Below are 54,068 nucleotides of genomic sequence, written 5' to 3' on the forward strand. Positions count from 1 at the left end.
TGTGAGGTATAAGTACCTCTCATTTCTCCCCAAACTGACCAATCGGGCAATTGTGAGGTATAAGTACCTCTCATTTCTCTCCAAACTGGCCAATCGGACAAATCTGAGGTATAAGTACCTCTCATTTCGCCGCAAGTAGATTTCCGGCTGAAATGAAAGGAAATATTGTTAGGTCACCGAAACCCCATTCTCTCTACCGTAGTTTCTCCCCGCTGCCTTCGCCGACGCTCCAACAACGGCGTTTCTGCCGTTGTTTCATCCCGTTGCCTCCGCCGGCGCTCCAACAACGGCGTTTTTGCCGTTGTTTCTCCCCGCTGCCTCCGCCGGCGCTCCAACAACGGCGTTTCTGCCGTAGTTTCTCACTTCTGCCTTCGCCGGCGCTCCAACAACGGCATTTCTGCCGTTGTTTCTCCCCGCTGCCTTCGCCGACGCTCCAACAACGGCGTTTCTGCCGTTGTTTCATCCCGTTGCCTTCGCCGGCGCTCCAACAACGGCATTTCTGCCGTTGTTTCTCCCCACTACCTTCGCCGACGCTCTAACAACGGCGTTTCTGCCGTAGTTTCTACCGCTGCCTCCGCCGGCGCTCCAACAACGGCATTTCTGCCGTAGTTTCTACCGCTGCCTCCGCCGGCGCTCCAACAACGGCATTTCTGCCGTTGTTTCTCCCCGCTGCCTCCGCCGGCGCTCCAACAACGGCATTTCTGCCGTTGTTTCATCCCGCTGCCTCCAGCGGCACTCTAACAACGGTATTTCTACCGTTGTTTACCCCGCACGGCGCACGCAGGCTTACTCCGCCGCCCAGGGCTGGCGCTGCGAAACTACGGTTTCGCCGCTCTCGGCAGCCTGCTCCAGCAGCAGCGCCAAATACTGGTCCTGGCTGCCTTCGGCCAGGCTGTAGAAGGATGGCCCGCCCTCAATATGCCGCTGCATCCGGACCAGGCTCTCCGCGACCGCGATTTCATCCTCCGAGAGCCGGGCTGGTGCGAAGGGATTTCTGTACAACCATTCTCCGTCCATCATGATCCCCTTGAGGTAAAAACCCTCCAGATTTCCTCCATGGCCGGCGTCGATCCGCCGCAGTTGGCCATATAGCGGTGTATCATAGGCCTGCAGCCAGGAGACATCATTGTTCATTAGTTCTCCCCGGTCCCCGCGCACGAGCACCCGGCTGCCGCGAATCCAGGAAAAATACTGGTCGCCGGTGAAATCGAACACACCCAGCCTGTCTCCAAAGTCCAGCGCAGCCAGTGTCTGGACACTCTGCACTCTCGCTTCAGCGGAAGGGAGGCCGCTGCGCTGCGGTCCTTCAATAATCGCTGAACGAAATTGCTGCGCACGGATGCTGACGTTCTCGAAGCGGATGCCGAGCAGCCGGCGGATCAGACTGATGCCGTGGTACCCGTGCGCAGCCGATACCTGCGCCTGGCTGACAGTTCCAAGCCTGCCCGAGGCAGCAAGCGCAATCCTTGCCGCATGCATCGGCTGCAACATATACTGCTCGGCAATCTGGATCGCCGCCGAATGGCCCACACGGTTCCACAGCTCCTTCAGCCGGACCAGATCCGGAGCGGGAGGTGTTTCGGCCAGCACCGGAATTCCGGCTTCCGCCAGTCTGATCACATACGCCGTGCTGATATCCTTTTTCAAGCTTACTACTGCAAAAGAATAGGAGGCTGCCGATATAAAATCCTCGATAGTGGTGTACACCCGCACCCCCCAGGTTCTGCTCAACGCTTCCGCCTTTTCCTTATTGCGGACGAACATAGCGCCAACGGCAAATTGCTCCGGCAGCTCTCTCGCAATCCGCAGATAAAACTCTGCCCGCCAGCCTCCGCCCACCAGTCCAAATACAACCTTCTCCATACCGATAACCCCTCCTCTATAAGACTTGCTCTTCCGGCACCCCTTTTTCCTGACTCTTGGCCTTCCGGCCCCCTCTCCCAAGCTCGTGCCTGGAGCTGAATCAGTCTTCCCTCCTGGCTCTCCGAATCTCGAGCTCATTCCAGCGCTGCTCTTCATATTGATTCATCAGCATTTCACGTTCCTTCTGCTCATGAATACCCCGGCCACGGCTTTCTTTCAGGCTCGCTTCATCCTCGTAGATCCGCCAAATATCGGAGAAGAGATAATCTTTAATTTGCACATAGTCACCGTCCTGCCTGCCCCCTTGCCAGAGTAATCCGGCAGAGGTGCGCAGCACTGTGCGCCCGTCAGGTGTGGCAGCTTTTTGGCCTAGACGGATATGTATCAGCATTTGCCCGAATGTATACCACTCCATACCGAATCCCCCTCGAATTAAGATTGAAATCAACGGCCAGGAAGATTATAATCATCACAAATAACCATTTTTTACCTAATACATATACATAACTCTTTGCATCAAAAAAATTGAAGACAGGAGGCAAAACGATGGATTGGCTGCACGATTACGACAAGGAGCTCCGTTTGGTATTTCAGGATTGCAGCAGTGTGATTTCCGGATTCCCTGATTCGCTTCGCATTCAAGGATTGTCCTATCTCGAACAGTTTAACGTTTTTAGCACAGGCAGCCACAAAAATTATATCAGTTATCTGCTTCCCTTCTGGCTCAGGGACGGTTACGGCCTTACAGAAGCCGAAGCCCGCGGGCTGTCGGCCGGCAATATTTTTTGCATGCTGTATTTCTTCATTCAGGATGATCTGATGGACAGTGATAGCAGCGCATCCCGGATGCTGCCGCTGGCCAATCTGCTGTATGTTGAGTTCCTGAACAGATACAGGCCGCTGTTTCCGCCGGAATCTCTTTTCTGGCTCTGCTTCAACCGCTATATTCTGGAATGGGCGGAGAGTGTGGCCGGTGAGGCGCATGGGGATTATTTTTGGAATGACCGGTTGAAAATATCCCATAAAGCCAGTCCGCTGAAACTTACCAGCACAGCTATTCTGCTGCACACCGGCAATGCTTCTCTGATTTCGGAAGCGGAAGATATTCTCCACACCGTACTGCTTACCCTGCAAATGCTGGACGACTACGAGGATTGGGAGCAGGATCTCGCTGAAGGAAGCTACAATTGCCTGCTGTCCCAGGCCGGACATTTAACGGGCATAGATCAGGCTGCGCTTACCAAGACACAGGTCAAGGATTATATCTTTACCAAAGGAGGGCTTGCTGCGTATGCCGGGGCGGCCTCTGATCATCACAGAAAGCTTGAAGACTGCCGTCTGGACGCTCCTCACCTTGTTGCTTTCCATCAGTTTATGGTCGAGAATCTGCAGCATATGGCAGCAGCGGTTGAAGCAGAAAAACAGCTTTTGCAAGGCGGGGGTCTGAGTTACTGGTTATCCAAACATATGAATCTGTAAATAGGAAAGAGGATGTGGATTAATAGAGTGGGTTATGCTATACTAATCAGGAAAATATAACCATTTTGGGAAGGGTGATTATTATGTCAGAAGCAATTCTCCGAAATCAGGTCATTCAAAAGGCATGGGAAGATCCGGGATTCAAGCAAAGATTACTCACAGATCCGAAGGCAGCCCTCCAAGAAGCACTAGGCATTGAACTTCCCGACAATATTACCCTCAAAACCGTTGAAGAAGCGTCCAACGAGTTCTACCTGGTTATCCCGCCCAGTCCGGCATCAGGCGTAATGAAAACAGACTTAACCACACTTAGTACCTGGTAAGATCAATAAGACTTTGTCCCGTTAGGAGCCAGAACCCTCCGGAGCTTCTGCCAAAGGCAGAATGGTAATGGACTCGGTTCCGGCTCCTTTGCTGCTCATGAAGCGGACCTCTCCCCCCATCGCCTCTATGATCCTGAACGTTACCATCAGCCCAAGGCCTGTCCCTTTTGTTTTGTTGGAAGAGAAATAAGGCTCACCCAGCCTGCTCAGAACTCCCGGGTCCATGCCCGCCCCGTTATCCTTGATACGAATGAACACTTTATCCCCTTTGGCATAGGCCTTAATATGAATGCTGCCATCCTCCCCGAGCGACTCAATGCTGTTCTTGATCATATTGATAAAAGCCTGCTTGAATTTGGAGGAATTGCCCTTTACCCATAAATCCCCGGTGACCTCAAGCACCATTTTGCCTCCGTTCAAGTGGCACAACGGCAGCATGATGCTCTCGATATGCTTGCATTCTTCCAGGACGCTCAGCAGGGAAATCTTCTCGAATTCAGGTTTGGCGAACGTAAGAAAATCCGTAATGATATTGGATGCGCGGTCCAGCTCGCTTAAGGCCATGGACAAATATTTTCGCTCATCGCCGCCCGACTTCTCGCTTAACAGCTGCAGAAACCCTCTTGTCACCTGAAGCGGATTGCGCACCTCATGCGCAACAGATGCAGCCAGCTCGCTGATAATCTCCATTTTTTCGGAACGCTGCAGTTCATTATTGAAGAGTTCCAGTTCCCGTGAATACTTGACAACCTGCTGATGATTCAGGGCAAGACGGCGTCCCAGAATGATGATCAAGGATAGAATGAACACCACCAGCGCCCACTTCCAGTAGATGAGATCATAATTGCCCTTACGGTAATAGTACCAGGCCAGTTCAGCCGCTCCGGTCAAAGCTGCCGTTCCGAAACCGATGGCAAAGGTGATTGCATCCTTGTTCCCCCGCAGCGAGAACAGGACCACACAGGCAATCAGCAGGATGAATTGCAGAATCATAATGACTCCGACAATGGTGGCGGACACGAAATAATAAAATTCCACCAGCCGGTTGCCCGAGAGGATGTTCACAACAAGACAGGCTATGCAGAACAGTGAATAGGCTACCTGGAATTTACGGAAACGCCGGATGATGGCGAACTTGCCGCTGCCGAATATTTTCTCAAACAAAAAGGTTAATGCAGGGAGCAGCGACAGCAGCGACAGATCGAAAAAAACGACGCTAAGCGGACCCCAAGAACTGAAGAAGGTGTACGTAAAAGGAGAATAGGTAATGGACAAAACTCCCGTGGAGGCAATCACCAGGGACAGTGCAGCCGCAATGGAAAAATACTCCTTGCTCAGGTAAAAGGCGCATACGAACAAAACGAGAGCCACGAACAGAAAAGCTCCGCCCAAAACGATATCGGCAAGCCCATTTTTAGAATAATCCTTAAGCAGATTACTGTGCTCGCCCACTACTACTCTGTCTTTAATTCCGATCCGGTCCTGCAGGGTTGCCGTCCATATATATAGGGTCTTCCCATGACTTTCTGCACTAAGCGGAATGAGCATTGAATAATTGTCATGGATATAGCTGCGGCTGTCTTCAAAGATGATACGTTTGCCCTCGTATACTTTAACATGCAGGGCATATAACGTCTTAATATAAACCGCGGGCGAAGTGTATTGACTATCCGGCAGCGTTATCCGAGTCCACGCAGAGGATATCCCCGTGGGAAGCTCAGGTGTCCCCTGGCGGGCATTAACCTCTATCCAGCCCTGAGTCACTCCAAGCGGTACCTCTTGACCCGTATCTCCATCCGGACTTCCCCATTTCATCTGCCAGCTTGTTAATTCCTGCGGGGCGTGCTGCCCTGCTGCCGAAGCCTCGAACGTGCCACAGGCTGTATAAAGTACGAATAGAACTATGGTTAGATGTAGAATTTTAGCGAACAAGCGCATGCAAGCACCTCAGCAGAAAATTTCAGAAGCTTAGTTCTGTTGTTAGTAGTACTTCGCTCCATTCACAGTGCATCCCTTCAAAAAAACGGTATTTAACAAAATAATTCCTATTTATTTGCGGCTGATGGCAATTTCACAATAACCTCGGTGCCTTCCCCCTTCTTGCTCTGAAACTGAATGGAGCCGTTCATTGCTTCAATAATCCGGAAGGTGACCATCAGTCCAAGGCCTGTTCCCTTCTTTTTATTCGAATAGTATGGTTCGCCCAGATGCGCCAGCTCGCTCATCTTCATACCTTCCCCGTTATCCCGGACACTGATGATAATGTGTTCTCCCGATCTCCAGGCGGCAACCGTTATTCGTCCCTCTTCCTCCAGGGATTCAATAGCGTTCTTGATCAGATTGATAAAAGCCTGTTTGAACTTGGAGGTGCTGCCGAGCACCTGAAGCCCGTTCTGCAGGTTAAGCTCAATGGTTCCCCCTTGCAGATGGGCCAGCGGCACCAGAACGCCGGAGACATGCCGAAGCTCCTCCGCCACCTCAAATCTGTCCAGCGTATCCATCCCCGGCTTGGCAAAGGTCAAAAAATCCGTGATGATGAGCGACGCTCTGTCAAGCTCCTCCATAGCCATTTGCAGGTATTCCTTCTCCTTCTGGTCAGAGCGTTCCCCCAGTATCTGCAGGAATCCGCGGGTCACCTGCAGGGGATTGCGAACCTCATGGGCCACCGAAGCAGCGAGCTCGCTGATGATCTCCATTTTCTCAGACCGCTGGAGATCGTCATTGAATTTCTCCAGATCACGGGAATATTCGAGCACCTGCTCATGATTGCCCGCAAATCGCCTGCCCAAAATAAGAATAAGCGAGGCCACGAACACAATCACACCCCACTTCCACCATTGCAAGTGGTAGCTGTTATTGGCGTAGTAGAGAATAAGCTCCGTTAATGATAATAAGGCAAAAATAGAGAAGCCGGTTGAAAAGATGACGGCATCCCGATTGCCTTTGAACGCAGCATAGAGAGTCACGTACAGTAAATAGATGAACTGCGCCATCATCATGAGGCCCAGAAAATCAACGGTAGCGATTCTATACAACTCGTCCAGACGGTATGACAGCAGAGTGTTGACAATAAGAAATACCAGACAGAATAACGAATAGCCCAGTTGGAAATTACGCAGCTTCGTGATTAGTCTGTACTTGCCTGCGCCAAAAATCTGCTCAAAATAAATCGTAAACGAAGGCAGCAATGTAAATAAAGCCAGATCAAAGCAGGTCTGGGTCCAGTGGTCCGGGATGCGCAGAATAACCGGCAGAAACGGTGAATAGCTGATGAACAGCACCCCGAAGGAAACGATGACCAGGACAAGAAAAAAACCGCCTTTGAAAAAGTCCAGCTTGAGAAACAGCAGGCAGCCCATAAGTGCCGCACCTACAAACAGAAATGCCGCACCAATCACCATATCCGGCAGATTCTGCTTCACATAGAATGCCAGCAGCTTCCCGTAGTTCCCTGCCGTGATTTCCCCGTCAATCCCAAAGCTCCGGCCGCCTCCACTGTTCCATAGATATAACCAGGAATGCCCCTCTGTGCCGGACAAGGGGATCAGCACTTTTCTTTCATCATCATTCATCAAATTCTGCGACTCATAGATAAGCTTATGATCTACATAGGCCTTAAGGCTATGTCCGGTGACTTTGTTAATCAATAGGGCCGGGTTGCGCTCTCCCGTTACCGGGAGGGGAAAACGGAGCCAGGCCGCCGAAGCCTCTGCCGGAGCCGCAGGCCTCCCGGAATGCATGTCTACTTGTACCCATTCGCTGTCAGGGGCTTCGGCGGCTGCGGCAGGATCGCATATACCTGAAGTCTCCCATTTCAACTCCCAGTCCGGTATAGAAAATCCTGCCCCGCCGCCCCATTGCGCTGCGATACCGATAGGCACTATGGCAATCAGCAGAAGCAGCATGAGTATAGCTGCGGCTGCCTTCATTGATGGCAACTTCATTATGGCACCTCAGTAAGTCTATAGTTGGATTTATGTAGTACATCTAAACTCTTAATTTTCGACAACGTTCGCACTTTACCTGCCCATATTTTGCAAATTACCTCGAAAAAAGACGTTATACCGCAGATCTTGGTTAATCCTCCTGCAGAATGATTATATTAAGAATAAGCCTCCTAAAGGTTACAGATTCGCCATCTGGGATTAGGGTATAGAATTACTATAAGCAAACAAGAAGCAATCAAGCCAAAAGGAGTTGAACGGCTATGGGTAATGAATTCAACAAAACTGAAGCCGATTTTGTATATGAGCGATACAACAAACTGGGAGATGTCTCCCCGGAGCAGGATATTCCGCTGGAGGAATTGCGGCCGCTGGGGACGATCACGCATCAAAGCCCCAGTGATGGAACTGCCGGAACGGACTTAAGGCCCATGGAATCCGCACTCGCCAGCCATGATCCGGCCCACGAAAAGCCTGTCGATTGGGATGGCGTTGTAGATGACGGCTCTGATCCGGCTTTGGTCGGCGATCCTATTCTCGCTGCCGATATTGACCTTAATGCTCCTGAACCGGCTCTTGGACGCCGGGCCGACAGAGTGCGGAGCATGACATCCCCACCGCCACCGGAACGGGATGAAGTGGCCGAGTCCGATGCGATATTTGCTGCCGGTGCTGCCGGACTGACCGGCGGTGCCATTGATTATGCCGGAGATGAAGAGCTTGTGGATGAAGAAGAGCTTCCGCTGGAGGATATTCCCGATGCCGACGACCTCCAGCCCGGGACTGCCATCGATCCGGCCGCACCGCCCATTGATGCCATGCCGGGTACGGACGTGCTGAATGGCTCAACCGGTGAGGAAGAATAACATTGTTAATTTCCGCATTGACTTTTTAGCACGATATCCTTAGTATTGGTTGTAATTCAATACGGCGATGGAGTTCGCCATTAACCGTCCCTAGAGACTAATGACTCCTACCAGCGGTCACTTCGCTGGTAGGAGTCTGTTTGATTTTAGGGATCCAATATTTGCAGCATTAATCTAATGGGGGCTGGCAGGATGAGAGCAATACATACACATTGGCTGAAGCTTATGGAAAGGAGCCATTTTCTGGCGCTGTGGAGCACCTTCATCAAATGGATCGTGCTGGGGGGCATCGTCGGCATTCTATCCGGTTCGGCCTCGGCTATTTTTCTGAAAAGCCTGGATGCTGTGACGGAGGTTCGGCTGAATCATGCCTGGCTGCTGTACTTGCTGCCGCTGGGAGGAGCGTTGGTGAGCTGCCTGTACATGCGTTACGGCAAGAACAGTGCCAAAGGGAATAATCTGATCCTGGAACAGATTCAGCAGGGGAATGAGACCATTCCGCTGCGGATGGCTCCTCTGGTGCTGTTCGGCACCCTCGTTACCCATTTATTCGGAGGCTCCGCAGGACGGGAAGGAACGGCTGTGCAAATGGGAGGCAGCCTGGCGGAAGGATTCGGCAAGCTGATCCGCATCAGTCCGCTTGACCGGCAAATATTGCTCATGTGCGGGATCAGCGGCGGCTTTGGCTCGATTTTTGGAACACCTTTGGCTGGAACCCTGTTCGGACTGGAGGTTATTGCAATCGGCCTGATCAGCCACAAGGCCCTGCTTCCCTGCTTTACAGCCAGCTTCATCGGGGATATTGTGGCTACCCGTTTGTGGAAGGTCCACCACATCCATTATCAGGTGGATCTGTTTCCTCCGCTTACTGCCGCCATACTGCTGAAGGTGGTCCTGGCCTCTGTTCTGTTCGGGCTTGCCAGTATCCTCTTCAGTGAGCTCACCCATTATCTGAAAAAAACCTTTACTTTGCTAGTAAAGAATCCGATGCTCAAAAGTGCGCTGGGCGGCTTCATTATTATCGCGCTGGTCTATGTGGCCGGCACCCGGGACTATCTGGGTCTGGGCATCCCTCTGATTCAGGATTCTTTTCAGACCGATGTGGCACCCCTCGCGTTCTTATGGAAGCTGATTTTCACCTCACTCACCCTGGGCACCGGATTTCAGGGGGGAGAAGTGACTCCGCTCTTTGCCATCGGAGCAACCCTGGGCAACAGCCTGGCCGGTTTTCTTCATCTCCATGCGCCTTTTCTGGCTTCACTGGGTTTCATTGCCGTCTTCTGCGGTGCCACCAATACGCCAGTTGCCTGCTTCCTTATGGGCATTGAACTGTTCGGGTCGGGCGGAACCGTCTATATGTTCATCGCTTGCCTTGTAAGCTACCTGTTCTCCGGCCATTCGGGCATCTACACCTCCCAACGGATCGGAATCTCCAAGAGCGAGTGGGTCCGGATTCCCGAAGGTACCACGCTGGGAACCGTCAAACAGCTCCGCACAACAAAAAAAACGTCCGCTGAAGAGTAGCCTTCAAGCGGACAGTCTTTTATGTCTTCTTTTATGAGTTTTCCAGGGTTACCGTCTGCCCTGAGGCATGGGTAGCTTCCACAGCTTCCACTTTTGCCTCCAGCTTGCGGGTTTTTACCAGTACGGCCGCCACAAGGAGCATCACTCCGTTAATGACAAATACCCAGCGGATCGGAATGAACGCCCCGAGCAGCCCGCCGATAATCGGCCCGGCCATGGTTGCCAGCTGGGTCGCCGCCTGATTCAGGCCGAAAGCCCGCCCGCGGAAGCCGGGGTCAATCACCTGCACAATCATGGCATTTACCGATGGAAGCACACCGGCATAGAACAGGCCGTAAGCAAAACGCAGGATGGCGAATTCTACATAACCCGATACAAAATACTGCAGAATATTACCGATCCCCCCGCCGACCAGGCCGATGAACAAAATAAAACCGAACCCCTTGCGGCTGCCGAGCCTCCCCCACTGTGGAGCCATAATTACCGTGGCGATACCCACAGCGGAGAAAACGATGCCCGAGCTTAGGGAGGCGCTGTTCCGCGATATCCCCATGTCCAGCAGATAAATCGGCAGCAGCGGCTCCAATATCATTACAGAAAAGGTGGCCAGCCCCGCCAGCATCAGCAGCGTCATAAACGCCGGATTTGCTGCCGCCTCCCGGATATCATCACGCACATGCGATCTCGGCGCCGAACGGTCATAATTCTCTTCCTTGGCAAAAAAAGTGGCGATCAGTGCAGATACCAGCACAATCACCGCCGAGAACAGGAACGCGCTGCGGTTGCTCGAATAAAAGCTGACCACACCGCCGATCAGCGGGCCGATGATGCTCCCGGTGGCCCCGGCCGTAGACATAATGCTGAGCGCATAACCGGTCTTATCCTCCGGTGTGTTAGTGGCGACCATAGCAATGGCAGCGGGCACAAACCCCGCCAGAAGCCCCTGAAAAATACGCACAATAATAAAAACATATGGATCATGTACGAAAAAATTGATCAAATACAGCGCCGCAAGGCTGAACCCCGACCGAATCAGCATAGGCTTGCGCCCGTATTTGTCGGCGAGCGACCCCCAGTAAGGCGATATCAGCGCACTGGCAAGGAAGGTAATGCCAAAGCTGACCCCTGACCAGATTTCCAAATGACTCGTAACACCAAGCTGGTCGCTCAGGAAAATCGAGAGAAACGGAATCGAGATCGAATATGCCGTACTGCAAAAAAACACCCCTACCCAAAGCACGATCAGGTTCCGCTTCCATGAAAATTGCATGCTGCGCACGTCCCTTCTGTGTATTCTTGGAAGCATCATCCTTTCATTCTAACCCTCTTTCGGGGTTGTGCCAATCCCAAGGCGGCTTGCCGGACTTTGCAACAGTCGGGACAAACAGGGTATGATTAAGCGTGTAGGATCCGATATTCAAAGATCAAAGGAGCGATTGAGAACGTGAAGCGTACAAGAAAAAAACCTGTCATCCTGCTGCTGGTGACTCTCCTGCTGGTGATCGCCGCAGGCTGCGGCAGCAAGCCCGCGAGCAACAATGCGGCAAATAGCGGAACCAGCAATGCGGCGGGGAATGCTGCGGGCAATGCAAAGGACAATGCAGCAAGTCCTGCTCCCCAGGAGAGCGCTGCCGCAGCAACTGAAGGGGTGCCTTCGGCAACAGCCAGCCATCCGGTGGTTACCATAGAGATGGACAACGGCGGCATCATCAAGGCCGAGCTGTACCCAGAGGTCGCTCCCAATACCGTCAATAATTTCATCTCACTCATTCACAAAGGTTTCTATGACGGAACGATCTTCCACCGCGTCATTCCCGGCTTCATGATTCAGGGCGGCGATCCCGATGGCACAGGCACGGGCGGACCGGGCTACAGCATCGCAGGGGAGTTCACCGCGAACGGCTTCACCAATAACCTGCAGCACACACAAGGTGTACTGTCCATGGCCAGAAGCCAGGATATGAACTCCGGCGGCTCGCAGTTCTTCATTATGGCTGCAGCTTATCCGAGCCTGGACGGCCAATATGCCGCTTTCGGCAAGGTTACTGAAGGGCAGGATGTAGTAGATACCATCGTCAACCTGCCGCGCGACAGCTCAGACCGCCCGGAGCAGCCGCCGGTTATGAAGAAGATTACCGTCGATACGCTCGGTGTCACTTACCCGGAACCGGAGAAGGTTCAATAGACGTTAAGTTACTTCTTGCTGTCACTTTTAAGCGCAGCAATCAACGCAAAGGGCCTCTTTTCCCGGGTGGAAAAGAGGCCCTTTGATGTATCCGGCAATACGGCAAACCTAAGCTTCATCTTCTGCTGAGAACATGATGTCCGTCGCGCAGGAAGGTGCTGCGGCTGTTCTTCAGCAGGGAAATCCGCTCCTGGGCAAGATGATCCGCAGCGGCATAAGCGGGAATTCCGCTGGTAGCGGAAATTTCCAGGATGCGGGTGATGCTGTCATAGATTTTGGCGATCTGCTTGTATGCCCGATCCTTATTGTAGCCGTTCAATTCGTCCGCCACATTGATTACTCCGCCCGAATTAATCACATAATCCGGGGCATATACAATCCCCATCTTATGCAGAGCATCGCCATGGCGCGGTTCTTTCAGCTGGTTGTTGGCTGCGCCGGCGATCACCTTTGCCTGAAGGAGCGGCAGTGAGTCATCATTGATTGTGGCGCCGAGCGCGCAGGGCGCATAAATATCGCTTTTGACAGTGATAATGTCGGCAGGATCAACCGCTGTAGCTCCATAGGCTTCCACCGCCCGCTTTACGGCATCCTTATTGATGTCGGTCACGATCAGCCGCGCACCTTCCTCATGCAAATACTTGCACAGTGTGAAGGATACATTGCCGACACCTTGTACTGCCACTGTTCTGCCTTCCAGTGAATCGCTGCCAAACGCTGCCTTCGCCGCCGCTTTCATGCCTTGGTATACGCCGAAGGCCGTGGCCGGAGACGGGTTGCCCGAAGAACCGTAAGTCGCCGAGATCCCGGTTACATAGTCCGTTTCCTGATGAATGATATCCATGTCCGCTTCAGTGGTGCCCACATCCTCGGCTGTAATGTAGCGGCCGTTCAAGCCTTGTATGTATCTGCCGAAGGCCCGGAACATCGCCTCGTTTTTGTCTTTTTTGGGATCGCCGATAATCACGGTTTTGCCGCCGCCCAGATTGAGCCCGGCTACTGCATTTTTGTAGGTCATACCTTTAGACAGCCGGAGAGCGTCTACAATCGCGTCCTCCTCTGAAGCATAGGTCCACATTCTTGTTCCACCCAGTGCGGGACCCAGTGTTGTGTCATGAATGGCGATGATGGCCTTTAGCCCTGATGCCTTGTCCTGACAAAACAAAAGTTCCTCGTAATCGTCCCGCTCCATTGCAGCAAACAATTCCATTGGTCTCATTTCTCCTGTCTCTACTTTTTTACATGTTACGTTTCATAACAAAGCTAGTCCTTTTAGTGAATGTTGTCAATATATTTTATCGGTTTTAGATAAAAAGACCTTTATATCCCCCTCATATCCGACATTCATTTCACTTTGAATGTCAGGGTGAGGGGATGTCCGCCAAAAGTCGTTTCTGCCACGTTGCTAGGGTTGTCTTCACGCCGGAGGTTAATCCAGCTAATCCTAGTGTAGCAGAAAGCGCCGGAAACCAGAAATTAGCGATGCCGCCCTTATCTCCCTGACAACATGAAACAGGTACCTTCCATAATTAAGGAAGGTACCTGTTAGCAATGAACAGCCGGCATCGCCGTCCTCTTCAGGACAGGGATACCGGCAGGTTAAAGTCTTGTATAGTATAAGTGCACGGATGTCCGGCTTACGCCTGGAATCCGTTCCAATGCACAACGTCCTCCAGCGGCAAGCGGTTTGTCGGCCGTCCTTCGACCGCAGCTTTGCCAAGCGCGATCAGCATCACCGGGATGTAACGGTCTGAGATCTGGAACAGCTCCTTCAGTGCGGCAGCATCATAACCGCCCATAGGTACGGTGTCATAACCTCTCGCTTTGGCTGCCAGCATCAGCTGCATGGACACCAATCCGCCGTCAACCAGGGCAATGTCTTCCAGCTTCTCCTTCGGCATGCTGGAGTATCCTTCGCGGCTGCGTTTAGCCATGGCTGCAGCAACATCCTCAGGCATAAGTCCCATAGCGCTGGCTTCACCATAGATCGTCTCCGCGTTGCTGTAAGCTTCGGTATCTCCAAGAACAGCAATCATTGCCGAGGACTCGGTGGTCTGTGCCTGGTTGTGCGCGATAGGCAAAAGCTTGGCCTTGATTTCCTGATCGGTGATGACGATGAACCGCCAAGGCTGAAGATTGGAGGAAGACGGTGCAAGGATAGCCTCTGCAAGAATCTCCTTGATCTCCTCATCGGGAATTTTCCAGGAAGAATCATATTTCCGTACCGAACGCCGTTCACGGATCACCTTGCTGAATTCCTGTTCTACTTTTAATTCTGACGCCATAACTTAATCCTCCTCTTCCCTATCCAAATTGAGTGTCTGGTTTAACTGTGTCTTAATAGGCACAGTATAATTCATAAAAAAGCCCGCTGTCAACATCCCGTTCGCCGCACCAGATCCCCCAGCGTATACTTTTGCAGAATACCTAATGCACTTTGGTTCATTTCTTCGAGAATGTCTCCGCATGCAGACTTCATCTGCGCCCCAAAAGTGTTCCCGTACATGGTCTCAATCACCGCATTGCTCTGCAGCCCGTCGACCTCCATCGCGCGGTATATTTCCGCCAGCGTCAGCTCTTCCGGGGACCGGTTCAGCATATAGCCGCCATCCCGCCCTTCACGGGTCACCAGGATTTGCTCCTTGGTCAGCTTGGCCAGCGCTTTTCTCAGAACCGTGGGTTCTGTCGACAAATACCCGGCGATTTCACAGCTGGAACAGGTATTGCCCTCTTTACGGACCATAATGATAAGCGCCTGCAGCACCAGTACAAACGATTTATATGGAGGCGCTCCGCTGTTTCGTGTTCTGGTCATGTTTCCCCGCTCCTTTTGCACCATGTATGTAAGGTTTAGTATAGGGCGTCCGCCCGTTTTTGGCAAAAGAATTCAACATGCCTCTACCGATTAAATGGTGGAAATCTGCATTTCGGAAACGATGAACCAGCTTTTGGAGGAGCTGTCTTTTATGTAGACCTGAATCATATAATTCCCTTTCTCATTAAACGTGTAGCTGTAATTCGCCGATTTGAACCAGAAGCTGTCCTTCTTCTCTTTAATTTGCTGATTATCCACGACATCTGTTTTGTTCAGAGGATCAGTGATGGTGATCTTCAGATCGGAAATATCAGTTTTGAGATGATCCACCTGTACGAGAACGGAAAAAGTATTGCTCGCCGCGCTTCTCACCTTGCCAAAGATTTTCCCCTGGTCGTCCAGCAGCACCATGTTCACATTGGGCTTGTAAATCCGCACCTCTTGGGCAGACTCATCCCAGGATACTACCGCGTGCAGGCTCTCGGGCAGCTGCTCGGCGGGCAGGTAAGGCACTCCTTCCGACAGCAGGCCGGAATTCTTCAACAGCACATTATTCAGATATACAGCAATGTCCGATTTGCCCGTTGCGGCATACAGCAGGCTCCCCCCTGAGATGATCATCAGGCACATTGTAGCGAAGATCAGCTTTTTCAACGTCCTCATTCGTTATCCCCCTCTGAATAGTCCATGCTTATTTATACCGCCCGAATGGAAATAAGTTGCACTAATGTAAGCTGTAAAACGATGGCTGCCAAAAAACCGGCTGCGCGCCTCCCGTGAGGACGGCGCACAGCCGGTTGGAACTGTCTTATTTAATTAATAACAGATGACTGCCACATGCTGAAGCTGGTTTTTACAGCTTGGCAATGGTTTCGGTCAGCACCGGCACAATTTGCGATTTGCGGGAAACGACGCCTTTCAGGACCGCTTTGTTGTCGTCCAGCTTCACATTGTAGGCCTGCTCGACAGCCCCTGCCACGCGGCCCAGAGCCAAACCTACGGAGTCATTGTTCAAGATATCCGTAACGACGAACAGAAAGAGATCCAGGCCTTTGTCATCGATGATGGCTGTCAGGGCCGTTTCCAGTTCGGCTTGCTTGGAGAGCACATCATTAACATCCACCGCATTTACCTGGGCAATCTCCACTTTGTATTCACCCATTTTGAATTCCTTGGCATCCAGGGAAATCAGCTGAGCGATCGTTTTGTCGCTCAGGTCGGCACCGGCCTTCAGCATAGCAAGCCCGTAGCTGTCTGCGTCCACACCGGCGATTCCAGCCAGTTCGCGCGCAGCCGCCACATCCTGCTCGGTGCAGGTCGGCGATTTGAACAGCAGGGAGTCGGAAATAATTGCGGACAGCATCAGGCCGGCAATGTCCTTCGGAATAGCCACTCCGTTTTCTTTGTACAGCTTATTCAGGATTGTCGCTGTGCAGCCTACCGGTTCTGCACGGTAGTAGAGCGGATGAGCCGTTTCAAAATTAGCGATCCGGTGGTGGTCGATAACCTCAACGACTCGGACCTGATCGATATCATTGGCACTCTGCTGGCGTTCATTATGGTCAACCAGAATCACTTGGCTGGCTTCGCCTGCAACGTTCTCTACCAGGCGCGGAGCCTTCACGCCGAAGTGGTCTAGCGCATATTGGGTTTCTCCGCTGACTTCTCCGAGACGAACCGGCTCAGCATCCCAGCCCAATTCCTTCTTAAGCGCCGCATAGGCGATGGCGGAGCAGATGGTATCCGTATCCGGATTTTTGTGTCCAAAGATCAAAGTTTTTTCCATTTCCAATCTCCTTACTTTGTTTTTTGTGAGAATAATATACCATACATTGATAGGAGCCCGCCAGATTGCGGACAAGAACCCATGATTCATTAACCCCTATACCCGATAAAAGAACAGCCTGCCTGCGGAAATAAACTTGAGATTTTTCGAATTTGGGGATTGGCCGTGACTCCAGAGAATGTAGAAACTTATTAATTCTTCTCCGGTATTCCCCGCTTCGTCTTGGGCAACGGCTCAGGCACCGTTACGCCGTCCAGCGGCTCGTTATCCGAGAACAGCTCCGGATCGGCGATCAGCATCCGGCTCAGGATATCCGTCATCTGCACAGTCCCGCAGATCATCACAGGCGCATCTCCAAAGCTGGCTCTGCGGAGCGCTCCTCCCGTCTCCAGCGCCTGCTCCACCTTCCAGAAATGCTGGGACCAGGAGAGCCCGCAGTGCCTGCGCGAAGGCACTGAAACTACTTCTCCGCCGGGAGTTACCGTATACAGCTGCTCATGGCTATCCGTCATTCTGCCGGGAATATCCAGCCACTCTTCAATCCCGTGGATGAAGGTATTCCGCCGCAAATCTACGCCGAGCAGAAGAATGTCGGCCTTGCGGTCCAGCAGCTTGCCGTAGACCGATCCCCGGGCACAGGGCGTGTCCCACTGCTCGTCACCGGAGGTGAATTCCGCTGCATCCTTGCCCAGCGCAGCTACGGAATGGGTGGGATGCCACGAGCGGATCACCCCCGGCCGCTTACGGAACAGCTCCGGCAGTATTCCGACACAGGAGGGAGACTGCTGAACGGAGAACCGCGGATTATCCGCATGGATGTAAGACCAGGTATGTGTCGGCAGGACCAGCAGCCCTGGTCCCATATATTCAGACAGAGCATCCAGCACCGTGTCTGCACCTCCATGGACTCCGCCGATACTCTTCAGCGAAGAATGGACCAGCAGTGTTCCCTGAGGATCAATCCCCATTCCCTTAAGCTGCTCCATTAAGCTTGCTTGTGTATGTATCATATCAATCTCCTTTGCGGATAATGAAATTCATGCTTGCCAATTCTATCAATTACTATTAAAATGTAAGTAACTTAATATTATTCATTAACTTGATATCATGCTAACTATAATTTGCGGTCTATTGAAGCAATGTACATCAAACTTCAGGAGGAATTACTATGAGTTTAACATTAAAAGGCCTACACCATGTATCGGCTCTTACAGCCAGAGCCCCGGAAAACTTCAGGTTCTATACCGAGGTGCTCGGACTGCGGCTGATCAAAAAAACAGTGAACCAGGATGATGTCTCCGTCTACCATCTGTTCTATGGGGACGAGGCAGGCAATCCCGGCACTGAGGTTACCTTCTTCGAGATTCCGAACGCAGGGCGCAACCGCGACGGCAACAACAGTATTTCCGCGCTGTCGCTCCGCGTACCTGACGACAAAGCGCTGGAGTACTGGACGCAGCGGCTGGCGGAATTCCAGGTGGAGCATGATGAGATTCAGGACCGCGGCGGCCGCAAGACGCTGGCCTTCCGGGATCATGAGGGACAGCGCCTGATCCTTGTATCGGATGAGCACAACCAGGGTGTTGCAGGCGGCAAGCCCTGGGACAAAAGCCCGGTCCCGGCGGCATACGGCATCCTCGGACTGGGTCCGGTCCATTTGACCGCCGCGGCTGCAGATTCTTCCGCAAAGGTACTTGTGGAGCTGCTTGGATTCCGCCGCAAAGGCACCTATCCTTCCCCGGTTGCAGGACAGCCGGATGTCATCGTGTTCGAAACCGGCGAAGGCGGCTCCGGTGCGGAGATCCATCTGGAAGAACGCAACGATCTGCCGCAGGAACGGCTTGGACGCGGCGGTGTACATCATGTCGCCTTCCGCGTAGACAACGAAGAAGAGCTGAAGCAGTGGATCGGGCGAATCAGCAGCTATTCACTGCCGAACTCCGGTTTTGTGGACCGTTTCTATTTCCGCTCTCTATACTTCCGCGAGCCTAGCGGAATCCTGTTTGAGCTGGCTACGGACGGTCCGGGCTTCGCCACCGATGAGGATATCGAGCATCTGGGCGAATCCCTGGCCCTGCCGCCCTTCCTCGAAGATAAACGCCCGCAGATCGAGGCGCACCTGAAGCCGTTGGATACCCGGCAGCAGGGATAACAGCTTCCGTTTATATTTGCTTTGGGGTCGGCGAAGACCCTGGTGCAAGCGGAAGCGGCTCCGCTGTCCTCTGCAAGAGGCAGTTTCCGTTATAGCGCTCAGTAAATACAGCGTAAATTTAAAACAGCTGCGGCCTTCAGGAGGCGCAGCTGTTTTTTGCCGAAAGCAGATAAATCAGCTCTCCGAGAATGTGACGGTGAAGATATTGAAGCCCGGACGGGCGGTTGAGGCCTTGCCGGTGATGGACAGCGGGCTTGTCCCGCCAAGCCGGCCGGAGATTTTGACTGTGCTGGCAGTAACCGTCTGAGCTGCATTGTCCAATCTCTTAATCCGCACATATTCACTGTACACAAAGCCCATTGTTTCCAGGGTCTCCTGTGTGGAGTAGGTAAAGGCCGCCTTCTTCACTCCATCTGCATCCGTATCCAGTGTAGTTGCTATAACGGCATCCGCCGGAATTGGAAAATCCTTCGGCAGATTAACCGGCCGTTCCGTGCTCTCCACCGGAGGGGCAGCAGTCCCGGCACCCGTTCCCGGGGTTCCTCCGGCTTCGGCACCTTTGCCGATTCTCACTTTATAGTTCGCGGCATCGTAAGTTATCGGCACCTTCAGAGCACCGGCGACCGAACGGATCGGCAGATAGGTGATGCCTTCGTAGGTGATAGGCGTTAAAGTTTTCCCGTTGCCGTCCTTCAGCCAATAAGGGGTGCCGTCCACGACCACACCGATGCTGTGGTTCAGATAGGCTTTGATCTGCTCCAGCTTCGCTCCCGCATATACACCTGCCGTACCGGTTATCGTCATGCCCGCGGCAACCGCGGCGATCAGCCATTTTTTCTTCAATAGAATCCTCTCCCTGTCTATATTTGATGATAGAGAATGATTAAGTCATCTTAATATATTTAATCACCAGAGAAAGTTTTTAACCTGCCATACTGTTAAAACAGTGCATTAGCGGGTAATTTCCAGAAGCTCGGACAGCTCCCGGATCTCATAAGTCGGATGAATGCCCGGAGCGCCTTCCTTGCCCAGCGGGTTGAACCAGCACGTATCGATTCCGTAATTAATCCCGCCCTGGATATCAGAGGTCAGCGAATCGCCGACGATCAGCACTTTGCCCCGGTCAGAGATCCCCAGCTTGGCAAAAGCATAATCAAAAATCCCCCTCTCCGGCTTCTGACACCCGGCCTCCTCGGAAATAATGATCTGCTCAAAGGTGCTGCTCAGCGGAGAGCCCTGAATTCTGGACAGCTGCACATCCTTGATTCCATTGGTAATAACCGCAAGTCTGCACCCGGCCAGCTCCCGGCATAGCTCTACCGCTCCCTGAATAAGGAACGTCCCTTCTCCCAGAAACTTCAGATATGCTTCACTGAATGCCTCAGGGCTCAGGTCCAGCTTGTGCGCGGCAAACAGCCGGTTGAACCGCTCGACCCGCAGCACGGCAGAGGTGGTCCGGCCCTGTTCCAGATCCTTCCACAGTGCCGCGTTGATTTCCTTGTAGCTCGCAGCATAATCCTCAGCACCCGCCGGCAGTCCAAAATGGGCAAAAGCATTGTACAGCGCCCTGCTCTCTGCCAGCCCATAGTCAAACAAGGTATCATCGGCATCAAATAAAATGACCTCATATTTCATCTTTCGTTTTCCCTCCAATTTCGTGTCTCGTCGACAAGCAGCAGCCATTTGCGATATAATTCAGACAGGCCTTTTCAAAAAATGTAATGGCGGTGATTGTCATTTTTTATGTTCTAGCGTTTCTGGTGTCCTTTTGCATCGTCTATTTGCTGATTCCTCCGCTTGGCAGGCTCGCATTCCGGCTTGATTTTGTGGACAAGCCCCGGCAGGATGTAGAGCGCAAAATACATAGGGAGCCCATTCCGCTTACAGCCAGCTATGCTATATTCATCGGATTTTTTATTACATATCTGCTGTTCACCCGCGATTTCTCGCTGGGTACTCTCGCCTTGTTCATTGGCGGTGTGCTCCTGCTGACCATAGGCACGATTGATGACTGGTACAAAACCAAAGGCAAGGACTTCCCGGCGCTGCCGAAATTCATCGTTCAGATCGCGGCGGCGATTCTGGTCTTTCTGTCGGGCAATGCGTTCACCGGATTCATCAACCCCTTCTCCGGCGATTATATCTCGCTGCCGGTGATCCTGCAATTTGTGCTGACTATTCTCTGGATCTTCGGTGTGACTACCGTGATTAATTTCTCGGACGGCATGGATGGTCTGGCAGGCGGTCTGACCGCTATTTCCGCAGTGACGCTGTTCGTAGTTGCTTTGGCGAAGGGACAATCCACCTCGGCTATGATGGCGATCACTCTGGTGGGCGTCACTATTGCCTACCTGCGCTACAACAAAGCTCCGGCCAAAATCTTTATGGGTGACGCAGGGGCCACCTTTCTCGGCTACATCCTGGCCGTAATCGCGCTGGACGGGGCGTTCAAGCAGGCGACGGTGCTGTCCCTGTTCATCCCGATTCTCGCGCTCGGCGTGCCAATCTTCGACAATTTGTTTGTCGTCATCAAACGGTTTGTACAAGGCAAGTCCATTTATCAGGCTGATGCGACCCAGGTCCATTACCGCCTGCTCAAGGCCGGCCTGAACCAAAAGCAGGTCGTTGCCGTGCTATATCTGGCCAGCGTCTGCCTGTCGCTGTCTTCCATTATTCTGCTGCTGATTCAAATCTGATCGCGGCTGGAACGGAAGCAGACTGGCATTGACACAAGTTGGAGCGGGCAACGTGCTGAACTTTGCACTGGCTGAGACGGACAACAGCATAGCAGCAAAAACACCCTTGATATCTGAGATCAAGGGTGTTTTTATGAGGTGCTTTATATTACTTTGGATTCGCACGTTTCCCGCTAGGCGGGCGGATTCCAGGAGGATTTTTACCCTTGCTTTGTTTGCTTCCACTCAGACGTGATAGCATCAAGAAGTATGTGTAACAGGCGTACGTATGTAAGAAGGCGTACGTGTCTTTTAAGGGACTCCGTCTCCGTAGCAGGTTAAGTGGAAAAAGGGCAACTAATTTGTTCAAGCACCGTGCGTTCTGCAGACTAAGTGGATATAGGGCAACTAATTTGGCTAATTTTGCTCTAAACAAGGTAATCTAGCCTTATTAGGTTCCTTATTTCCACTTAAATCTCACGATTGTTGATTTGTGGGAGAATTAAGTTTCCTTTTTCCACCTAATCACCTGCTGCTGGGGAAAGTGATTTCTCCGTTTCCGGCCAAGCGGAGAAATCAAAGGTATTTTTACCCTTGATTTCCCCGTTCCCGGTCAGTCGGGCAAAATCAAAGGTATTTTTACCCTTGATTCCCCCGTTCCCGGTCAGACGAGCGAAATCAAAGGTATTTTTACCCTTGATTTCCCCGTTCCCGGTCAGTCGGGCTAAATCAAAGGTATTTTTACCCTTGATTTCCCCGTTTCCGGTCAGACGGGCCAAATCAAAGGTATTTTTACCCTTGATTTCCCCATTCCCGGTCAGACGGGCGAAATCAAAGGCACTTTTACCTTTGATTCCCCCGTTCCCATCATTAATTTCAGGAACCCTCCTGAATATACTCATACAACCTCCGGTAAATGGCGACGATCTCCGGCAGGGGCATACGGACCAGGCCGCTGGACGAGGGGGCGACGAACTCCCTCACGCCGTCTACGATAGGAGGCTGATCATCCTGAAAGCCCCAGTCCGCCTTCGTGCGGCGGCTGAATTCCGTATAGACGCCCTTGCCGACAAAGCAGGCGATCTCCGGCCGGTAGCGTGCAAGCTTCTCCCGGAGAATCTGCCGGCCCCCGGCATACTCCTCGCGGGTAATATCCTCCGCACCACGCGTCGGGCGGGCGACGATGTTGGTGAAGCCCATGCCCAGCCGGAGCAGTTCCCCGTCCTCTGAAGCATCATAGAGACGGGGCGTCAGGCCGGAGCGCTCCAGAATGCGCCAGAAATTATTGCGCGGATTAGCGTAATGATGCCCCACTTCCCCCGAACGGAGGCTGGGATTGAACCCGATAAAAACAATCTGCAAGCCGTGGTCCAAGTGATCCGGCACTTCATCCATGGTATATCCCTCCCTCATGTAGAAGCTGGCGGTACAATGCTGTCCTGCACAATCGTTTCGCTGCTCAAGCTTGGCAGTATGAACACCTACGACTCTTCCCGCAACGCAATACAAGCAGGTGGAATCGGCTCTGACAACCACACTTCATTGCCTGCATAATAGAAGGTCACTCCCAAATGTACAGCCTTAACTGTATCCACGGTCAGCAGCACCAATTTACCCCTGCGGCTCCCGGCCAGGCTGGCAAAATGGAGCCCTTCCGATAAATGTATATACTGCCGTCCCATCGGCAGCAGCCCTTCCTTGAAGATCGCAGGCAGCGCGGCCTGATGCGTCCCATGATACAGAACCTCCGGCGGGCTTCCCGGCTCATATGTAAGCTTGGCATGACTATGGCCATACCGCGCTTTTATACGGTCTCCCTCTATGGCAAAGCGCTGCTTTTCACTGTTCCGGACGACCTGGCGGATGTCCTCTTCGGTGATCCCTGCCCATTTCGGGGCAGCATGGATGACACGCTGCAGATCCTCCAGCAGACAGGAGCCGTCCTCAGGATCAAGCAGCAAGCCATACTCTGCCGGTGTATGCCGGAGCAGCTTGGTCATAAATTTGCTGAGCGAAACCTCAGCGGCATGATTTAACATTTTTGCACCTCGTTCCTTGCTATCTTATACATTCATTATTATAAAAATCCGGAATGGAACGGCCTGCTATATGAGTTGAACCGGGGAACTTAAAAACTTGGAGAACACAATAAAGCTCATAAGAGACTGAACCTAAGTGGAAAAAGTAAAACTAATCAGCTGAAATCCTGGCTACCGAAGGTTTTAGTGGGATTTTGTACACATAATTCATGTAACTTTTTCCCACATAGGATGCTCCATAAGCCGAATGAGTTCGAATAGTGAACCTTTTTCCCACTAACGGACTGCCCTCTTCATTGATTGTTCTCCCCGCCTACAACCGCGGATCAACCGGATCGGATTCGAGCGACAGGGCGGCAAGCACGCATTCATGCATCCGTTCCAACGGCTCCTTGCGGATAAAGCGTTCCACCGACTCTACGCTGAGGGCACATTCCATCAGGGCATGGCGCTCTTTTTTGCCGGTTTTGCGCAGCTTAAGCCGGGCCAGATTGTCCGGCTGCAGATAGTCCATCCCGTATATAATGTGCAGGTACTTGCGGCCCCTGACTTTGATGGCAGGCTGGATTAAGCCTTTGCCGCTGCGGACAATGAAGGTTTCCGGCTTGATCACAATGCCTTCATGCCCGTCCTCGGTCAGCTCCTCCCACCAGCGGATCACATCGGCTTCATCAGCTTCACTGGTGACCGTCCGGAATTCCGTCTCCATAAAAAGCGGCGACACTCCGGCCAGCTCGCGGCCATGCTCCATATGCCAAAGATGGCTCTGGTCAAAAAAAGTCCGCCCGCTGTGCGCCAGCGTATGGAACGGAGCGATCCGGACGCCGTCAAGGCCGCTGGTGTCCCAGCAGTACTGCTGAAACGCTTCACGGAATACACGGGCGTTCTTCAGCTTGCCCTCCATCTCCTGTACCCAGCCTGACACGTCGCGTCCGGCATTTTCCGCTTCACGCAGCTTCCCCAGGAGCTGCTCGCGGTCCATAGCAGCAGCTTCTGCGACATGCGCGTACTGGGTTGCGATCAGCTCGCGCGCCTTCAGGTTCCACGGGATGATTTCGGCGTCAAGCAGCAGCAGATCGGTATCATAGCGGGCCCAGTAACCGGCTTGGTGCAAGTCCGAGCTCAACCGGGACAGCACTTCCGTCTCGGTGTCCTTGCCAAAGAAGGCCCGGCCGGTACGGGTGTAAACCGTGCCGAGCGTAGGACGGCCCACATAGGGCACAGCGGCGGCTTCATCCCGGAACAGCAGCAGAACGGCGCGGCTGCCCATGTGTTTTTTCTCCGCCACCATAGTCTTAACGCCCTGGGAACGGTAGTAAGCAATCGCTTCACGGGGATGTTCCAGGTACGCTTCATCGGCGGATACCGCCGGTGCCGGACTCATCGTAGGCGGAATGTAGACAAGCTCCTCCATAGGGATGGTGAAATGGGACACCGTGTCTATCGCCGCTTTTACAAATTCACCGCGCACAGAAATTTCGCCGTAGGCGTCCGTCATGACAGAGTACCCTTCCACGAGCTTGCGGAGATTAGGCGGGGAAAACCTCCCCCGTTCCCAGCGGATCAGCGGGCTGTCCGGGTCCCGGGCATAATCCTGATAAGCCTTGACGCTGACAAACTTCTGTTCAGGATAGCGGTAAGCGGTCAAAGAACCGCCAAAAACCGCACCCTGGTCAATATTAACCGTATTTTTCACCACTGTCGGGTAAGGTCTTGGATCATGTCCCCAGACGATAAGCTCCCCGGATTCATGTTCTACATACCACTCCTTGCGCACAGGGGCTCCTGTGGCATCCAAGCCGTCTGTATCGCCGTAGCGGCAGAAATCCTGTATCCGCTTGGATTGCTTGCCGATATATTCATCCCGGATTCCGGCATGGGCAACAACTACACGCCGAACCCCCTCACGGCACAGCACCAGATGGCTGGGTGCAGAGAGCAGAAACTGCTTCAACTCCTCTCTTAGCGCATCCGCTTCCTCCCCGCCTGCTTCAAGGGCAAGCTGTGCAAGCTCCGCGGCGATATTCTCATCGCCATGGCCCAGGGTTACCTGACGGCCGCTAAGGTAGCGGGCAATCTTCCAGCCGTGATTGCTGTCGATCATGCGGGCGGTCCCGGCATCGCAGTGCTTTTTCCAGAATCTCATCGTATCCAGCGATTTCGGTCCACGGCTCATCACATCTCCGACGGAGATCAAAGTTCTGCCGTCCGGATGCCGGTAGAGTCCTGCATCATCCGGTGTATACCCCAGCCGTCCCAGCAGCTCCAGCATTTCATCATAACAGCCGTGAATGTCGCCGATCACATCCACTCCTGCACCAATTTCAGCGAGCAGCGGGTTCTTTTTGCGGATAAACTGGACGGATTCGGTTTCTTTGAGCATATAAGTGAAGTCGAAGCCTTCGTCACGCAATCCGCGCAGCGAACGTTTGAACTGGACGAACTGCTGCTTCACACGCTGTCTGCCGCGCGGCTGGTCCCGGCTTTTATCCCGCTCTAACAGGGTCTGCTCCGGCAGATCCAGAATCCAGGCAGCACAGGGGAGATCATGTCCGGCTGCCAAATCGATATACTTCCTGCGGTATTCCGGCTGCAGATGTGTGGCATCCACCACCGTCAGCTTGCCCAGCCGGCAGCGCATCGACACCACGGTATTCATCGCCTCAAAAGCCAGATTCGACAGCAGCTGATAATCTCCGTACAGAATGTCTGCTTCCTCCCGGGGGCGGCCTTTCCAGTCGATGTATTCAACATCCCCCACCAGTGTCCGGTAATCATCTGAAGAGACGATCTCCGTCTGCAGCAGTACACCTTCTTGCACCAGTCTGCGGAGCAGGGTCGTTTTGCCGCTGTTCGAAGGCCCGACGAGCACAACAATGCCTCCGTGCGGAAAAGGAATCACCCGCTGCCCTTCTTGTCTGTCAGTCATTACAACGTATCCTCCTTCGTAAATATGGCCATCTGCGTCGGGTATCCATAATCCTGCACGAATTCGCCAATCCCGCTCAGCCGGACGGAATAGTTATAAGCCTCAGTCCAGCGGGAACACCATGCGGCAAAAGCTTCCCGGCTCCACTCAAAACGGTGGTCCCCATGGCGCATTTCCTCCTGATCCATCTCATATACTTCGTTGTATTCCTTGTTCGGTGTAGTAATAATCAGCGCCCCAGGAGCATATTCGTGAAAAATCGTCTCCATCACCCGGCCAAGCCGGTATTCATCAATATGCTCGATAACCTCGCAGAGAATCATCACATCCTTGCTCCGCAGCGATTCATCGTAATAGAACAGCGATCCCGTCACCGGCTCCGGTACAGGAACACCAGCCTTTCCCTCCAGCCTGGCGAAACGATCCATCGCCCGCAATTGTGCCGTGGCGGAAGGCTCCACCGCCTTAATCTCGCGCACCCCCGGCACACTGCTGAGCCTCGCGGAGAGTTTCCCTTCCCCGGAGCCGAAGTCCACGATGCTGCGCCTCAGCGAAAGATTCTCCACCACGTCCGCGATCGCGGCATAACGCAGATCATTCAGCCTGACCTTTGGTGCTGCGCCAGCCTCGGCCGCAGCTGCTGCCACCCGCGGGAACAGGGCTTCCTTTTCAGCCGTCTCAGCCATTTCTCCTGATGCTTCATCCGGCGCCTGAGTCCCTTCCAGAGGATCGCCACCGGACGTCAGACTCTCATATTGCCGGATGGCATCAGCAAAACGCAGGGTGCGCTTCAGAATCAGCCCGCGCTGGGGATGATCCTCCAGCCATCCTTCCCCGTAACGCCTGATTTTGTCCACCTCATCCTCGCTGATGTAGTAATGCTTGTAGTCATCCAGTGCAGGAATCAGCACGAACAGCTGACGGAGCGCCGTCTGCAGCGTCTGCATCCCCTTAAGCCTGATATACCGTACAGAGCTGCGGCTCTTCAGATCAAAGGTATAGCCGGCATGCCCGCGCTCCAGCATTACCTCATAGCCCAGAGCAGTGAACAGCCCCTCCAATACCACATCCGGCAAATTGGATGCGACAGGCCCAAAGGTCAGCTCCAGGGCCAGCTTCCGCTCAACCCACGGCAAGTAAGCTTCCTTCGTTTTGCCGTTCAGCGCCGTGCCGAGCGCGGAACGGATGTAGGTGCAGAACAGGCTGCTCACCACAAATTCACGGTCATTGATATACTGCGTAATATCATTGTGCGCCGAAGAAGCGCCTTTTACCAGCTCAACCGGGTCCGGCGTAACAAAAATAACCGCTTCCGCTTCTTCCTCCGAAGAGGCGGTGAAGACGATGCGCACCCGGGCATCTTTTTCCATCCGGTCGTACAGGTTATTGGGATTTTTGGCCAGCAGGCGGGACAGCATACCCGCCCCCGCGCCAGCCGCTCTAATGATTAAATGCATAGAGTCCATCTCTCCTTAACGTCACTTGATTTTCTCTCTACGGGGTTCAGCGGCTCTCACCGCCCCATACCTCAAGCAGTGCGGAACGAAACAGTTCATCCAGCACGTTGTCTTCTACCCCGTTCCCTGATCCAAACCGGGCCGCACTCTCTTCAAAATGGCTGATCTGCTGCTCCAGGTACTTGTTAATACCCTCAATCCGCGGCTCCAGATTCAGCTCATCGCCTGACATTTTGCGGACCAGCAGCCTATCGACCGTTTCTCTCAGTTCGCTGCCTTCAGGAATCAGGTCTTGTACCAGCGTGGTGAAGTCGAGGGGCGGCACCTCCTGATATTTCTCAATCCAGGCGCTGGCCAGAAGCGGACGGAGAACATAGAAGTACTTCTTGATCTTGACCTCGCTGCCTTGCAGGTAAGTCCGGTAATTTCCCCGGGCCATGTGAAGATAATGATACACACAGGATTTGGGCGAAAATCCTAGCGGCGACAAGCTGCGGATACTCTCCGCCACAGTGTAGTTCTCTTCATATCGGATCGGAGATTGCAGCCACTCCAGCAGCGGCGGGTTGGATTTGCGGAAAAGGATAAGCCCCTTTTTCAGGTCCCATCCGTTGATATCCAGCAAGTTACTGATGGGTCGTTCAATAACATCCCGCTGCTCGAAGATCGACAGGTACGCTTCCGGGCGCCGCAGATAAAGGAACCGCACATCATAGTCACTGTCTTTGGAAGGGAACCCCCAGGCCCTGCTGCCGGATTCACAAGCATACAGGATACGGACATTCTCCTCCGCTTCGATAGCACGAAGCTCGCGGATAATGGATGTATGAATATCTGACATTGTGCATCTCTCCTTTTCTTGTCCACAACAAAATACAAAAAAGCCATGGACTCCATCGTCCATGGCCAGTCTGCCGCTATGCAAATTCAGGCATATGATTACCGGAAAACAACTATATATGCTGCTGCCGGAAATACAGAAACCGCTGCAAAGGCTGACCTTCCAAACGAGGCGGACCGCTGAACAGGAAACATATTGGGATTATGAGGGTACGAATGTTTTCTTTGTTCATTCATCTGGCCCTGACCTCCTAAAGTTTGTGAATGTTAATATTTCCAAAAGCATAATTCAAGGTTCCAGGTTTTGTCAACCTGAACTGATGTCAGCACACACCTCACCCTGGGCAAAAAAGAGTGCCCCCGCCGGAACAATTACCGGACAAGGGGCACAGGGGAAAGGGTACTGCAATTACATCCCATTTTACGGAAGCAACGACTTCAGACCTGGTGTTATATCCTTCGCGTGTAATGCTGCATAATCTATTGATCCGTTTTTATAATTCAGCTTGACCAGATAATCGCCATTCTTACCCTGAAAGTTACGCTGGCGGCTCAAAATATCATTGATCAGTTCCGCGCTCTTAACCATAGCCGTACGGTTCTCATTGCGGGCCAGCTCCAGATGTTTTGGGGCGTCGAACCGCTCCCCCTCCGGGAGCTTGCCGGCATAATCATCCTTGATCAGCTCGGCAGATAGGATATCCGCTGCTGTAATACGGACTTTGTCCGCATATCCTTTTTGAACCAGCCAGCTCTCTAATTCGTGAAAGGAAGGTTTCCAGTCGTAGCTAAAATTGAACCCATACCCTTTATAACCCGGCTTGCTGTTTAATTGTATGGACGCTACCGGCTTCTGATCCCCAATCTGGTCTTCATAGCTCATATTCAGGATTTCCTGCTTCAGTAACCCGTTAAATTCCTTAATCTCTTGCGGATCAGAGATACTGACAGCCTTAGCATCGTTAATGGAACCAAGGCGGATGCTCTCTACGTCCTCATCCAGCTGGTAAAGCCCATATTCATTCTGTTTGAAGCCCCGGCTTTCCATCACAGCCTTCATCTCCGGTTCAAACCCTCTGCCCGGTATCCAGTATTGACGCACCAGCTTCCGCCCGTTGTCCAATTGATAGACAAGAGTGAACATTTGGGTCCCCTGGACATAGCTATCTGCCGAATCCGTTATTTCCGGACGCACGGTTACAAGGGTATGATGAAGCCTGCGTACAGCTTCGATATACTCTTTATCGTTCGTATAGATGTCGGGTTTATCCAATGGGGCGTCATGATCCACATCCGAAAAATTTGCGTTTGCACTGTAAGAGTACACCCTTCCATATGAATCATCGTTGTACATCCTGTAATTACTCCCGGCATACACTCCAGTGATATGTTCCGCAGCCGGCACCCGGTCCTCATATCCGGTTAATCCGGACACCGGGATGTAGACCAGCAAACCCAGCAGTACCCCATAGACCGCAAATTCCAGCGGTACTCTGCGGGACAGGATCTGCCAGGTTTTGCGGATAATCATCTCTGCCGCGATATAGCCAAGCAGCGCCCCTACAAGATGGCTGCAGAGAATCCAGCCCACCTGATGCGGTTTAACGGCGGCAAAATACGTCCCCGCCAGGAGCATCGCACACAGCATAACCCCGGCTTTGAACAGCGGGTTGAAATAGGTGAAGGCAATCGCCTGACCGGACTTTTCCGCGCTGCGCTTGCGGTACAATATATAGGAAAAGACGATGAACACAAGCGACAACGCGCTGTACGCCCATAATTCTCCCGTACTGAAGGGCTCTTCCCCCAGAACAATAAGATGTAATAAAGGCGACCAGATCAATCTGTCCTCACTGAGGCCAAACGATTCCGGGTAACCATAGAGATACATGCTGAGATGGAGATTGACAAATTGAATCAGCGCCGCCGGAAGGATCAGCAGAATATAAATGATAATTCCCTGGAGAACAGTTTGTCCCGTGCAGATGCCGACAAAAATGCTGAACACAAAGAGAAACAGCGTAAGAATGCTGACCGTCAGGCACCAGTTCCAGATCTCCGTTCCATGATAAATGTACATGTTTCCGTTCATCGGAGTAACAATTGCCGTGACTGCAGCAGTTAGCCATACCGGCAGCAGCAGCAGTCCTAATCCGCTAGCCAGATGCGCCGTAAGCAAATGCTCCCTCCGCAGCGGAAGGCTGTGCCACAGATCGGAAGCCCTTCTGGACTGCAAATAGCGGAACAGGAACAGCCCGGCAGCTGCCGGCAGCGAGATGATGAACAGCATTTGTATATTCCCGCCCACGCGGAACAGGGTATCTATCTTCTGCGGATCTGCACCCGGATAATTGTTCATGAAGAGCTGCAGCGGAAGCGAGAACAGCAAGCCCAAGGTATAGATGATTCCTATCCAGCCGTGCTGGCGCAAATTCTGGCGGATAACACTGCTGTTAAAGAAGTATCGGCTGCGCATCATACCCGGCATCCCCCATTTCATAAATAAAGATTTCCTCCAGTGTCAAGGGAAGCAGATCGAACACGTATGGCTCATAGACGTGGATCACTTTCGAAATCCGCTCCCGGTCGCCTTTTACGATATACAGATCCACGCTGCCCCGCCGCTCCTGATGGAGAATTTGCAGCTTGGCCGCCAGTGCCGCCGCATGACGCTCATCACGAAAAGCTACCTGAACCTTATGCGTATCCGCCTTAAGATCATCCAGATCCTTCTCGACCAGCATCCGGCCTTGGTGCATAATGCCGACATGGTCACACAGATCCTCGATCTCCCGCAGATTATGCGAAGAGATCAGCACGGTCAGCTCCCGCTCGGCGACCTCCTGGAACAGAAGATTCTTGATCTGGCGGCGCATTACGGGGTCCAGACCGTCAATCGGCTCATCCATAATCAGCACATCCGGTCTACAGCTTAGCGCAAGCCAAAAGGCCGCCTGGCGCTGCATGCCCTTGGAGAAACGGCTTAGCTTGCGTCCCATATCGAGCCGGAATACCGTGCCCAGCTCCTCAAAACGTTTATCGCTGAAGCCCGGATAAACCGAACGGTAGAAGGCTGCCATCGTCTTGAGCGAGGCCTGCGGGAAGAAGTACGGGCTGTCCGGCATAAAAATGAGGCCCTGCTTCACCTGCGGGCTCTCAAATACCGGCTGGCCGCCGATCTTGACGGTTCCTTCCTCAGGCCGGTAGATGCCGGCAAGTGTTTTCAGCAGGGTGGTTTTCCCTGCCCCGTTTGAACCGAGCAGGCCATAAATGGCCCCTTTATGTACCGTCAGCGACAGGCTGTCGACAGCCTTTTCTCCCTGAAAGCTTTTACTGACTCCGCGTATTTCGATCATGGCTATTCTCCCTTCTCTCTCTGCTCCAGCACCTGACGGTACAATGCCCCAATTTCATTTTCGGTAAATCCGAGATAGACCGCTTCTGCCATCAGGCGCAGCAGCTCTTCCCGGAGTCCTGCTCTTTTGCTCTCGTTCTGTCCCTGCTGCAGCGGAGCCACAAAGCTCCCTTTGCCCTGTAAAGAATAGATATAGCCTTCCCGCTCCAGTTCACGGTAGGCCTTCTGAATGGTATTGGGATTCACTGTAAGCTGTGAGGACAAGGTTCTTACCGATGGAAGCTGCTCATCCGCGCGCAAAATCCCGTGCATGATCAGCTCCTTGACCTTATCGTTCAACTGCTCGTAGATCGGCTTACGGCTGCGGACATCCAATTCGAACATAACAGTCCTCCTTTCGTGTGCTGTATCCGGCAAACATTCCATATAGATTGAACTTGTGATTTTTCTATTTCGGGATAGGTCGTGACTACAGAGAATGTTTGGACTTCCGGCCACTGCCCATCTGCAGATTTCTTGATTAATACCGTTGTTTACGGTGGAAATCCGCAGACAAAGGCGGACGCATTCGCTCCTACAGTTCCAAACTTCTCTTCCGCCACTTTTCCCTGTTTATATATTTTCAAGTTCAACCTGTATAGTGTATTAACTGTACTACTATTATTAATACAGTATTATACTGCTGTCAACATAAAAAGAAGCGGCTCCGCAAAAGAGCCGCTTAATCTTTTCTGAGCTGGAACTACCGCTCCAGCACCGCCGGTTCAGCAACCGCCGCCGGCTCCTCGGGCTTGCGCCGCTTGTCGCTCAGGAGCGCGAACAGTATTCCCGGAATCATCAGCAGGCCGGCAAAAACAAAGGTCCGGCGGAATCCCTCAACAGCCGCCTGCTGCATCCCGTTCCCTGCTTGAGACAAGAGCAGCTTGGCTTCCCGGAATTGATTGGCGCTGTCCGCTGCAAAAGCCTTTTGTTCCGCAGGCGGAAGCTTTGCCGCAGCAAGCTCTACCGCATGTACCACGGCTGCCGCAGGATCAGCTTTGCCGCTCTTTCCTCCCATCGGCGCAGTCCCCTCCTTACTGATGGAAGCTACTGCTTCCGCCAGAACATTTTTGACAAGGGGCTGCAGCTTAACATCTGCCTGAACGGCCTCAGACAGGTGAGTCCCCGCCTTCCCCAGCTCACTGTCCATGTTATGCTGCAGCACAGTCACTATAAGAGCTACCCCAATGACGCTGCCCAGCGACTTCGCCATATTGGTGACTCCCGAAGAAATGCCCACCTTGTCATCCGGAACATTGCGGACGGCGGAAGACATCACCGGCGCCATCGTAAGGCCTATGCCGACACCTGCCACCAGCAGGCGCACCACCACCTCCGCCACCGCCGAGTCAGCGTGAAGCCCGCTCATGGAATACATCGCACCGCCCGTGATTACGATGCCTGCTGCAGCGAACAGATGGCTGCCGTATTTCGCGGACAGCGGCCCGGAAACCGCCGAACTGACGATTGAGCCCACAGCGACCATGGACAGCACAAGCCCGGCCCTTAGTTCAGTCATCCCCATCATCCGCGTCAGGAAGAAGGAGGTCAGCAGGGAAAGATTCATCAGCGCCGCACCGACAATCAGCAGGGTCAGGGAAGCATTGTTGAAGGTGCGTATCCGCATCAGCGACAAAGGCAGCATAGGCTTCTTCCCTTTCCACTGTGTGAGGATGAACAGCAGCAGGAACACTACTCCCGCACCCAGCAGCGCAAGGGTCTTTCCTGAACTCCAGCCATAATCCTGCACCTTGATCAGTGCGTACGTAATGAAGAACATCGCACCGGTAATTCCAAGGGTTCCTCCATAGTCAATTGAACGGCCTGCGGTATCATCCCGCGATTCCTTAATAAAGACAGCCGTCAGCACAATGCTAAGCACACCCAGCGGCACGTTTACAAAAAAGATCCACTCCCAGCTCAGGTTCTGCGTCAGAATCCCGCCAAGCGCCGGACCGCTCGCCGCAGCCACCCCCGAGACGGCTCCCCATATGCCAATAATCAGGCCATGCATCTCTTTGGGAAAAGTGGTCGTGGTCAGAGGAATGGTGACCGGAACAATAATAGCCCCGGCCAGACCCTGGATCACCCGCAGCAGAATCAGCATCCCCAGGGATGTTGCAAACCCGGCAAGCAGAGAGGTCAGAGTAAATAGAGCAACTCCAAAAATAAACACTTTCTTGCGGCCAAATTGATCAGCCAGCCGGGAAGCAGTCAGGATGAACACGGCAAAAGCCAGGTTATACCCGTTCATCACCCAGGAAATCCGCGACACACTCCCGCCGAAATGGCGCGTCATCTCCGGCAGGGCGATATTAATAATCGTCGTATCCAGCAGCGCCATAAAAAATCCAAGTACGATTGCTGTAAAAGATAAAGCTCTGCGCATTCTTACACTCATTTTCATCAGCCTCCAAAGACCCTCTAAAATATGAACTTCAGTTCATGTTTTTGATTATATGAACTATAGTTCATATTTGTCAACCATTAAATATGAACTTTAGTTCAACATTTATTGACAGCCTGAATTCCCTCCTCTACAATCAGTACTACAAGGGGGAGCAATCTGACATGAGTGATATGGAAGACAAGATCAGAACACCACGGCAGGAACGCAGCATCCGGACCAAGGAGGCTATTGTCCAAGCCGCCATGAAGCAGTTTTCGGACAAGGGTTTCCATCAGACCAATACCAAGCAAATCGCAGCGGCGGCCGGAGTATCGACTGGCAGCTTCTATTCCTATTTTGTGGATAAAAGAGCGGTTTTCATCGCTGTGCTCAAGAACTATGGTGCAGATCTTCTGGCCCGGATTGACGCTTCGATGTCAGAGATCAACTTCTTAACCATCGACCGCTCCGAGCTGATCATGCATCTGGTCGACACCCTTCTGATCTCCCATGAGGCCTTTAAAGGCTACCATAGAGAGCTGACCGTCATGTACCACAGCGATGAGGAGATTAAGCAGTTAATGGATGCACAGTATGAAGCAGGCCGCGTCAGAACACTCGAATATCTGCAGATGGGACAGGATGAGCTAAAAACAGAAGACATGGAGGCCGCTTCTGTGATCGTGTTCGAAACGGTAAGCGCCATCGTTGACGTTATCTCCTTCTCCCAGCAGCGTATTGCGACTGAACGGCTGAAATCCGAGCTGGTACATATGATCGTAAGTTATTTGTACAAATGACGCGGCTCAGGCGCGCATTCTGTTGCACTTTCTGCAGCAGAAGTTCTCATATATCGGTCGAAAAGCTCAATCTATTGCCCGAAGTTTAATCATGCCAAAAACCAACTAATCCACAACAAAAAGAGCAAGCAGCGAGGATGATTTCACCTCAAAGCTTGCTCTTTTGGTATCCTGACAATCGTTAACGTTTGTCCTTCCAAAAATTCACCGGCTCGATATCCTTCGTGATAATCTCGAAGGTGTAGCCTTCTTTCTTCAGCGATTCCAGCAGGCGCGGCAGCACCTTAAGTGTTGCTTTCTGGTCATGCATCAGAATAATGGGACTGGTTTTGGACTTATGCAGCTTATGCACCTGGCCCATTACGGTATTGTAGATGGTAACACTGTCTTCTTTATATTTCCAGTCATCGGAATCCACGTTCCAGTCCCACAGGTGATAGCCTTGACCCAGTACTTTGTCTCTGAAGGTTTTAGTGAAATACGGCTTGCTGCCATATGGAGTACGGATCAGGGTTGTGCCGGTGCCGGTAATCTTCCGCAGCACAGCGTTGTCCCCGTTCATTTCAGCCAGCGCGGCAGAGGCAGAAGCATAGAATTTCTCTTTGCGGTGCGTCATGCCGTGCAGTCCGAACCCGTTCCCTTCTTCCACGATCCGCTTAACCTGGGAAGGATAGCGGTTCATGTTCGGTCCAAGCATAAAGAATGTAGCCTTGACCCCATACTTGTCCAGAATGTCCAGCAGCTCAGACGTTGTAGCAGACGGGCCGTCATCAAAAGTCAGATACAAGGTTTTTCCCGGCTTCGCCGCCGGCGGATTCTGTGCAGGTTCCGCTGGCGCAGGCGGCGCCAGTTCTTGTTGGTACTTGCTTACGAACGCAGTATCATCCAGTGTAGCTGAACCATCCTGGACACGGAGTAAATATTTATCCGGTTCAAAGGATATTCTATATCCTAGGTAAGCGCTGATCTTCAGCGGGACCATCAATGTTCCATCCCGGAGAAATGTGTCTGCCTTGGCAATTGTCCCATCCTGAAGCCGGGCTCCCTCATTGTTCCCCAGCAGACGGAGTGTGCGTCCCCCGCCATCCACCTGAATGCCATCCGGAAGACCGGTGAGGGTCCACTTCAGCTCAGTTGCCAAAGCGCGGAGCGGGACATAATAGGTGCTTTTTTCCGAAATGGCTGTGATTCCGGTTAAGGAGTCGTTCACCCCAAGCTTCAAAGATCTGTTTGCTCCCGCTGCACCTGCTGTGGTTTGCAGAATTCCGAAGCAAAGAAAAAATGACATGAATAATAGCACTACTTTTTTGATAGGCACGTGAAACAATCCCCAATCTATGTATATTTACCTACTACTTTAGCATAAATAGATATAACGTAATTTGAGAGATTGTAACCATGAGCACAAAAAATTGTAACTGTTTCGCTATGAGAAATGACATATCGTCATTTTTTTCAGAAAGCAATCAAATTTTATCGAGTGCTGTCACAGCAAGAAAAAACCGCAAAATCAGGATGTTTTCAGCTTAAATAATTGTGACGAAAACAGTAACAATTGTGAAATCGTGAACAAAATTTGAACTTTCTTAAAATAACCTTAAGGCGCACCGTTACTGTGATCTTTATCATACATTAAGATTCTTGTAACAATTTGATCACATATATTTAACCGAATGTACATTTTTAAGGACTATTGTGTATTTTATTACAAAATATGTATTTTGCATTATGGGTAAGTAGTTCTTACTATAGATACAGGTTAATGTTTGCCCGCAACGATCGGCGAATGAAAAGAACTATTGAAGGAAGGAGTTCTATATGAAAAAAAAGGGACCGTTATACGCTTTGTTTCTCAGCCTCATCCTCCTCCTGCCGGGATGCAGTTCACTCACCGTTCTGAACCCGAAGGGGCCGTCTGCCCGAACTTTATCTGACACCATTATCCTTTCCATTCTGGTTATGCTTGGTGTTCTGGCGGTTGTCTACATCTTATATATCTTTGTGCTGGTAAAATACCGGGCCAAGAAAAGCAATGAAGGATACATTCCAGAGCATGAGGAGGGCAATAAGGTCCTCGAAACGATCTGGATCGTCATCCCGATCATTATCGTGGCCTTCCTGTCCGTCGTGACGGTCAAAACGACCAACGCCGTCGAGAATCAGGCCAAAGAGTATAAAGACCAGACTCCGCTGGTTATCTACGCCTCTTCCTCCAACTGGAAATGGCATTTCAGCTATCCGGAGGAAGGCATTGAAACCGTAAACTATGTGAATATGCCGGTTCACCGGGCAGTAGAGTTCAGAATGTACTCATTCGGTTCCATTACCAGTCTGTGGATTCCGCAGCTTGCCGGACAAAAGTACGCCATGAGCGACATGCTCACAACGCTTCACCTTTCCGCAGATACAGAAGGCTCTTATATGGGCAGAAATGCCAACTTTAGCGGTAAAGGCTTCGCCCACATGGAGTTTGAAGCGCTGGTCATGAGCAGTAAGGATTACGAGGACTGGGTGAAAGAGGTCAAGGAAACCGCTCCGAAGCTTACGGAGAAGGAATTCAAAGGCCTGCTCGCCACCGATTATCTTGGACGCAAAACCTATTCATCCACCCATCTTGAATTCAGCCCTCCTCCGGGAGAACACAGCGAGCATATGAGCGGCGGCGGCAAAGAGATGGATATGGATAATGGTAATATGGACCATCAGGACAATAAGGAAATCCATCCTTCACCGGAGCCTTCCAGCGAGACGGAGTTCGACAGTCAACCGAATCCCGAAGTCGAACAGCCCCTGCCAAGCTCACCGGTGGATGAACATACACACGACAGCAATTCTTAATGACATGCTTGAAGAAACAACCTGAAAGGAGCCACCCTAATGGATTTAGAAAAGTTTAAGGTTCACGGCGAACCCTTAATATATGGAGCCATGATCAGTATCGCACTCGCTACCATCGGGATTCTCGTCGGGCTAACCTATTTTAAAAAATGGGGCTACCTCTGGCGCGAATGGCTGACCACGGTTGACCATAAGAAAATCGGTGTCATGTATATCCTGGCCGCCCTGCTCATGCTGTTCCGCGGCGGTGTAGATGCCATGATGATGCGTCTGCAAACGGCAGCGCCGGAAATGAAATTCCTCGATGCGCAGCATTATAATGAGGTCTTTACCACCCACGGTCTGATCATGATCCTCTTCATGGCCATGCCGTTTATCATCGGTCTGATGAATGTAATCGTACCGCTGCAAATCGGCGCCCGCGACGTGGCCTTCCCGCGCCTCAACGCCGTCAGCTTCTGGCTTTTCTTCTTCGGGGCCATGCTGCTTAACATTTCCTTCGTCATCGGCGGATCGCCGGATGCCGGATGGTCAGCCTACTTCCCGCTGGCGAGTCTGGAGTTCAGTCCGACAGTCGGGAACAACTACTATTCCCTGGCGCTGCAGATTTCCGGTATCGGGACTCTGATCACAGGCGTCAACTTTATCGTCACCATTCTCAAAATGCGCGCTCCAGGCATGAAGCTGATGAAAATGCCGATGTTCACCTGGTCCGTGCTCATTACGAACGTCATTATTGTCTTCGCCTTCCCGGTACTGACCGTGGCGCTTGCGCTGATGATGTTCGACCGCCTCTTCGGCTCCCAGTTCTTCACAATGGCCAACGGCGGGATGGATATGCTCTGGGCCAACCTGTTCTGGGTTTGGGGCCATCCGGAGGTATATATCGTTATTCTTCCGGCATTCGGTATTTATAGCGAAATTATTGCCACCTTCTCCAAAAAGAACCTGTACGGCTACACCTCCATGGTGTTCAGTATGCTGATTATCTCGCTCCTGTCCTTCCTGGTCTGGGCTCACCATTTCTACACCATGGGGCAAGGCGCAATGGTCAACAGCTTCTTCTCGATAACGACCATGGCGATCGCAGTGCCGACAGGGGTAAAAATATTCAACTGGCTGTTTACGCTCCGAAAAGGGCGAATCACCTTCACTACACCGATGCTGTACACCCTGGCATTTATTCCGATCTTCACCATCGGCGGGGTGACCGGTGTCATGCTGGCGATGGCCAGTGCCGACTACCAGTACCACAACACCATGTTCCTGGTTGCGCATTTCCACTACGTGCTGATTCCGGGGGCCGTGTTCGCCGTTATTGCCGGGTTCCACTACTGGTTCCCGAAAGTGTTCGGCTTCCGCCTGAACGAACGGCTGGGCAAGCATTCCTTCTGGTGGATCGTGATTTCCTTCAATGTCACCTTCTTCCCGCTGTTCTTCCTGGGACTGATGGGTATGACGCGGCGCATGTACACCTATTCCGAGGAGTCAGGCTTCGGTCCGCTCAATATGCTGTCCTTCGCGGGCGCGGTAGGTCTGGCGATCGGCTTCGTGCTTCTGGTTTACAATATCTACTGGAGTACACGCTACATGCCGAGAGACACCACAAGCGATCCTTGGGATGGACGCACACTCGAATGGGCTACGCATAGTCCAATGCCGGTTTACAACTTTGCGGTTGTGCCGAAGGTTACGACAATGGATGCCTTCTGGAATGCCAAGCAGAACAAAACACCGCTGTTCGAGGACAAAATCACCAAGATTCACATGCCGAGCAATACCGGCAAGCCGTTTATCCTGGGTGTGATCTTCTTCTTCCTCGGATTCTTCCTGGTCTTCAGCATGTGGATTCCTGCGATTGTTGCCGGAGTGGGTGTGCTGATTATGCTGGCAGCCATGTCCTTTGACCGTGATCACGGCTACTACATCTCAGTGGATGAAGTTATGGCTACAGAAAAGAAATTGATGCGGGGTGAGACTGTATGAAAATAGATGCGTCCAAGCCGCTGGAATACTCTACAGAAGAGAACAGCAATAAAATCTTCGGCTTTTGGGTTTTTCTCGGAGCTGAAATTCCATTGTTCGCCACCTTGTTTACGGTATACTTTGTCATGGTGGACCGCTTTGCCAGCGGCCCGAGCGGAAGTGAACTGTTCGAAATCGGCCCGGTGCTGATTGAAACCTTCCTGCTCCTGACCAGCTCGTTCACGATCGGTCTTGCAGTTCACGCCATGCGTCTCGGCTACAAAAAAGCGATGATGGTCTTCATGGCCCTCACGCTGCTGATGGGTCTGGGCTTTATCGGCATTGAAATTACCGAGTTTGTCACTTATGTGCATGAAGGAGCCACGCTGCAGACCAGCGGCTTCCTATCCAGCCTGTTCGTCCTGCTGGGAACGCACGGGGCGCACGTCAGCTTCGGCTTCCTGTGGGGAACGGCCATTATGATTCAGCTGTGGCGCCAGGGCATCAACCCGGCTACAGCCAACAAAGCATTTATCTTCTCACTGTTCTGGCACTTCCTGGACGTGGTCTGGATCTTTATCTTCAGCTTCGTCTACCTGAAAGGACTGATGTGACATGATGAAGCAACTGTTTCCAATTCGCCATGTGATGGGTTATCTGGCCTCTCTGGTCCTTTCCGCCGCAGCGTTGATCGTTATCTATGGTGATCTGTCCAAGGGCGCTAATATGGCCGTACTGCTGGTCACAGCCATTATCCAAGCTTCCCTGCAGCTGTTCGTGTTCATGCACATCGGGGAATCGGCAGATACCAAGAAAGAGCTGTACATTAATATCGCCTATGCGCTGTTTGTGGGTCTGGTCACCATTTACGGTACCTTGTACATCTTCGTATGGGGCTGGTACGCTTAAGACCAGAATCAACTGAATGCTTCGGGTTTCTATAAAAAATGGCCCGCTCTGGTATTACTGCCGGAGCGGGCCGCTTTTTGTGTGTTAAGCTATAATTTCCGGCTAACATTCGGGTAAACTATGTTTTCCCCGCGTAATTCCATTTTCACGGGTCGATCCAGGCAGGCTGCAGAACTATATCACCCGGTCTCTGACCGGTACTTTTGTCGATACGCTTCTACGCTCCTACAGTTCCAAACTCCCCCTCCATCCCTTTTCCCTATTGTTAGTTTCTCTGGTTCGCTTTATATAAGTGGAAAAAGTGAACGTAACTCCTCCCCTTGCAGCCCCTCGGCCCATTTGTATCCTTAATGGCGAATTCGCTGAGATTAAGTATACTTATTCCCACTAAAAGTCTCTGCTGGGCTCTTTTGAGCCGATTTAAGTTTACTAATTCCACTTCACTCTGTAGCAGCACTCCGCAACCGGCCAACTTGCACCGGCCAGATGACTGCAAAATCAAACAGGCCTCCCGGGCATAACTTCCGGAGGCCTGTTTGTTGATTAACTAAGCTTGAAGCGCGCCAAATCCACTTGCAAATTCTCGGCGAGTGTCGCCAGGTACTGGGCCGACATCGACATTTCGCCCATCACGGTCAATAGCTCTTCACTGGCAGCGCTGCTGTCCTGCACCTCTTCTGCACCCTTATGGGACACTCCACTTGCCTGCTCCATTGCCTGCAATACTATAAGCGCTTCGCGGGAAACATGCCCGACAGCCTCTTGGATCTCCTCCGTCTGCCGTGCAGCGGATCGAATGGAATCCTGAATCGTCGTAACAATGACAGTGATCTCCTCTGAAAGGCTGCCCAGGCTGCTGACCCTCTCCTGGCTGGTCGAAGCACTGGAAGCAATCTCCTTCATCTGTGCAAGGATAACCTCCACAGCAGCAGCTCCACGACCGGCGGACGTTGCAACCTCTGCCATCAGCCCGGACATTTCATGGCTGCTCTGCTGGGCAGCAGCAATCTCCTCCGCGATCGCCTGCACGGAATGTGCAGCGCGGTCAACCGTCTCCACCTGCACATCGAAACCGGCAGCGATGCCGCCGGACGTTTCGGCGATGAATTGCGAAGCGCGGGCCGTCTGCTCCGCACTGGCGCTCATTTCCCGCGAGGAGGCTGACAGCAATTCGGTGCTCTCCGCTACTCCCTGCATCATGCTCTTCAGACTGTCCAGCATGGTATTGAACGAGCTGTTGATTTGACCCATCTCGTCTCTCGACTTATAGGAAGCTGCCGCTGTAAGGTCTCCTGTCTCTGCGCGCTTCATCAGCACCTGCAGCTCCTTAAGCGGTTGCGTAATTATCCTTGAAATGATGCTGCTGATTCCCGCACTGAGCAGTAAGGCAGCGATAATCAGCAAAATGATTAAGGTCACGGAGCTTCGGGCATCCTGCTGGCTGGTTTCGTTATTATTACGGGCATCTTGAACCAGCAGCACGGCTGTATCCTGAAGCAGGCTCAGCATGATCTCCCGCGATTCACTGAATACACTCCCCGAGAAGATCTGATAACCTTCCTTTTTGAGCTTATTCCCGGCCAGTTGAACAATGCTGTCACGCTGTGCCCGGTAATCCGGAAGCAGGGACAGATACTCATTGATTTTACCCGATACGTCTTTGTTGCTGAAGGATATAGCCTTTAGCTGAGTGATCAGCTCATTGTTGGTGTTGATATACTCCCCGATAGCCGCCGTATGCTCTTGGCTTTTGGCATCGTCTTTGGTAATCAGACTTTCCAGGAGCAAAGACTCAATCGCCCGGTTGTTTCCGCGTATTTCTGTTATCAGATAAATCGGCTGCACATTTTGGCTGTAGGCCTTACCGGACCCTGCTGCCATTTGCTTGATGGTGAGGATACCGGCAGCTCCGGTCCCAATAAGCATTAGCACAAAGACCGCTACCAGCAATATCATTTTATGTCTTACCTTAAGATGTCTCATCTGTTCTGTTCCCGCCCTCTTCATCTCCTGCTGTATCTAATTTATCGGAGATTAAGGCCAAAAGTATGACATTTTCACTGAAAAATATGTCGAAAAAGAGAAGAAAATATTGTTTTTTTATGACTATATGACTACTAAATTAGTTTCCAAAAATGAAGAATGGGGGGTTGTGAGGGAATGAACGCCGTTCTATTGCACTTTATGCAGCAGATCAACGATAAATCAGCCTGAAAAGGGGATTCTATTGCATGATGTACAGTAGAATCCCCTGGAAAAGGTACTTTTTACCCAAAATCGGGATATCGGTTGCATGAAATACAGTAGAATGTGATTCATCGCAGAAACTCTGGGCAATTCTATTGCAGAAAGTACAGTCTATAACAAATCCTTAATTGTTATCTGACGTGAACGCTACAGATTTCCAATCCAATCTTAAAAAAAGAATTGAATATCCTGCCCAGATAACCGGAGCGGAGAGGGTCCCTATTCGGGACAACCTAAGAACTCTCCCCTGCCTCACTCCTGCAGCAAGCCGTATTTTTTGCGGAACCGCTTCAGCACTTTGGTCCAGCCTCCGGCCAGAACTGCCAGGAAAAAGACATTGGACAAGGCATGGGCGAGGTCGAGATAAAAGCTTGACGCATATGCGGCAGCCACGAGCCCCCAGCTGAACGCATCCGGCAGACTGATCAGATACCAGATATTCATAATCCAGCCGAATAAAAATCCCCAGACAAAGCCGAATGCAAGCATTCCGCCCTTTTTTTTCATCCACCAGGTATTCCGCAGCCAGCCGGCGGTCAGACCGACCATGCCCCAGGCGAACATCTGCCAAGGCGTCCAGGGCCCCTGCCCAAAGTAGATATTGGACACCAGCGCAGCTACCGCGCCGATGATAAATCCGGCTTCCGCCCCAAACACATAGGCCGAAAGAATAACAATCGCCGATACCGGCTTCACACTGGGCAGGGCGGCAAAGGGAATCCGGCTGACCGCAGCGACAGCGGACAGCACTGCCAGCAGCACCAGTTCTCTGGATTCAAGCGGACGACGTTCCAGACGGATGAACAGCGGCAGCAGGGCTACCGCCAGCAGCACCAGGCTGAGCAGCATATAATGGCGGTCCTTCAGCGCTGAGGTCAGCGCAAGGCCGGCCACAAACAGCCCGAGGGCAATCAGGAGGGGGAAGCGAAAGCGGACCACGCGTTCATCACATCCTCTATCGTTAAGGCTTGCGGCAGCAGCTCTCTAGCCATGCGATTGACTACCGTTGTATAGAAATAGTTGCTGCTGAAAAACTCCGCCGGCGTCCCTTCCGACGTAATGCCGCCGTCAAACAGCATCGCACAGCGCGAGGCATATCTCGCGGCAAACTCGATATCATGTGTCACAAGCAGGATACTGACCCCCTGCCTTCGCAATTCTCCGAGCAGCGCTGCCAGCCGCTCTTTGGCCCCCGGATCGAGTCCCTTGGTCGGCTCGTCCAGCAGCAAAATACCGGGGCCCAGCAGCATCACCATGGCGAGCGCCAGCTTCTGCTGCTGCCCGCCGCTGATGTCATGCGGATGGCTCAGCAGAAGGTCACCGAGCCGGAAGATGTCCAGGAGCCGGGCAATTTCCCGGCCCGCCTCTTCCTTGGACAATCCGGCATACTCCGCCATCTGCTGCAGCTCCTCCTGGACTGTGTCATAGCTGAAGTAGAGCAGCGGATTCTGGGCCAGAAAGCCGCTTGTAACCCCCTTAGCTAGCGTCACTTTGCCGCGCTGGGGCTTAAGCAGGCCGTTCAGGACATGCAGCAGTGTCGATTTTCCGGCACCATTTCCGCCCATCACGGCCAGCAGCTCTCCACGGTACAGGGATAGCGACAGCTTCTTGAGCACCTCTGCTCCTTCCTTGCTGTAGCGGAAGGTCACCTCCCGGCAGCTGAGCAGCAGCTCGGACGCAGATGCAGATGCTGAGAGGCGGGAAGTGCCTGTGTCAGCTGCCGCCTCCCCCATGCCTGGCCCTCTCTCAGCCAGGGAATGCAGCCAGCGCTTGCCTTCCCGCACGGTCAGCGGGATGGACTCCCGGGGTGCTTGAACCGCATTCGGCTCAAGGGCGAGGAACAACCGCGCAGCGGTGGGCAAATACGCCAGATGCGGAGGATGAAGCGCAAGCCCGGCCCCGCGTACGAAGTCACGGGGCGTCCCCTGAAAGCGCAGCTCCCCTTCTTCCAGCAGCAGCACCCGGTCAGCCAGCGGCAGCACCTCTTCCAGGCGGTGCTCGCTGATGATGACCGTCACCGACATCTCTTCATTCAGCCGGTGCAGCGTCTGGAGGAACTCCCGCGCGGCGACCGGATCAAGCTGCGAGGTCGGCTCGTCCAGCAGCAGCAGCTTGGGCTGCAGCAGCAGCACCGAGGCCAGGTTCAGCAGCTGCTTTTGCCCGCCGGAGAGCTCGTGCACCGGCTTGTACAACAGCGGCTCCAGTCCGAACAAGCCGGCGATCTCCGCCAGCCTGCTGCGCATAACCGCTGCCGGATAGCCCATATTTTCCATTGAAAAGGCCAGCTCATGCCACACCGTGTCCATCACGATCTGAGCATCGGGGTTCTGGAACACCATCCCGATTTCTGCGGCTGTAAGCTCTGCAGGCAGACCGGATAGCGGCTGCCCCTTGTAAGCAATCTTCCCGCTGGCCCTGCCTACAGGTGCAAGCTCGCGCTTCAGATGGCGCAGGAGCGTGGTTTTGCCGCCGCCCGAAGGGCCGAGAAGCACGACAAACTCACCTTCCTCTACCGTAAATGAGAGCTCATGAAGCGAGTCCCTGTCTTCCTCGGGATAGCTGAAGGATAGACGCTCCGCCGCGAGGATCTCCATAACCATTTCTCCTTTCCTTCGAGGGCCGGCGGCGTCAGCACGAACAAACAGAAGCCTGCATACATCGCAGCATCAGCCCAGCCGAAGTGCATTGGCTTCATCCGCGGATAAATCTCCAGCACCCCGTACCCCTTCATCCAAAAAAACAGCGGGATCAGCCCGCTTGCCGCGAGCAGCAGCAAAATGGCTTTATCCTGCAGGTCCAGCCTGTAAATTCCGTATACACTTCGCTTGCGGACGCCGTAGCCCCGCGCTTTCATTGAGTCCGCCGTCTGCAGCGCCTCCTCCAGCGACCAGGTCAGCAGCACCTTCAGCAGCGTCATGCCGTCCCTCATTCTGGAGCGCACGCTGCCCTTGCCTGCATCCACTCCCCGAATCCGCTGAATCATGGTAATCTGGCGCAGACGCCGCTGGAACAAAGGCACGAAACGCAGCGCCATCAGCGTCAGCAGAGTGGTCCGGGGTGCAGCCCCGGCGAACAGATACATGAATTTATCCGTAGTGACCGTGTAGCTGTAAGAAATGAACAGAATAAAAACAGTCAACAGGACCGCCATCATCATCAGCCCGTACAAAACGGCTTCCAGGGTAACCGGCTGATCCATAAAATAAAACAGAATATGCGCACCCCTGTGTGAGAACAAGGGATTCAATACGGCAACAGAAACGGCCATCAGCAGAAAAAACGGGAGTGCACGCAGCAGCTGCCGCCCCTGTCCCTGCAGCACCAGCAGAAGCGTCAGTCCGGCAATCTCTGTAGCCAGGAACAGGGGATGGAACAGCAGGGTGGCGAACAACAGCAGTCCGGCATAGTAGAGCAGCGCCACCGAGGGATGCATTGCACGGAAGCCGCTGCTCATTGCACTTCCGCCCCTACATCCTTGCCCATATCCAGCGTATACAGCCACTCCACGGTATCGCCCGGCTGCAGTGTGTAGCTGCCTGCCCCTTTGCCCGGAACCTCACCGTTAACCTTGTAGATCCAGCCGCTCTCCGGGCCTTGGTCAAATTCATACAGATTATCGATTCCTTCCACATAAGCGAAGCTTTTGGCTCCCTGGTATTCCATTTGAATTTTATTGCTGCGGGTAATCCGCTTCAGCAGCTCCAGCGCACTTTCACCGTCCTTGACATCAACAGCAGCCGCCTCAAAAATCGTCCCGTGCTCCTTGTCTCCGACAATGGAGAGCGTGACGGTATTCTCCACCCCGGCAGGCTTCGCCGGGGCGGCTGAAGCGGCAGCCGTCGGCTTCGCGGCTGCCGGGGCTTGCGCCGTGGCGGCAGGCTTTGCTGTCGCCGCCGGTTTGGTGCCGGCGGCCGGCTTCGCGCCGGCTGACGGCTTCGTGCTGGCTGGCGGCTTCGCGCCGGCTGCTGGCTTCATGCTGGCGGTCGGCTTCGCGCCGGCTGCTGGCTTCGCGGGCCCGGCCGAGGCTTTCGCCGCGGCCGGGGCGGCGCTGGCCGTAACGGGAGCTGGCTCCGTTACGGCAGCGGCAGACGGCGCGGGCTTTGCGGCCGCGCCGGATGAGGCGGGCGGCGCAGATACAGCCGCCCCCTCAGGCGTCCCGGCAGCGGGTTCCGCGCCGGACGTTGGGGTCTTCGTGCCGTCCGCGGTGGCGGATGGCACGGGGTTTGCGGCGTCCCCGGGGAGAGGGGACGCCTGGGTCTCGGGCTGCGGGCTCTGCACCGCAGCCGTGCTCGCGGCGGGGCTCTGCGCCCCGCCGGCCGTGTCTGCGCCGGCTGCGCAGCCGGCGAGCAGCACCGCTGCGGCCAGAAGCAGCAGCGGTGCGGACAGCCATTGCTGGATGGACTTGGACATAAACATGGACACCTCCGATAAATACCCCCATATATCCCTTCTGATATGACAAAAAAGGGAAAGGAACGGGGCTGCGCCTGCTCCCCCGTTCCGTTCTTTTGGCAATATGATTAGTGGTGAAACAGGCACAGTCTCCGCCCGCCTAACCTGTGGACAGAGAGGCCGTAACTTGAAAATCAACTTGTGCTGCAAACCCACACGCCCCCAGCCCATACTCAGGCATGAACAAAGGCAGAGTTGTCAGCCACAGGATAATCTAAACACACTCCCGCTGCTGCCAGCACTTGTAAACCCGATGAAAAGGGCAGTCATCGTTAGTGGAAAAAGGATCACTAATCGGACTCATTCGGCTCATGGAGCAGCCTATGTTGGAAAAAGTACCATTAATCCGGCTGAAAGCGGCCAAATGGGATGAATAGTCATGAATGAGGTGTACAAAATCCCACTAAAATCTGCTGCAGCCAGGATTTCAGCTCATTAGTTTTACTTTTTCCACTTCGCTCCAGCTCCTTATGAGCTTTATTGCTTACCCAAGCTCACAAGTTCTCCAGTCTAACTCATACACTTTTTGCTTGATTGCACTTTGTACAATAGAAAGCTGAGCATTCTGCGGTAAATCGCATTCTGCTGTATTTCGTGCAGCAGATTTCTTGATTTGGAGTCAAAAGCGCCTTTTTCACCTGAATCTGCTGTACAGAGTGCAATAGATTCCATTTTTTTGCTGATTTGAATATCATCTACTGTATAAAGTGCAATTGATTGCCTGCTAGTCTAATCTCAGCTTCAAACAGTTTCAATATTATGTTAGTCTTACTGCCACCAGCATGATTATGGCAGTCTTACCGCCACCACAGCGGCCATTTCTCTGGTCACAGCCGATGCCGGGTCGAAGGTTCCGCCGAATCCGGTCATGTAGCCCAGCTCCGTAACTGTTCGGACAGCGGATAACGCATAGTTGCTGATCCGGCCTTCGTCCGTAAACTTCGCAGCTTGCGGGGCTGCCGCAGAAGCTTTATTTTCCAGCTTGAGTGCTCTTGAAATCATGACAGCCATATCCTGGCGGGAAATGACGCCGTTCGGATTAAAGGTTGTGTCTGTGATCCCATCGACAATACCAAGCTCTTTTGCTTTGAGCACTACTCCATAATACCATGCGCCGGTCTTGACGTCGCTGAATACCGGTGCACTGGTAGCCGCAGACGGCTCGTTATGGGTCAGTCTCAGCAGCAGGGCGGCAAATTCTGCCCGGGTAATCTTCTGCTTCGGCGCAAAAACCGGACTGTTCCCGCTGATGCCCTCCATCAGCTTCTTACTGTAAGCCTGATGCACGGATTCCAGCGCCCAGGCCGAAATCAGATTCTCATCGGTGAACACCGGCCCGCCGGTCACTCCGGAAGGAGAAATGCTGAACAGCTTCGCCTCACCGGCCAGGTAACGGCTATAAGCGGTCAGGGCCAGCAGCGCCTGCTCGGTGGCTACGCTGTTAGCCGGTTGTCCCTGTGTATGGGCATATCCGCCGTCCGCTTGACGGAAGGAAGCCAGATGGCTGAGCAATCCGCCTTTGGCTTTGACAAACCGTGAGTCATTCGGACCAATCCCCGCTGCAGCCAGGGCAATGATGACCTGCGCGGTACTCTCACTATTTTCTACATTCGCCTGCTTGAAGCCGCCGTCTTCCTGCTGCTGCTGTGACAGCCAGGCAATGGCTTTGTCTACCGCTGCTGCAACAGTTGCCTGACCGGCATGAGCTGAAAGCGCGGTAACTGCCATGGCAGTGATATCCGGATCAGCTGTTCCGCCTGCGGTCAGCGGGAAGCCGCCGTCTTTGCTTTGAACTTCCAGCAGGGCTTGAACCAGACGTTCTTTGGTCCACTTGGCGCCCGAAGGAACTGTATAGGAGCCGCTGTCCAGAGCAATCAGGGCAAAAATGAGACCGTTGCTGCCTTGACTGGTCATGTTGTCATTGTTATAGATTTTTACAATCAGGTTATAGCCGCCGAAGTTCTGCGGATCTGCACCTGCAGCGGCCACACCCAGTACCAGACGCTCATAGTCCGTAACCTTGCGGAGCTGGCCCTGGCTGGCTGACAGCTGCTCCTTCACCCCTTCCAGATAAGCAGCAGGCACCTTATAACCCGAGCGGGCCAGCCCTACAGCCTGCCAATCACTCAGCTCTTCTGCGGCTGTTATCCCTTTTGCTGTAGCGGCTATGTCCTTCTTCAGCTGCTCAGCTTGCGGCTCCCATTTGCTGCGGTCAACTACTGCATAATCTGTAAAATGGCTGATTTTTCCGGTAATGATACCCGTTTTGGCATCCAGAACGGAAGGAACCGGAATCCAGCGGCCTGTGGCCGGATCGAGCCAAGCCAAAGCCAGATTGGCCGGATTGCCGGCTTTTACCGGCACTGTGATGGAAAGTTCAACCGGCTTCACAAATTTCGTTCCGTCCGGCCCAAACGTATATAGACCCGACACCAGTTCGCCGCGGCTGGAGTTGTTCTCCTTCATAGTGATCTTCACTGTTCCGGAGACTGCCCCCGCCGGAATCAGCAGCTGCACCTCACCGCCGCTATCCTTCAAAGCCGCTCCCGCACCGGGAGCAACCTCCTGCTCGAAGACTGCCGTGTTGGCCGTTAATTTTTGACTCAAAGCTGCCGCCTCAGACGCTGTCATGGGTGCACCTGAATTTGTAACAGCTGTCGTCTGCCCCACCTGGTTCAGCGGGAGGGTGTTGTCCGCTGCGATGCCGACGCTTCCCGCGCTTCCAGTGCTTCCTGTGCTTCCAGAGAGACCACCCGTACCCGTCGAAGGAACATCAAAATCTGTCGTATAGTACCAGACAAGCACATCCCCATTGTTCAACTTGTAATCTCCGGCACTGAACCCTGGATCGCTGCCATTGACGGAATACTTCCATCCGCTTTTTGGTCCCCGGTCAAACTCCTTCAGGCCATCGATAGAAACGACATACATGCTCCCACCGGAGGTTGTCGCAGTCACCCGGCTTCCCAGCTGGCGGATCAGCAGACTGTACGCTGTTTCTCCGGCATTTAGAGCTACTGTGGTGCTGGATAGAATAGTCCCCTTCGCACTGTCGCCGATAACCGAAATCGTCGCGGATGCCGGCTGAGGCACCACTACCGAATCAGAAATAGTCAGCGGCTGCGTGTAGCGGACGATCTTCGGCGTGCTGTCCGCAGCATATCCCGTCACGGCAAGCGTATACGCCCCCGCAGGCAAGCCGCTGGCAATGGTAGCTGCGCCCTTTTCATCCGTTGTTACGGTTGTGCTGCCAATGGTCACTTGTACGCCTGCTGCCGGTGTAACCACCGGATCAGAGGTAAAGGTCTTGTCGTTCCATATCCACTGCTTCTGGGCAACGGTTACCGTGAACGCTTCGCCCGTTTTAGGCTGGGCAGCAGAGAGCGTTACAGAGTTGACAACCTGAGTAGCTCCCCCGCCGTAATAGACCAGCACATGATCGGAAGGCTGAAGGACGAAGGCTCCCATCCCCACAGACGGATAAATCCACTCCCCGCCGCGGGAAACCACAAAGCTCCAATACCCGTTATATGTTCCGCTCTGAATTCCATTGATGCCCGAGACATAGCTGCCAAAAGAAGACTCTGTAATGTCCAGCGGAATATTGCCGGATGCCGCCAGCTTCTTGAGGGCGTCCAGCGCGTCAGACGCTTCCAGTGTGCCTTCGGCGATGGAGCCTTGCGGCCCTTCGACAGATACTGTGGCCTTTACATTGAGGGGAGCTACCTTAAGCGCCTGCGTATATTTTGCAATCTTGGGCGCCTTGTCTGCAACGTATCCTGTAACGGCAAGTGTATAGTTTCCTGCAGCGAAGCCCTCTGTAAACTCGGCTTTGCCGTCTTTATCTGTTGTTGCCGTCTTGCCGCCAATCGTCACCTGCACACCGGCGGCACTTGAAGTTACCGGGTTGGAGGCGGAGCCATCCCATACCCATGCTTTTTGGGTGACTGTGACGGTAAAGGCTTCACCCTCTCTAGGCAACGCCTTGGAAAGGGCCACTTTATCGACAAGCTGCGTAGTGCTGCCCGTATAATAAACCAGCACCCGGTCTGATTCCTTCAGCTTGAAGTCTTTCATTCCTACATCAACGCTTACCCATTCACCGCCACGCGAGACTGCATACATCCAGCCGTCATAGCCGCCGGTAGCTCCTGCATAGATGCTGCCAATGCCAGTAACATAACTGCCGGACGGATTCGTAATCGGCAGACCATTCGCCGCGGCTACTTTTTCAAGTGCTTCGAGTACATTTCCTGCGTAGGCGCTGCCTTGGCCCAATGTATTCTCAGGCCCTTCGATTGTCAGCGGCACATAGACCAGCGGATTCTGCACCACCGGTTTGGAGAAATCATACAGCTTGCCGTTTGCTCCGCCGCTGAACAGATTGTAGGCCACCAGGGCCTGTAGGCCCTGTTCTGTAGCCAGCGCATTGGCGCTGCCGCCCTGGTTATGAGCAAAGGCCCCACTGGCCAGCCGGAAGCTCAGCAGCCGTTTTAGCAAATCGGTGTCATTCTTGATGAACTCGCCGCCCGCAGGGTCCACGCCAAAGGAGGACAGGCCGATTATGGCCTGGGCCGCACTTTCACTGCTGTCCCCGTAGCCGCCGCTGCTGTCCTGCTTGGCTGCCAGCCAGGCTACTGCTTTTTGTCCCGCGGTCACCGCTGCGGGGTCATTCTTATGCGCAGCAAGCGCAGTCAGCACAATGGCCGTCATATCCGGTTCGCTCGCTCCCCCTGCGAACAGTGCAAAACCGCCATCGCTATTTTGCTTGGACAGAATTTCGCTCAGCAGCGACGCCTGATTCCATTTGGCATCACCGGGAAGCGTGTAGCTGCCGGAGTCCAGCGCGAGCAGCGCGTAAACTGGCGCATTTAGCGACTGGCCGCTGATTTTGTCGCTGTTATAGATACGCTCCAGTAAATTGAAGCCTGCCGCAGAACCGCTGCCGGCAAAATTCGCCGGATCTCCGCCGGCCGCCCTCACGGCTAGCACAATCCGCGCATAATCCGTCACATTCGGGAAGCTGCCTCCCGCTGTCTGTACTTTCTTCGCTAACGACTGGACATAGCTATCCGGCACCCGGTAGCCCGCCTGGGCCAGCCCGATCGCCTGCCACTCCGACGTTACACCGCCGCTGAGTATATATTCTGCAGCCGAATACGTTGCCTGCGAGACAGTTACCTGTCCCCCGGTATCCGCTGCAGCCAAGGAAGCACCAGCTTTTCCTTCTGCAAAAGTATCTGCAGCATATACTGCGTCCGTGACACTGTCCGTGCCTGTGTTAGCGGTGGTTTCCGCTGCGGCAAAAGCCTGTCCCGCCGGAACCACCGCTGTACCCGTAACCGAAATTACCAGCAATAAGACCAGACCAAGCACAAAAGACTTGGCAGAATAAAATGTCTTCATCGTTAACCTCTTTCCTTGTCATAAAATAAATGCTTGTACTGCGTTGCAGTGGACAGCCGAGACAACATAAAGACCGCCCTTGTTCAGGGCGGCCAGGGAAGAATACAAATGTGAAGGCTGCGGTGCCCGAAGCTCCAGACTTCCTCCATTTGCATATGTTCCGCATTCTTACCCCACGAAGAATAGAAACGTTCACGAAAAAGGCAGGTCTCCTGGCTTATGCCTCATTGCTGCTCTTGGCCTTCCCATCCTTCCCCGGACAGTGGCCGCTCTAAGAACCGCTCCGCATTTACAGTGGCGGGACCGCGCCGGATTTGCACCGTGCTTCCCTTTTAAGCCGATTTCTGATTCTACACATCGAACCGGCACCTTTCTCTTAACCTATTAAATTTTAATATCCATAATCATATCTAGTATTCCTTTGTATGTCTATAGAGAAGCTGTTTCTTAATCCGCTAAAAAGGTTCTGGCGCTCTTCAGCCACTCACCAGCCACTCACCAGCAACCCTCTAAGTAGTTTCTCTGCTGCCCTATCTGAAAAACTATACTTCACTCTCCACAATTATAGAGAAAAAACCGCACTTAAAAAGCACCTGATTAGCAACAACTCATGACAACGGCATTTTTGTCCTTCAAACGAATAGGACTAAGTTACTTCCCGACTCTGTATGCTTCTTAAGCACAATAAAGTGGAGGTTATACTTCCCCAATCCAGAGCAAACTCAAACGGGGCTATAGCACTCCGCTGAGAAATCAAAGGTACTTTTAACTCTCATTCCGCGCTGGGACCC

The 54,068-nt window shown here is 53.0% G+C and carries 44 protein-coding genes and 2 riboswitches; of the genes, 12 read left to right on the forward strand and 32 right to left on the reverse strand.

Annotated features, from left to right (window positions below; translation table 11 throughout):
* Positions 1 to 193: 193 nt before the first annotated feature.
* From BLQ82_RS20230 to BLQ82_RS20240, 4 genes are all read right to left on the reverse strand, one after another.
* The gene (locus BLQ82_RS20230) at positions 194 to 463 is read right to left on the reverse strand and encodes a hypothetical protein (RefSeq protein WP_157243803.1); all 270 of its coding nucleotides are present in this window, start codon (positions 461 to 463) and stop codon (positions 194 to 196) included.
* Positions 464 to 518: 55 nt separating this feature from the next.
* Positions 519 to 716: a hypothetical protein gene (locus BLQ82_RS31590; RefSeq protein WP_143013502.1), complete on the reverse strand. Its 198-nt coding sequence runs from the start codon at positions 714 to 716 to the stop codon at positions 519 to 521.
* A 70-nt stretch (positions 717 to 786) separates the two neighbouring features.
* Positions 787 to 1,863, reverse strand: coding sequence for a Gfo/Idh/MocA family protein (locus tag BLQ82_RS20235; RefSeq protein ID WP_062519223.1), 1,077 nt, complete (start codon positions 1,861 to 1,863; stop codon positions 787 to 789).
* Positions 1,864 to 1,963: 100 nt separating this feature from the next.
* Positions 1,964 to 2,278: a hypothetical protein gene (locus tag BLQ82_RS20240; protein ID WP_062519225.1), complete on the reverse strand. Its 315-nt coding sequence runs from the start codon at positions 2,276 to 2,278 to the stop codon at positions 1,964 to 1,966.
* 131 nt (positions 2,279 to 2,409) lie between these two features.
* Between BLQ82_RS20240 and BLQ82_RS20245 the strand changes: the two genes are divergently transcribed.
* A complete protein-coding gene (locus BLQ82_RS20245; protein ID WP_062519229.1) occupies positions 2,410 to 3,342 on the forward strand; it encodes a hypothetical protein in 933 nt (310 codons plus the stop codon).
* 83 nt (positions 3,343 to 3,425) lie between these two features.
* The gene (locus BLQ82_RS20250) at positions 3,426 to 3,665 is read left to right on the forward strand and encodes an NHLP leader peptide family RiPP precursor (protein ID WP_208810780.1); all 240 of its coding nucleotides are present in this window, start codon (positions 3,426 to 3,428) and stop codon (positions 3,663 to 3,665) included.
* Between the two features lie 21 nt (positions 3,666 to 3,686).
* Here BLQ82_RS20250 and BLQ82_RS20255 read toward each other — a convergent pair whose 3' ends face one another.
* Both BLQ82_RS20255 and BLQ82_RS20260 read right to left on the reverse strand, forming a co-directional pair.
* Entirely contained in the window at positions 3,687 to 5,603 is a 1,917-nt protein-coding gene (locus BLQ82_RS20255; RefSeq protein WP_062519234.1) for a sensor histidine kinase, read from the reverse strand.
* Positions 5,604 to 5,710: 107 nt separating this feature from the next.
* A complete protein-coding gene (locus BLQ82_RS20260) occupies positions 5,711 to 7,609 on the reverse strand; it encodes a sensor histidine kinase (protein WP_082722511.1) in 1,899 nt (632 codons plus the stop codon).
* A gap of 263 nt (positions 7,610 to 7,872) precedes the next feature.
* Between BLQ82_RS20260 and BLQ82_RS20265 the strand changes: the two genes are divergently transcribed.
* Positions 7,873 to 8,475: a hypothetical protein gene (locus BLQ82_RS20265; protein WP_062519243.1), complete on the forward strand. Its 603-nt coding sequence runs from the start codon at positions 7,873 to 7,875 to the stop codon at positions 8,473 to 8,475.
* Between the two features lie 54 nt (positions 8,476 to 8,529).
* Positions 8,530 to 8,592, forward strand: a riboswitch (Fluoride riboswitch).
* Positions 8,593 to 8,667: 75 nt separating this feature from the next.
* The gene (locus BLQ82_RS20270; protein WP_062519245.1) at positions 8,668 to 9,999 is read left to right on the forward strand and encodes a voltage-gated chloride channel family protein; all 1,332 of its coding nucleotides are present in this window, start codon (positions 8,668 to 8,670) and stop codon (positions 9,997 to 9,999) included.
* A gap of 31 nt (positions 10,000 to 10,030) precedes the next feature.
* Here the strand turns inward: BLQ82_RS20270 and BLQ82_RS20275 are convergent, their stop codons facing one another.
* Positions 10,031 to 11,269: an MFS transporter gene (locus BLQ82_RS20275; RefSeq protein ID WP_062519247.1), complete on the reverse strand. Its 1,239-nt coding sequence runs from the start codon at positions 11,267 to 11,269 to the stop codon at positions 10,031 to 10,033.
* A gap of 174 nt (positions 11,270 to 11,443) precedes the next feature.
* Here BLQ82_RS20275 and BLQ82_RS20280 point away from each other — a divergent pair, with 174 nt between their 5' ends.
* A complete protein-coding gene (locus tag BLQ82_RS20280) occupies positions 11,444 to 12,184 on the forward strand; it encodes a peptidylprolyl isomerase (protein ID WP_062519249.1) in 741 nt (246 codons plus the stop codon).
* A 115-nt stretch (positions 12,185 to 12,299) separates the two neighbouring features.
* On the opposite strand, the gene BLQ82_RS20285 is transcribed toward BLQ82_RS20280, so the two are convergent.
* The 6 genes from BLQ82_RS20285 to BLQ82_RS20310 form a co-directional block, all read right to left on the reverse strand.
* Positions 12,300 to 13,394, reverse strand: a complete 1,095-nt coding sequence (locus BLQ82_RS20285) for a Glu/Leu/Phe/Val family dehydrogenase (protein ID WP_062519251.1) — start codon at positions 13,392 to 13,394, stop codon at positions 12,300 to 12,302.
* Between the two features lie 427 nt (positions 13,395 to 13,821).
* Positions 13,822 to 14,469 (reverse strand): nitroreductase family protein, encoded by a 648-nt coding sequence (locus BLQ82_RS20290; protein WP_062519255.1) that lies wholly within the window; start codon positions 14,467 to 14,469, stop codon positions 13,822 to 13,824.
* An 89-nt stretch (positions 14,470 to 14,558) separates the two neighbouring features.
* Positions 14,559 to 14,999: an RrF2 family transcriptional regulator gene (locus tag BLQ82_RS20295; protein ID WP_062519259.1), complete on the reverse strand. Its 441-nt coding sequence runs from the start codon at positions 14,997 to 14,999 to the stop codon at positions 14,559 to 14,561.
* A gap of 90 nt (positions 15,000 to 15,089) precedes the next feature.
* Positions 15,090 to 15,662 (reverse strand): hypothetical protein, encoded by a 573-nt coding sequence (locus BLQ82_RS20300; RefSeq protein ID WP_062519262.1) that lies wholly within the window; start codon positions 15,660 to 15,662, stop codon positions 15,090 to 15,092.
* A 190-nt stretch (positions 15,663 to 15,852) separates the two neighbouring features.
* Positions 15,853 to 16,785 carry a manganese-dependent inorganic pyrophosphatase gene (locus BLQ82_RS20305; protein ID WP_062519264.1) on the reverse strand — a complete coding sequence of 311 codons (933 nt, stop codon included), beginning with the start codon at positions 16,783 to 16,785 and terminating at the stop codon, positions 15,853 to 15,855.
* 191 nt (positions 16,786 to 16,976) lie between these two features.
* Complete coding sequence (locus tag BLQ82_RS20310) at positions 16,977 to 17,795, reverse strand: AAC(3) family N-acetyltransferase (protein WP_062519265.1); 819 nt, start codon at positions 17,793 to 17,795, stop codon at positions 16,977 to 16,979.
* 158 nt (positions 17,796 to 17,953) lie between these two features.
* Here BLQ82_RS20310 and BLQ82_RS20315 point away from each other — a divergent pair, with 158 nt between their 5' ends.
* Positions 17,954 to 18,937, forward strand: coding sequence for a ring-cleaving dioxygenase (locus tag BLQ82_RS20315; protein WP_062519267.1), 984 nt, complete (start codon positions 17,954 to 17,956; stop codon positions 18,935 to 18,937).
* A gap of 174 nt (positions 18,938 to 19,111) precedes the next feature.
* Here BLQ82_RS20315 and BLQ82_RS20320 read toward each other — a convergent pair whose 3' ends face one another.
* Together BLQ82_RS20320 and BLQ82_RS20325 are read right to left on the reverse strand one after the other, a co-directional pair.
* On the reverse strand, positions 19,112 to 19,780 hold the full coding sequence (locus tag BLQ82_RS20320; RefSeq protein ID WP_062519268.1) for a stalk domain-containing protein: 669 nt from the start codon (positions 19,778 to 19,780) through the stop codon (positions 19,112 to 19,114).
* Positions 19,781 to 19,888: 108 nt separating this feature from the next.
* Complete coding sequence (locus BLQ82_RS20325) at positions 19,889 to 20,572, reverse strand: YjjG family noncanonical pyrimidine nucleotidase (protein ID WP_062519270.1); 684 nt, start codon at positions 20,570 to 20,572, stop codon at positions 19,889 to 19,891.
* A gap of 86 nt (positions 20,573 to 20,658) precedes the next feature.
* On the opposite strand from BLQ82_RS20325, the gene BLQ82_RS20330 reads away from it, so the two are divergent.
* Positions 20,659 to 21,633, forward strand: a complete 975-nt coding sequence (locus tag BLQ82_RS20330) for an MraY family glycosyltransferase (protein WP_208810771.1) — start codon at positions 20,659 to 20,661, stop codon at positions 21,631 to 21,633.
* A 500-nt stretch (positions 21,634 to 22,133) separates the two neighbouring features.
* Here BLQ82_RS20330 and BLQ82_RS20340 read toward each other — a convergent pair whose 3' ends face one another.
* The 10 genes from BLQ82_RS20340 to BLQ82_RS20385 form a co-directional block, all read right to left on the reverse strand.
* Entirely contained in the window at positions 22,134 to 22,514 is a 381-nt protein-coding gene (locus tag BLQ82_RS20340) for a hypothetical protein (RefSeq protein WP_074648447.1), read from the reverse strand.
* The gene (locus BLQ82_RS20345; protein WP_143013503.1) at positions 22,489 to 23,007 is read right to left on the reverse strand and encodes a mismatch-specific DNA-glycosylase; all 519 of its coding nucleotides are present in this window, start codon (positions 23,005 to 23,007) and stop codon (positions 22,489 to 22,491) included. The genes BLQ82_RS20340 and BLQ82_RS20345 overlap by 26 nt, the downstream gene beginning before the upstream one ends.
* Positions 23,008 to 23,093: 86 nt before the next feature.
* Positions 23,094 to 23,651, reverse strand: a complete 558-nt coding sequence (locus BLQ82_RS20350; protein WP_062519278.1) for an RNA 2'-phosphotransferase — start codon at positions 23,649 to 23,651, stop codon at positions 23,094 to 23,096.
* A gap of 313 nt (positions 23,652 to 23,964) precedes the next feature.
* Positions 23,965 to 26,580, reverse strand: coding sequence for a polynucleotide kinase-phosphatase (locus BLQ82_RS20355; protein WP_062519280.1), 2,616 nt, complete (start codon positions 26,578 to 26,580; stop codon positions 23,965 to 23,967).
* Positions 26,580 to 28,037: a 3' terminal RNA ribose 2'-O-methyltransferase Hen1 gene (locus BLQ82_RS20360; RefSeq protein ID WP_062519283.1), complete on the reverse strand. Its 1,458-nt coding sequence runs from the start codon at positions 28,035 to 28,037 to the stop codon at positions 26,580 to 26,582. Before BLQ82_RS20360 ends, BLQ82_RS20355 begins: the two co-directional genes overlap by 1 nt.
* Before the next feature lie 46 nt (positions 28,038 to 28,083).
* Positions 28,084 to 28,878: a nucleotidyltransferase domain-containing protein gene (locus BLQ82_RS20365; protein ID WP_062519285.1), complete on the reverse strand. Its 795-nt coding sequence runs from the start codon at positions 28,876 to 28,878 to the stop codon at positions 28,084 to 28,086.
* A gap of 420 nt (positions 28,879 to 29,298) precedes the next feature.
* A complete protein-coding gene (locus BLQ82_RS20370; RefSeq protein WP_163704335.1) occupies positions 29,299 to 31,377 on the reverse strand; it encodes a DUF6449 domain-containing protein in 2,079 nt (692 codons plus the stop codon).
* Complete coding sequence (locus BLQ82_RS20375) at positions 31,331 to 32,233, reverse strand: ABC transporter ATP-binding protein (RefSeq protein ID WP_062519294.1); 903 nt, start codon at positions 32,231 to 32,233, stop codon at positions 31,331 to 31,333. Before BLQ82_RS20375 ends, BLQ82_RS20370 begins: the two co-directional genes overlap by 47 nt.
* Before the next feature lie 2 nt (positions 32,234 to 32,235).
* Positions 32,236 to 32,616 carry a GntR family transcriptional regulator gene (locus tag BLQ82_RS20380; protein WP_062519296.1) on the reverse strand — a complete coding sequence of 127 codons (381 nt, stop codon included), beginning with the start codon at positions 32,614 to 32,616 and terminating at the stop codon, positions 32,236 to 32,238.
* A 358-nt stretch (positions 32,617 to 32,974) separates the two neighbouring features.
* Complete coding sequence (locus tag BLQ82_RS20385; protein ID WP_062519299.1) at positions 32,975 to 34,672, reverse strand: MFS transporter; 1,698 nt, start codon at positions 34,670 to 34,672, stop codon at positions 32,975 to 32,977.
* A 170-nt stretch (positions 34,673 to 34,842) separates the two neighbouring features.
* Between BLQ82_RS20385 and BLQ82_RS20390 the strand changes: the two genes are divergently transcribed.
* A complete protein-coding gene (locus BLQ82_RS20390; RefSeq protein WP_062519301.1) occupies positions 34,843 to 35,460 on the forward strand; it encodes a TetR/AcrR family transcriptional regulator in 618 nt (205 codons plus the stop codon).
* A gap of 181 nt (positions 35,461 to 35,641) precedes the next feature.
* On the opposite strand, the gene BLQ82_RS20395 is transcribed toward BLQ82_RS20390, so the two are convergent.
* Positions 35,642 to 36,682 (reverse strand): polysaccharide deacetylase family protein, encoded by a 1,041-nt coding sequence (locus BLQ82_RS20395; protein ID WP_244280890.1) that lies wholly within the window; start codon positions 36,680 to 36,682, stop codon positions 35,642 to 35,644.
* Between the two features lie 596 nt (positions 36,683 to 37,278).
* Between BLQ82_RS20395 and qoxA the strand changes: the two genes are divergently transcribed.
* From qoxA to qoxD, 4 genes are read left to right on the forward strand one after another with little or no spacing between them, the layout of a single operon-like run.
* Complete coding sequence (gene qoxA, locus BLQ82_RS20400; protein ID WP_062519578.1) at positions 37,279 to 38,298, forward strand: cytochrome aa3 quinol oxidase subunit II; 1,020 nt, start codon at positions 37,279 to 37,281, stop codon at positions 38,296 to 38,298.
* Between the two features lie 39 nt (positions 38,299 to 38,337).
* Complete coding sequence (qoxB, locus tag BLQ82_RS20405) at positions 38,338 to 40,284, forward strand: cytochrome aa3 quinol oxidase subunit I (RefSeq protein WP_062519576.1); 1,947 nt, start codon at positions 38,338 to 38,340, stop codon at positions 40,282 to 40,284.
* Positions 40,281 to 40,877, forward strand: coding sequence for a cytochrome aa3 quinol oxidase subunit III (qoxC, locus tag BLQ82_RS20410; RefSeq protein WP_062519573.1), 597 nt, complete (start codon positions 40,281 to 40,283; stop codon positions 40,875 to 40,877). The genes qoxB and qoxC overlap by 4 nt, the downstream gene beginning before the upstream one ends.
* A gap of 1 nt (position 40,878) precedes the next feature.
* A complete protein-coding gene (gene qoxD / locus BLQ82_RS20415) occupies positions 40,879 to 41,172 on the forward strand; it encodes a cytochrome aa3 quinol oxidase subunit IV (protein WP_025707339.1) in 294 nt (97 codons plus the stop codon).
* A gap of 543 nt (positions 41,173 to 41,715) precedes the next feature.
* Here the strand turns inward: qoxD and BLQ82_RS20425 are convergent.
* From BLQ82_RS20425 to BLQ82_RS20450, 6 genes are all read right to left on the reverse strand, one after another.
* Positions 41,716 to 43,179: an MCP four helix bundle domain-containing protein gene (locus tag BLQ82_RS20425; protein WP_082722522.1), complete on the reverse strand. Its 1,464-nt coding sequence runs from the start codon at positions 43,177 to 43,179 to the stop codon at positions 41,716 to 41,718.
* A 492-nt stretch (positions 43,180 to 43,671) separates the two neighbouring features.
* Positions 43,672 to 44,358 carry an ECF transporter S component gene (locus BLQ82_RS20430; RefSeq protein WP_020433227.1) on the reverse strand — a complete coding sequence of 229 codons (687 nt, stop codon included), beginning with the start codon at positions 44,356 to 44,358 and terminating at the stop codon, positions 43,672 to 43,674.
* Positions 44,331 to 46,013 carry an ABC transporter ATP-binding protein gene (locus tag BLQ82_RS20435; protein ID WP_062519566.1) on the reverse strand — a complete coding sequence of 561 codons (1,683 nt, stop codon included), beginning with the start codon at positions 46,011 to 46,013 and terminating at the stop codon, positions 44,331 to 44,333. Before BLQ82_RS20435 ends, BLQ82_RS20430 begins: the two co-directional genes overlap by 28 nt.
* A complete protein-coding gene (locus BLQ82_RS20440; RefSeq protein ID WP_062519563.1) occupies positions 45,929 to 46,873 on the reverse strand; it encodes an energy-coupling factor transporter transmembrane component T in 945 nt (314 codons plus the stop codon). The genes BLQ82_RS20435 and BLQ82_RS20440 overlap by 85 nt, the downstream gene beginning before the upstream one ends.
* The gene (locus BLQ82_RS20445) at positions 46,870 to 47,829 is read right to left on the reverse strand and encodes a DUF4430 domain-containing protein (protein ID WP_074648461.1); all 960 of its coding nucleotides are present in this window, start codon (positions 47,827 to 47,829) and stop codon (positions 46,870 to 46,872) included. The genes BLQ82_RS20440 and BLQ82_RS20445 overlap by 4 nt, the downstream gene beginning before the upstream one ends.
* An 828-nt stretch (positions 47,830 to 48,657) precedes the next feature.
* A complete protein-coding gene (locus BLQ82_RS20450; protein ID WP_062519556.1) occupies positions 48,658 to 53,277 on the reverse strand; it encodes an S-layer homology domain-containing protein in 4,620 nt (1,539 codons plus the stop codon).
* A gap of 185 nt (positions 53,278 to 53,462) precedes the next feature.
* A riboswitch (cobalamin riboswitch) is annotated at positions 53,463 to 53,665 on the reverse strand.
* Positions 53,666 to 54,068 lie beyond the last annotated feature (403 nt).

The sequence above is a fragment of the Paenibacillus jilunlii genome (genome assembly GCF_900102965.1).
In the GTDB taxonomy this organism is placed as follows: Bacteria; Bacillota; Bacilli; order Paenibacillales; family Paenibacillaceae; genus Paenibacillus_AQ; species Paenibacillus_AQ jilunlii.

What these genes read in the sequence shown, in the direction of transcription:
- BLQ82_RS20230 (WP_157243803.1), bottom strand. Translation starts at nt 463, where the DNA reads ATGAAACAACGGCAGAAACGCCGTTGTTGGAGCGTCGGCGAAGGCAGC.
- BLQ82_RS31590 (WP_143013502.1), bottom strand. Translation starts at nt 716, where the DNA reads ATGAAACAACGGCAGAAATGCCGTTGTTGGAGCGCCGGCGGAGGCAGC.
- BLQ82_RS20235 (WP_062519223.1), bottom strand. Translation starts at nt 1,863, where the DNA reads ATGGAGAAGGTTGTATTTGGACTGGTGGGCGGAGGCTGGCGGGCAGAG.
- BLQ82_RS20240 (WP_062519225.1), bottom strand. Translation starts at nt 2,278, where the DNA reads ATGGAGTGGTATACATTCGGGCAAATGCTGATACATATCCGTCTAGGC.
- BLQ82_RS20245 (WP_062519229.1), top strand. Translation starts at nt 2,410, where the DNA reads ATGGATTGGCTGCACGATTACGACAAGGAGCTCCGTTTGGTATTTCAG.
- BLQ82_RS20250 (WP_208810780.1), top strand. Translation starts at nt 3,426, where the DNA reads ATGTCAGAAGCAATTCTCCGAAATCAGGTCATTCAAAAGGCATGGGAA.
- BLQ82_RS20255 (WP_062519234.1), bottom strand. Translation starts at nt 5,603, where the DNA reads ATGCGCTTGTTCGCTAAAATTCTACATCTAACCATAGTTCTATTCGTA.
- BLQ82_RS20260 (WP_082722511.1), bottom strand. Translation starts at nt 7,609, where the DNA reads ATGAAGTTGCCATCAATGAAGGCAGCCGCAGCTATACTCATGCTGCTT.
- BLQ82_RS20265 (WP_062519243.1), top strand. Translation starts at nt 7,873, where the DNA reads ATGGGTAATGAATTCAACAAAACTGAAGCCGATTTTGTATATGAGCGA.
- BLQ82_RS20270 (WP_062519245.1), top strand. Translation starts at nt 8,668, where the DNA reads ATGAGAGCAATACATACACATTGGCTGAAGCTTATGGAAAGGAGCCAT.
- BLQ82_RS20275 (WP_062519247.1), bottom strand. Translation starts at nt 11,269, where the DNA reads ATGCAATTTTCATGGAAGCGGAACCTGATCGTGCTTTGGGTAGGGGTG.
- BLQ82_RS20285 (WP_062519251.1), bottom strand. Translation starts at nt 13,394, where the DNA reads ATGGAATTGTTTGCTGCAATGGAGCGGGACGATTACGAGGAACTTTTG.
- BLQ82_RS20290 (WP_062519255.1), bottom strand. Translation starts at nt 14,469, where the DNA reads ATGGCGTCAGAATTAAAAGTAGAACAGGAATTCAGCAAGGTGATCCGT.
- BLQ82_RS20295 (WP_062519259.1), bottom strand. Translation starts at nt 14,999, where the DNA reads ATGACCAGAACACGAAACAGCGGAGCGCCTCCATATAAATCGTTTGTA.
- BLQ82_RS20300 (WP_062519262.1), bottom strand. Translation starts at nt 15,662, where the DNA reads ATGAGGACGTTGAAAAAGCTGATCTTCGCTACAATGTGCCTGATGATC.
- BLQ82_RS20305 (WP_062519264.1), bottom strand. Translation starts at nt 16,785, where the DNA reads ATGGAAAAAACTTTGATCTTTGGACACAAAAATCCGGATACGGATACC.
- BLQ82_RS20310 (WP_062519265.1), bottom strand. Translation starts at nt 17,795, where the DNA reads ATGATACATACACAAGCAAGCTTAATGGAGCAGCTTAAGGGAATGGGG.
- BLQ82_RS20315 (WP_062519267.1), top strand. Translation starts at nt 17,954, where the DNA reads ATGAGTTTAACATTAAAAGGCCTACACCATGTATCGGCTCTTACAGCC.
- BLQ82_RS20325 (WP_062519270.1), bottom strand. Translation starts at nt 20,572, where the DNA reads ATGAAATATGAGGTCATTTTATTTGATGCCGATGATACCTTGTTTGAC.
- BLQ82_RS20330 (WP_208810771.1), top strand. Translation starts at nt 20,659, where the DNA reads ATGGCGGTGATTGTCATTTTTTATGTTCTAGCGTTTCTGGTGTCCTTT.
- BLQ82_RS20340 (WP_074648447.1), bottom strand. Translation starts at nt 22,514, where the DNA reads ATGAGTATATTCAGGAGGGTTCCTGAAATTAATGATGGGAACGGGGGA.
- BLQ82_RS20345 (WP_143013503.1), bottom strand. Translation starts at nt 23,007, where the DNA reads ATGGATGAAGTGCCGGATCACTTGGACCACGGCTTGCAGATTGTTTTT.
- BLQ82_RS20350 (WP_062519278.1), bottom strand. Translation starts at nt 23,651, where the DNA reads ATGTTAAATCATGCCGCTGAGGTTTCGCTCAGCAAATTTATGACCAAG.
- BLQ82_RS20355 (WP_062519280.1), bottom strand. Translation starts at nt 26,580, where the DNA reads ATGACTGACAGACAAGAAGGGCAGCGGGTGATTCCTTTTCCGCACGGA.
- BLQ82_RS20360 (WP_062519283.1), bottom strand. Translation starts at nt 28,037, where the DNA reads ATGCATTTAATCATTAGAGCGGCTGGCGCGGGGGCGGGTATGCTGTCC.
- BLQ82_RS20365 (WP_062519285.1), bottom strand. Translation starts at nt 28,878, where the DNA reads ATGTCAGATATTCATACATCCATTATCCGCGAGCTTCGTGCTATCGAA.
- BLQ82_RS20370 (WP_163704335.1), bottom strand. Translation starts at nt 31,377, where the DNA reads ATGAAATGGGGGATGCCGGGTATGATGCGCAGCCGATACTTCTTTAAC.
- BLQ82_RS20375 (WP_062519294.1), bottom strand. Translation starts at nt 32,233, where the DNA reads ATGATCGAAATACGCGGAGTCAGTAAAAGCTTTCAGGGAGAAAAGGCT.
- BLQ82_RS20380 (WP_062519296.1), bottom strand. Translation starts at nt 32,616, where the DNA reads ATGTTCGAATTGGATGTCCGCAGCCGTAAGCCGATCTACGAGCAGTTG.
- BLQ82_RS20385 (WP_062519299.1), bottom strand. Translation starts at nt 34,672, where the DNA reads ATGAGTGTAAGAATGCGCAGAGCTTTATCTTTTACAGCAATCGTACTT.
- BLQ82_RS20390 (WP_062519301.1), top strand. Translation starts at nt 34,843, where the DNA reads ATGAGTGATATGGAAGACAAGATCAGAACACCACGGCAGGAACGCAGC.
- qoxA (WP_062519578.1), top strand. Translation starts at nt 37,279, where the DNA reads ATGAAAAAAAAGGGACCGTTATACGCTTTGTTTCTCAGCCTCATCCTC.
- qoxB (WP_062519576.1), top strand. Translation starts at nt 38,338, where the DNA reads ATGGATTTAGAAAAGTTTAAGGTTCACGGCGAACCCTTAATATATGGA.
- qoxC (WP_062519573.1), top strand. Translation starts at nt 40,281, where the DNA reads ATGAAAATAGATGCGTCCAAGCCGCTGGAATACTCTACAGAAGAGAAC.
- qoxD (WP_025707339.1), top strand. Translation starts at nt 40,879, where the DNA reads ATGATGAAGCAACTGTTTCCAATTCGCCATGTGATGGGTTATCTGGCC.
- BLQ82_RS20425 (WP_082722522.1), bottom strand. Translation starts at nt 43,179, where the DNA reads ATGAAGAGGGCGGGAACAGAACAGATGAGACATCTTAAGGTAAGACAT.
- BLQ82_RS20435 (WP_062519566.1), bottom strand. Translation starts at nt 46,013, where the DNA reads ATGGAGATCCTCGCGGCGGAGCGTCTATCCTTCAGCTATCCCGAGGAA.
- BLQ82_RS20440 (WP_062519563.1), bottom strand. Translation starts at nt 46,873, where the DNA reads ATGAGCAGCGGCTTCCGTGCAATGCATCCCTCGGTGGCGCTGCTCTAC.
- BLQ82_RS20445 (WP_074648461.1), bottom strand. Translation starts at nt 47,829, where the DNA reads ATGTCCAAGTCCATCCAGCAATGGCTGTCCGCACCGCTGCTGCTTCTG.
- BLQ82_RS20450 (WP_062519556.1), bottom strand. Translation starts at nt 53,277, where the DNA reads ATGAAGACATTTTATTCTGCCAAGTCTTTTGTGCTTGGTCTGGTCTTA.